General features: G+C 69.2%; 44 protein-coding genes and 1 pseudogene. 25 read left to right on the top strand and 20 right to left on the bottom strand.

The annotated features are described in order from the left end of the window. The first annotated feature begins 198 nt into the window (after positions 1-198). Genes Ate02nite_RS27990 through Ate02nite_RS27960 form a run of 7 tightly spaced genes read left to right on the top strand, consistent with a single transcriptional unit; the run spans position 199 to position 10,051 of the window. A complete protein-coding gene (locus Ate02nite_RS27990; protein WP_203810808.1) occupies positions 199-1,554 on the top strand; it encodes a glycoside hydrolase family 10 protein in 1,356 nt (451 codons plus the stop codon). Positions 1,555-1,559: 5 nt separating this feature from the next. Further along, complete coding sequence (locus Ate02nite_RS27985; RefSeq protein WP_203810807.1) at positions 1,560-3,518, top strand: family 43 glycosylhydrolase; 1,959 nt, start codon at positions 1,560-1,562, stop codon at positions 3,516-3,518. After that, positions 3,515-5,197, top strand: a complete 1,683-nt coding sequence (locus tag Ate02nite_RS27980) for a cellulose binding domain-containing protein (RefSeq protein ID WP_203810806.1) — start codon at positions 3,515-3,517, stop codon at positions 5,195-5,197. Before Ate02nite_RS27985 ends, Ate02nite_RS27980 begins: the two co-directional genes overlap by 4 nt. Positions 5,198-5,219: 22 nt before the next feature. After that, entirely contained in the window at positions 5,220-6,599 is a 1,380-nt protein-coding gene (locus tag Ate02nite_RS27975) for a non-reducing end alpha-L-arabinofuranosidase family hydrolase (RefSeq protein WP_203810804.1), read from the top strand. A 58-nt stretch (positions 6,600-6,657) separates the two neighbouring features. Continuing rightward, entirely contained in the window at positions 6,658-7,182 is a 525-nt protein-coding gene (locus Ate02nite_RS27970; RefSeq protein WP_203810802.1) for a PadR family transcriptional regulator, read from the top strand. Next, complete coding sequence (locus Ate02nite_RS27965) at positions 7,179-7,850, top strand: ABC transporter ATP-binding protein (protein WP_203810800.1); 672 nt, start codon at positions 7,179-7,181, stop codon at positions 7,848-7,850. Before Ate02nite_RS27970 ends, Ate02nite_RS27965 begins: the two co-directional genes overlap by 4 nt. Continuing rightward, the gene (locus tag Ate02nite_RS27960) at positions 7,847-10,051 is read left to right on the top strand and encodes an FtsX-like permease family protein (RefSeq protein WP_203810799.1); all 2,205 of its coding nucleotides are present in this window, start codon (positions 7,847-7,849) and stop codon (positions 10,049-10,051) included. Before Ate02nite_RS27965 ends, Ate02nite_RS27960 begins: the two co-directional genes overlap by 4 nt. On the opposite strand, the gene Ate02nite_RS27955 is transcribed toward Ate02nite_RS27960, so the two are convergent. Continuing rightward, positions 10,010-11,002: an acetylxylan esterase gene (locus Ate02nite_RS27955; protein ID WP_438871261.1), complete on the bottom strand. Its 993-nt coding sequence runs from the start codon at positions 11,000-11,002 to the stop codon at positions 10,010-10,012. The genes Ate02nite_RS27960 and Ate02nite_RS27955 overlap by 42 nt on opposite strands. A gap of 77 nt (positions 11,003-11,079) precedes the next feature. Between Ate02nite_RS27955 and Ate02nite_RS27950 the strand changes: the two genes are divergently transcribed. Then, entirely contained in the window at positions 11,080-12,756 is a 1,677-nt protein-coding gene (locus tag Ate02nite_RS27950) for an amylo-alpha-1,6-glucosidase (RefSeq protein WP_203810797.1), read from the top strand. Positions 12,757-12,990: 234 nt separating this feature from the next. On the opposite strand, the gene Ate02nite_RS27945 is transcribed toward Ate02nite_RS27950, so the two are convergent. Next, positions 12,991-13,212 carry a hypothetical protein gene (locus Ate02nite_RS27945; RefSeq protein ID WP_203810795.1) on the bottom strand — a complete coding sequence of 74 codons (222 nt, stop codon included), beginning with the start codon at positions 13,210-13,212 and terminating at the stop codon, positions 12,991-12,993. A gap of 37 nt (positions 13,213-13,249) precedes the next feature. On the opposite strand from Ate02nite_RS27945, the gene Ate02nite_RS27940 reads away from it, so the two are divergent. Continuing rightward, entirely contained in the window at positions 13,250-14,086 is an 837-nt protein-coding gene (locus tag Ate02nite_RS27940) for a TolB family protein (protein WP_203810793.1), read from the top strand. Positions 14,087-14,122: 36 nt separating this feature from the next. Here Ate02nite_RS27940 and Ate02nite_RS27935 read toward each other — a convergent pair whose 3' ends face one another. After that, complete coding sequence (locus tag Ate02nite_RS27935) at positions 14,123-15,610, bottom strand: alkaline phosphatase PhoX (RefSeq protein WP_203810791.1); 1,488 nt, start codon at positions 15,608-15,610, stop codon at positions 14,123-14,125. Between the two features lie 403 nt (positions 15,611-16,013). Between Ate02nite_RS27935 and Ate02nite_RS27930 the strand changes: the two genes are divergently transcribed. Genes Ate02nite_RS27930 through Ate02nite_RS27920 form a run of 3 tightly spaced genes read left to right on the top strand, consistent with a single transcriptional unit; the run spans position 16,014 to position 19,239 of the window. Continuing rightward, positions 16,014-16,838 (top strand): glycoside hydrolase family 16 protein, encoded by an 825-nt coding sequence (locus tag Ate02nite_RS27930; protein ID WP_239147750.1) that lies wholly within the window; start codon positions 16,014-16,016, stop codon positions 16,836-16,838. Further along, positions 16,835-18,511 carry a glycosyltransferase family 2 protein gene (locus Ate02nite_RS27925; RefSeq protein WP_203810787.1) on the top strand — a complete coding sequence of 559 codons (1,677 nt, stop codon included), beginning with the start codon at positions 16,835-16,837 and terminating at the stop codon, positions 18,509-18,511. Before Ate02nite_RS27930 ends, Ate02nite_RS27925 begins: the two co-directional genes overlap by 4 nt. Beyond that, on the top strand, positions 18,508-19,239 hold the full coding sequence (locus tag Ate02nite_RS27920; RefSeq protein WP_203810785.1) for a biotin/lipoyl attachment domain-containing protein: 732 nt from the start codon (positions 18,508-18,510) through the stop codon (positions 19,237-19,239). The genes Ate02nite_RS27925 and Ate02nite_RS27920 overlap by 4 nt, the downstream gene beginning before the upstream one ends. Before the next feature lie 49 nt (positions 19,240-19,288). Here the strand turns inward: Ate02nite_RS27920 and Ate02nite_RS27915 are convergent, their stop codons facing one another. Continuing rightward, positions 19,289-23,230 carry an Ig-like domain-containing protein gene (locus Ate02nite_RS27915; RefSeq protein ID WP_239147749.1) on the bottom strand — a complete coding sequence of 1,314 codons (3,942 nt, stop codon included), beginning with the start codon at positions 23,228-23,230 and terminating at the stop codon, positions 19,289-19,291. 248 nt (positions 23,231-23,478) lie between these two features. On the opposite strand from Ate02nite_RS27915, the gene Ate02nite_RS27910 reads away from it, so the two are divergent. After that, complete coding sequence (locus Ate02nite_RS27910; protein ID WP_239147748.1) at positions 23,479-24,630, top strand: oxygenase MpaB family protein; 1,152 nt, start codon at positions 23,479-23,481, stop codon at positions 24,628-24,630. Here the strand turns inward: Ate02nite_RS27910 and Ate02nite_RS27905 are convergent. Together Ate02nite_RS27905 and Ate02nite_RS27900 are read right to left on the bottom strand one after the other, a co-directional pair. Next, positions 24,627-25,799 (bottom strand): TetR/AcrR family transcriptional regulator, encoded by a 1,173-nt coding sequence (locus Ate02nite_RS27905; RefSeq protein ID WP_203810781.1) that lies wholly within the window; start codon positions 25,797-25,799, stop codon positions 24,627-24,629. The two genes, Ate02nite_RS27910 and Ate02nite_RS27905, sit on opposite strands and share 4 nt — an antisense overlap. 13 nt (positions 25,800-25,812) lie before the next feature. Then, on the bottom strand, positions 25,813-26,529 hold the full coding sequence (locus Ate02nite_RS27900) for a GntR family transcriptional regulator (protein ID WP_239147752.1): 717 nt from the start codon (positions 26,527-26,529) through the stop codon (positions 25,813-25,815). 193 nt (positions 26,530-26,722) lie between these two features. Between Ate02nite_RS27900 and Ate02nite_RS27895 the strand changes: the two genes are divergently transcribed. Genes Ate02nite_RS27895 through Ate02nite_RS27865 form a run of 7 tightly spaced genes read left to right on the top strand, consistent with a single transcriptional unit; the run spans position 26,723 to position 35,077 of the window. Then, a complete protein-coding gene (locus tag Ate02nite_RS27895; protein ID WP_203810777.1) occupies positions 26,723-28,018 on the top strand; it encodes an ABC transporter substrate-binding protein in 1,296 nt (431 codons plus the stop codon). 1 nt (position 28,019) lies between these two features. Then, the gene (locus Ate02nite_RS27890) at positions 28,020-28,925 is read left to right on the top strand and encodes a carbohydrate ABC transporter permease (RefSeq protein WP_203810775.1); all 906 of its coding nucleotides are present in this window, start codon (positions 28,020-28,022) and stop codon (positions 28,923-28,925) included. A gap of 2 nt (positions 28,926-28,927) precedes the next feature. Further along, positions 28,928-29,740: a carbohydrate ABC transporter permease gene (locus Ate02nite_RS27885; RefSeq protein ID WP_203810773.1), complete on the top strand. Its 813-nt coding sequence runs from the start codon at positions 28,928-28,930 to the stop codon at positions 29,738-29,740. A 4-nt stretch (positions 29,741-29,744) separates the two neighbouring features. Continuing rightward, the gene (locus Ate02nite_RS27880; RefSeq protein WP_203810771.1) at positions 29,745-30,494 is read left to right on the top strand and encodes a 6-phosphogluconolactonase; all 750 of its coding nucleotides are present in this window, start codon (positions 29,745-29,747) and stop codon (positions 30,492-30,494) included. Beyond that, complete coding sequence (locus Ate02nite_RS27875) at positions 30,491-31,798, top strand: family 4 glycosyl hydrolase (RefSeq protein WP_239147747.1); 1,308 nt, start codon at positions 30,491-30,493, stop codon at positions 31,796-31,798. Before Ate02nite_RS27880 ends, Ate02nite_RS27875 begins: the two co-directional genes overlap by 4 nt. Next, positions 31,795-32,793, top strand: a complete 999-nt coding sequence (locus tag Ate02nite_RS27870) for an N-acetylglucosamine kinase (RefSeq protein WP_203810769.1) — start codon at positions 31,795-31,797, stop codon at positions 32,791-32,793. The genes Ate02nite_RS27875 and Ate02nite_RS27870 overlap by 4 nt, the downstream gene beginning before the upstream one ends. A 10-nt stretch (positions 32,794-32,803) precedes the next feature. Continuing rightward, the gene (locus Ate02nite_RS27865) at positions 32,804-35,077 is read left to right on the top strand and encodes a beta-glucosidase family protein (protein ID WP_203810767.1); all 2,274 of its coding nucleotides are present in this window, start codon (positions 32,804-32,806) and stop codon (positions 35,075-35,077) included. On the opposite strand, the gene Ate02nite_RS27860 is transcribed toward Ate02nite_RS27865, so the two are convergent. The 4 genes from Ate02nite_RS27860 to Ate02nite_RS48990 form a co-directional block, all read right to left on the bottom strand. Then, a complete protein-coding gene (locus Ate02nite_RS27860; RefSeq protein ID WP_203810765.1) occupies positions 35,055-35,342 on the bottom strand; it encodes a hypothetical protein in 288 nt (95 codons plus the stop codon). The two genes, Ate02nite_RS27865 and Ate02nite_RS27860, sit on opposite strands and share 23 nt — an antisense overlap. A gap of 230 nt (positions 35,343-35,572) precedes the next feature. Next, on the bottom strand, positions 35,573-37,309 hold the full coding sequence (locus tag Ate02nite_RS27855; RefSeq protein ID WP_203810763.1) for a cellulose binding domain-containing protein: 1,737 nt from the start codon (positions 37,307-37,309) through the stop codon (positions 35,573-35,575). Between the two features lie 10 nt (positions 37,310-37,319). Beyond that, positions 37,320-38,702 (bottom strand): pectinesterase family protein, encoded by a 1,383-nt coding sequence (locus tag Ate02nite_RS27850; RefSeq protein WP_203810761.1) that lies wholly within the window; start codon positions 38,700-38,702, stop codon positions 37,320-37,322. Then, positions 38,702-40,483: a cellulose binding domain-containing protein gene (locus tag Ate02nite_RS48990; protein WP_239147746.1), complete on the bottom strand. Its 1,782-nt coding sequence runs from the start codon at positions 40,481-40,483 to the stop codon at positions 38,702-38,704. The genes Ate02nite_RS27850 and Ate02nite_RS48990 overlap by 1 nt, the downstream gene beginning before the upstream one ends. 183 nt (positions 40,484-40,666) lie before the next feature. On the opposite strand from Ate02nite_RS48990, the gene Ate02nite_RS27840 reads away from it, so the two are divergent. Further along, positions 40,667-41,116, top strand: coding sequence for a GvpU-like protein (locus Ate02nite_RS27840; protein WP_203810759.1), 450 nt, complete (start codon positions 40,667-40,669; stop codon positions 41,114-41,116). On the opposite strand, the gene Ate02nite_RS27835 is transcribed toward Ate02nite_RS27840, so the two are convergent. From Ate02nite_RS27835 to Ate02nite_RS27815, 5 genes are read right to left on the bottom strand one after another with little or no spacing between them, the layout of a single operon-like run. Continuing rightward, complete coding sequence (locus tag Ate02nite_RS27835; protein WP_203810757.1) at positions 41,113-41,931, bottom strand: carbohydrate ABC transporter permease; 819 nt, start codon at positions 41,929-41,931, stop codon at positions 41,113-41,115. The genes Ate02nite_RS27840 and Ate02nite_RS27835 overlap by 4 nt on opposite strands. Then, positions 41,921-42,805 carry a carbohydrate ABC transporter permease gene (locus Ate02nite_RS27830; RefSeq protein WP_203810755.1) on the bottom strand — a complete coding sequence of 295 codons (885 nt, stop codon included), beginning with the start codon at positions 42,803-42,805 and terminating at the stop codon, positions 41,921-41,923. Before Ate02nite_RS27830 ends, Ate02nite_RS27835 begins: the two co-directional genes overlap by 11 nt. Then, positions 42,802-44,040, bottom strand: coding sequence for an ABC transporter substrate-binding protein (locus Ate02nite_RS27825; protein WP_203810753.1), 1,239 nt, complete (start codon positions 44,038-44,040; stop codon positions 42,802-42,804). Before Ate02nite_RS27825 ends, Ate02nite_RS27830 begins: the two co-directional genes overlap by 4 nt. Before the next feature lie 13 nt (positions 44,041-44,053). Continuing rightward, entirely contained in the window at positions 44,054-45,652 is a 1,599-nt protein-coding gene (locus tag Ate02nite_RS27820) for an FAD-dependent oxidoreductase (protein WP_203810751.1), read from the bottom strand. Further along, positions 45,645-46,640: a LacI family DNA-binding transcriptional regulator gene (locus Ate02nite_RS27815; protein WP_239147745.1), complete on the bottom strand. Its 996-nt coding sequence runs from the start codon at positions 46,638-46,640 to the stop codon at positions 45,645-45,647. Before Ate02nite_RS27815 ends, Ate02nite_RS27820 begins: the two co-directional genes overlap by 8 nt. Positions 46,641-46,813: 173 nt before the next feature. Between Ate02nite_RS27815 and Ate02nite_RS27810 the strand changes: the two genes are divergently transcribed. Continuing rightward, positions 46,814-47,773 (top strand): L,D-transpeptidase, encoded by a 960-nt coding sequence (locus Ate02nite_RS27810; protein WP_203810749.1) that lies wholly within the window; start codon positions 46,814-46,816, stop codon positions 47,771-47,773. A 39-nt stretch (positions 47,774-47,812) separates the two neighbouring features. Here the strand turns inward: Ate02nite_RS27810 and Ate02nite_RS27805 are convergent, their stop codons facing one another. The 4 genes and pseudogenes from Ate02nite_RS27805 to Ate02nite_RS27795 form a co-directional block, all read right to left on the bottom strand. Further along, positions 47,813-50,947 (bottom strand): S8 family serine peptidase, encoded by a 3,135-nt coding sequence (locus Ate02nite_RS27805; protein ID WP_239147744.1) that lies wholly within the window; start codon positions 50,945-50,947, stop codon positions 47,813-47,815. Between the two features lie 170 nt (positions 50,948-51,117). Beyond that, positions 51,118-51,315, bottom strand: a complete 198-nt coding sequence (locus tag Ate02nite_RS48985) for a hypothetical protein (protein WP_239147743.1) — start codon at positions 51,313-51,315, stop codon at positions 51,118-51,120. A gap of 34 nt (positions 51,316-51,349) precedes the next feature. Beyond that, positions 51,350-51,496: pseudogene (locus tag Ate02nite_RS49850) on the bottom strand (nucleotidyl transferase AbiEii/AbiGii toxin family protein); the annotation flags it as partial. A gap of 3 nt (positions 51,497-51,499) precedes the next feature. Beyond that, positions 51,500-51,823, bottom strand: coding sequence for a hypothetical protein (locus tag Ate02nite_RS27795; RefSeq protein ID WP_203810743.1), 324 nt, complete (start codon positions 51,821-51,823; stop codon positions 51,500-51,502). Between the two features lie 130 nt (positions 51,824-51,953). On the opposite strand from Ate02nite_RS27795, the gene Ate02nite_RS27790 reads away from it, so the two are divergent. Further along, positions 51,954-52,493, top strand: coding sequence for an RNA polymerase sigma factor (locus Ate02nite_RS27790; protein WP_239147742.1), 540 nt, complete (start codon positions 51,954-51,956; stop codon positions 52,491-52,493). After that, positions 52,490-53,476, top strand: coding sequence for a CU044_5270 family protein (locus tag Ate02nite_RS27785; RefSeq protein ID WP_203810739.1), 987 nt, complete (start codon positions 52,490-52,492; stop codon positions 53,474-53,476). The genes Ate02nite_RS27790 and Ate02nite_RS27785 overlap by 4 nt, the downstream gene beginning before the upstream one ends. Position 53,477: 1 nt before the next feature. Here Ate02nite_RS27785 and Ate02nite_RS27780 read toward each other — a convergent pair whose 3' ends face one another. Continuing rightward, complete coding sequence (locus tag Ate02nite_RS27780) at positions 53,478-56,696, bottom strand: GH92 family glycosyl hydrolase (protein WP_203810736.1); 3,219 nt, start codon at positions 56,694-56,696, stop codon at positions 53,478-53,480. A gap of 128 nt (positions 56,697-56,824) precedes the next feature. On the opposite strand from Ate02nite_RS27780, the gene Ate02nite_RS27775 reads away from it, so the two are divergent. Beyond that, positions 56,825-57,559 (top strand): peptidylprolyl isomerase, encoded by a 735-nt coding sequence (locus Ate02nite_RS27775; protein ID WP_203810733.1) that lies wholly within the window; start codon positions 56,825-56,827, stop codon positions 57,557-57,559. Positions 57,560-57,671: the final 112 nt, after the last annotated feature.

Below are 57,671 nucleotides of genomic sequence, written 5' to 3'. Positions count from 1 at the left end.
CATAATTAGTTCAAAATGGCTTGCTGAAAATTGTTATGAATCGATCGAGTCACCTTTATCGATTGCTTCCTTGTATCCATGGGAGCGCTCCCGTAATATCTTCGACACCTCCCTGTTAACGTTCACTATCGCGGGTGGAGGGCCCATCCCCCTTTCTTGAGGCGCCTTCCCCGTACGTAAGAAGGGTCGTCACCCACCATGACCATCCGTCCCCGTTTCGTCGTGCTTTCCGCAGCCGTCGCCGCCTCCGTTCTGGCCGCCGGCATCGCGATGATCGGCACCGCCGACGCGGCCAGCACACTCGGCGCTTCGGCCGCTCAAAGCGGCCGTTACTTCGGCGCGGCAATCGCCGCGGGCAGGCTTTCCGACGGCACCTACACCGGCATTCTGAACCGCGAGTTCAACTCGGTCACACCCGAGAACGAAATGAAATGGGACGCGACCGAACCGTCCCGCGGATCGTTCAATTACACCAACGGCGACCGGATCCTCAACCAGGGCGTGTCCATGGGCGCCAAGGTCCGTGGTCATGCGCTGCTGTGGCACGCTCAGCAGCCGTCCTGGGCCCAGTCGCTGTCCGGCAGCACGCTGCGCAGCGCCGCGATCAACCATGTCACCCAGGTCGCCACCCACTACAAGGGCAAGATCTACGCCTGGGACGTGGTCAACGAGGCCTTCGCCGACGGCGGAGGCGGTGGCCGCCGCGACTCCAACCTGCAGCGCACCGGCAACGACTGGATCGAGGCCGCGTTCCGGGCCGCCCGGGCCGCCGACCCGAACGCGAAGCTCTGCTACAACGACTACAACACCGACGGCGTGAACGCGAAGTCGACCGGTGTGCTGAACATGGTCAAGGACTTCAAGGCCCGCGGGGTGCCGATCGACTGCGTCGGTTTCCAGTCCCACCTGGGCACCGGCATCCCCGGCGACTACCAGAGCAACCTGCAGCGCTTCGCCGACGCCGGCGTCGACGTGCAGATCACCGAGCTCGATGTGGCGCAGGGGGGCAACCAGGCCACCGTCTACGCCGGCGTCACCAGGGCCTGTCTCGCGGTGTCGCGCTGCACCGGCATCACCGTCTGGGGGATCCGGGACAGCGACTCCTGGCGTACCGGAGAGAACCCGCTGCTGTTCGACAACTCCGGCAACAAGAAGGCCGCGTACACCTCGGTCCTGAACGCCCTCAACGCCGCCGGGCCGACAAACCCGACGACCAGCCCGACGACCAGCCCCACCACCACCCCGACCACGCCGCCGGTCGGTGGCGGGTGCAGCGCGAGCACGTCGCTGAACCAGTGGAACGGCGGATACGTCGCCACGGTGCGGGTGGCGGCCGGTTCCAGTGCGGTCAACGGCTGGACGGTAAGCCTGACACTGCCGTCCGGAAGCGCGTTGACCAGTGTGTGGAGCGCGACAAACACCGGGAGCTCCGGTGCGGTCAGCTTCCGCAACGTCTCCTACAACGGGCAGATCGCGGCGGGCGGCTACACCGAGTTCGGCTTCCAGGGCACCGGTACCGGCCCGGCCGGCACGCCGGCCTGCCAGGCGGGGTGACGGCGATGCGACGTACGGTCCTCGCCGCGATGTTGACCGTCGCCGTGGGCGCGGGTCTGACCGCCGTGGCCGGCACCGCCTCGGCCGCCGCCGGGTGCCGGGTCACCTACACCGTGAGCAGCCAGTGGCAGGGCGGGTTCGGCGCCGACGTGCAGATCGACAACCTCGGCGATCCGCTCACCGGATGGACCCTGACCTGGTCGTTCGCGGCCGGTCAGACGGTCACGCAACTGTGGAACGGCTCGGTTACCCAGTCCGGCACCCAGGTCTCGGTGACCAACGCGGCCTACAACGGCAGCCTGGCCACCGGCGCAAGCGCGAGCTTCGGCTTCAACGGCACCTGGACCTCGGCCAACCCGGTGCCGGCGAGCTTCGTACTCAACGGGGTCACCTGCACCGGATCGACGGCCCCGACCACGAGCCCGACGACAGCCCCGACCACGGCTCCGACTACCGCCCCGCCGACCAGCGGGCCGGCCACGTTCACCAACCCGGTCGTCTGGCAGGACTTCGCGGACGGGGACATCATCCGGGTCGGCGACGTCTACTACTACTCCGCCTCGACCATGCATTACTCGCCCGGTGCGCCGATTCTGCGGTCGTACGACCTCGTCAACTGGGAGTACGCGGGGCACTCGGTGCCGAGGCTGGACTTCGACTCGGCCGCCTATGACTTGAGCGGCTCCCGGGCGTACGTCAAAGGAATTTGGGCTTCGGCCTTTAATTTCCGGCCGAGCGACTCAACCTATTACTGGCTGGGGTGCACCGAATTCAACCGGACCTATGTGTACAGCGCGAAGGCCGTCGACGGCACCTGGTCGAAGAAGGCGAAGATCAGCAAGTGCTATTACGACGCGGGGCTGCTGTTCGACGGCGCTACCCCGTATGTCGCCTATGGCAACGGCACGATCAGCGTCGCCCAGCTCTCCGCGGATCTGAGCTCGGAGGTGCGCTCGCAGGCGGTCTACACGACGCCGTCGTCGATCGGCACGCTCGAAGGCTCGCGGATGTACAAGCGCGGGAACTACTACTACATCTGGCTGACCCGGCCCGCCAACGGTCAGTACGTGCTGCGCTCGACCAGCCCGTGGGGGCCGTACGAGCAGCGGCAGGTGCTGCTGGACCTGCCCGGCCCGATCTCCGGTGGTGGTGTGCCGCACCAGGGCGGGCTGGTGCAGACCCAGAACGGCGACTGGTATTACATGGCGTTCACCGACGCCTACCCGGGTGGCCGGATGCCGACGATGGCCCCGATCAGCTGGAGCAGTGACGGCTGGCCGGTGCTGCAGACCGTCAACGGGCGGTGGGGGAGCAGCTATCCCCGGCCCAACCTGCCGTGGCACCCGGTGGCGTCGATGGTCGGCACCGACACGTTCACCGGGGCTCTCGGCCCGCAGTGGGAGTGGAACCACAATCCGGACACGTCGAAGTTCAGCGTCGGCAACGGGTTGAAGCTGTCCACCGCGACGGTCACGAACGACCTGTACAACGCCCGCAACACGCTGACCCGCCGGATCCAGGGGCCGTCGTCGACCGCGACGATCCAGCTGGACTACTCGGCGATGGCCAACGGGGACCGGGCCGGCCTGGCCATGCTGCGCGACCAGTCGGCGTGGATCGGCATCCGTAAGGACAACGGTGCCACCCGGGTGTCGATGACCAACGGGCTGACCATGTCGACCAGCGGGTGGACCACCACCGGTACCGGGACCGAAGCCGCCGGGGCGACGGTCTCCGGCGGAAAGATCTGGCTGCGGGTCACTGCCAACATCCAACCCGGTTCCGGCCGTACGGCCACCTTCTCCTACAGCACCAACGGCAGCACGTTCAGCACGCTCGGGCCGGCGTTCACCTTGAACAGCGACTGGCAGTTCTTCATGGGCTATCGCTTCGGCGTCTTCAACTACGCCACCAGCGCCCTCGGCGGCGCGGTAACCGTCAACCAGTTCGGAGTGACCTCATGAGAAGGCTTGGAGCAACTGTGGCCGCGAGCGCCGTGCTGGCCGCGGTCGGGGTCGCCGCGCTGCCGGCCGGCGCCGCAGCCGCCGGCTGCGCGGTGGCCTACACCGTGTCGTCTCAGTGGCAGGGTGGCTTCGGCGCCGATGTGGCCATCACCAATCTCGGTGATCCGCTGACGAGTTGGACGCTGACCTGGTCCTACGGCGCCGGTCAGACGGTCACCCAGGCGTGGAACGCGACGCTGACCCAGAGCGGTGCCGCGGTGACCGCCAAGAACGTCAGCTACAACGGGTCGGTCGCCACGAACGGCACCGTCTCGTTCGGCTTCAACGGCTCCTGGACCGGCAGCAACCCGGTCCCGGCGAGCTTCGCCGTGAACGGCGTGACCTGTACCGGAAGCACGACGCCGACCACGGCACCGACCACGACGCCGACTACCGCACCGACCACCGCGCCGAGCGGCACGCCCGATATCACCGTGAACACCGCGACCAAGTACCAGACGATCGACGGGTTCGGCTCGGCGGTCTCCATCTGGGGCAGCGCCTGGTCGACCGCGGAGACCCAGACACTGGTCGGGCCGGGCACCAGCCAGCTCGGCCTGTCGATCGTGCGGACCGGCATCTCCCCGGTCTCCAGCGAATGGGCGACCCAGGTCAGCGCCCTGAAGACGGCGGAGGCGTCGGGTTCGGACGTGAAGATCCTGGCGTCGCCGTGGACCGCGCCGGCGGCGTGGAAGACCAACAACAGCCGGATCAACGGCGGCAAACTCAAGACCGATTACTACGACGAGTACGCCAACCACCTCAACAGCTACGTCCAGTACATGCGTGGGCAGGGCGTGACGATCGACGTGGTCTCGATCCAGAACGAGCCGGACTGGCACCCCGCCTATGACTCGATGGACTGGAGCGGCGACGAACTGCGCAACTTCGTCCGGGACCAGGGCTCGAAGATCCAGAACACCAGGCTGATGGTGGCCGAGGCGGTCAACCTGAACTACGGCTACACCGACCCGACCCTCAACGACGCGACCGCTCGCAACAACATCGGTTACATCGGCGGGCACCTCTACGGCACCGAGGACTCCGGGCGACTCAAGCCGTACGCGCTGGCCGCGCAGTACAACAAGCCGGTGTGGATGACCGAGTGGAACTTCCACGAGGCCGCAAGTGACACCTCGACCGCGTGGGCCGACGGCGGTAACCAGGCAGTGTGGGACGAGACCCTCGACGACGTCGTGCGCACCGTGCACAAGTCGATGGAGTCGAACTGGAGCGCCTACATCTGGTGGTACGGCAAGCGCTTCTACTCGTTCATCGGCGACGGCACCGCCGGCACCACCACCGGAGCCCCACTCAAGCGGGGTTACGCCTTCGCGCAGTACGCCAAGTACGTCCGCCCCGGCGACCAGCGGGTCGCGGTGACCAAGAGTTCCGCCGCGTCGCCCCTGGAGGTGACCGCCTACCAGGGTGCCGGCAAGATCAAGTTGGTCATCCTGAACCGGTCGGGCAGTGCGGTCAACAACGCCGTGATCCAGGCGCCGCAGACCGTCACCCGGGCCGAGGACTACCTCACCTCCCGGACCGTCAACGCGGCCGTCCAGCCGACCAGCGTGAACGGTGGTCAGGTCACCGTCAGCATCCCCGCCCGCAGCATCTCCACGCTCGTGTTCACCCTCTGACATCCCCTCGGGAGGAAGCATCATGTCCAGATCCACAATCGGCCTGGCGGCGGTCGGCGCCGTGCTGCTGGCGTCAGCAGCGGTGGCCGTAGCCTTGCCGGCCGGTGCCGCGGCCGCGGGCTGCTCGGTGAACTACGCCGTCTCGTCGCAGTGGCAGGGCGGGTTCGGTGCCAACGTGTCCATCACCAACCTCGGCGATCCGCTGACCAGTTGGACGCTGACGTGGTCGTTCGGTGCCGGGCAGACGGTGACCCAGGCGTGGAACACGACGCTGACCCAGAGCGGTTCGGCGGTGACCGCGAAGAACGTGAGCTACAACGGCGCGGTCGCCACCGGCGGTTCGGTGGCGTTCGGCTTCAACGGGTCGTGGACCGGCAGCAACCCGGTCCCGGCAAGCTTCGCCGTGAACGGCGTGACGTGTACGGGTGGCACCGTGCCGACGACGACGCCCACGACGACGCCGACCACCGCGCCCACCACGCCGCCGCCCAGCACGTGCACTCTGCCGTCGACCTATCGCTGGTCGTCGACCGGTGTGCTGGCCACCCCGAAGTCGGGCTGGGTGTCACTCAAGGACTTCACCACCGTCCCGTACAACGGCAAGCAACTCGTCTACGCGACCACCCACGACACCGGATCGACCTGGGGCTCGATGAACTTCGGCCTGTTCACCAACTGGTCGGAGATGGCCTCGGCCAGCCAGAACGGCATGTCCTCGGGCACCGTCGCACCCACCCTGTTCTACTTCGCACCCAAGAACATCTGGGTCCTGGCCTACCAGTGGGGCGCCACCGCGTTCTCCTACCGCACCTCCAGCGACCCCACCAACGCCAACGGCTGGTCGACGGCCCAACCACTGTTCTCCGGCAGCATCACCGGCTCCGGCACCGGCCCGATCGACCAAACCCTGATCGGTGACGGCACGAACATGTACCTGTTCTTCGCCGGCGACAACGGCAAGATCTACCGGGCCAGCATGCCCATCGGCAACTTCCCCGGCACCTTCGGCTCCTCCTACACGACGATCATGAGCGACTCCACGAACAACCTGTTCGAAGCCCCGCAGGTCTACAAGATCGCGGGCCAGAACCAGTACCTGATGATCGTCGAGGCGATCGGTTCGAACGGCCGCTACTTCCGCTCGTTCACCGCGACCAGCCTGGGCGGATCGTGGACGGCGCAGGCCGCGACCGAGAGCAACCCGTTCGCCGGCAAAGCCAACAGCGGTGCCACCTGGACCAACGACATCAGTCACGGCGAACTGGTCCGCACCAGCGCCGACCAAACCTTCACCGTCGACCCCTGCAACCTGAAGCTGCTCTACCAGGGACGCTCCCCCAGCTCCGGCGGCGACTACGGCCTCCTGCCGTACCGCCCCGGCCTGCTGACCCGGCAACCCTGAGGGCGGCCCTAACCCGGGGGTATATACGCGAGGTATACCCCCGGTGTAGGGTTCCCTCATGAGCGTTCCGCTGACACTGCTGGGGCTGCTTGAGCGCGAGCCGAGCCATGGCTACGACCTCAAGCGCGACTACGACACCTTCTTCGGCCGCGGCAAGCCGCTGCCGTTCGGGCAGGTGTATTCGACCCTCGGCCGCCTCGCCCGGGACGGCAAGATCGTGATGAACGAGGCCGAGCCGGGCGACGGCCCCGACCGCAAGCGCTACGTGATCACCGAGCAGGGCGCCACCGAGGTGAGTGCCTGGCTGGCCGAGCCGGTCGCCCCCGAGCCCCATCTGCAGAGCGTCCTGTTCTCCAAGGTCGTCCTGGCCCTGATGCTCCAGCGCCCGGCCGAGGAATACCTGGACGCCCAGCGGGCCGCCCACCTGCAGCGGATGCGGGAGCTGACCGAGATCAAGCGGGCCGGTGGCCTGGTCGACGGGCTGCTCGCCGACCACGGCCTGTTCCACCTGGAGGCCGACCTGCGGTGGATCGACACCACCGCCGCCCGGCTCGACGCGCTGCGGGCCGAGGTCCGGCGGTGATCATCATCGAGGCCCGCGGGGTCGAGCTCTCGTTCGGCCACACGCCCGCGCTGCGCGGCGCCGACCTGGCGGTGGGGGCCGGCGAGATCCTCGCGGTGATGGGGCCGAGCGGCTCCGGCAAGTCGACGCTGCTGCACTGCCTGGCCGGCATCCTGGTGCCGACGGCAGGGGAGATCCACTTCGACGGCCGGCGGGTCGACACCCTGGGGGAGAACGAGCGCAGCGCCCTGCGCCGCGACCGGTTCGGGTTCGTCTTCCAGTTCGGCCAGCTGGTTCCCGAGCTCACCGCCGAGGAAAACGTGGCGCTGCCGCTGCTGCTGGCCGGCACCCGCCGCGAGCCGGCGCTGCGCGCGGCCCGCGCCTGGTTCGAGCGACTCGGCCTGGACGGTCTGGAACGCCGCCGGTCCGGCGAGCTGTCCGGCGGCCAGGCCCAGCGCGTCGCGCTGGCCCGGGGCCTGGTCTCCCGTCCCCGGGTGCTGTTCGCCGACGAGCCCACCGGCTCGCTCGACTCGCTGACCGGCGAGCAGGTGATGGACCAGCTTGTCGCCTCGGCCCGGGCCGAGGGCACCACCGTCGTCGTGGTCACCCACGAGGCCCGGGTGGCGGCGTACGCGGACCGCGAAGTGATCGTGCGGGACGGCAAGGTCACCACGCTGGTGCACCCGTGATCCGGCTCGGGATCCGCCTCGCCCTGGCCGGCGGGCGCGAGGCCGTCGTCCGGCTCGCCATCATCATGGTCGCGGTCGCCATCGGGACCGGTCTGCTGCTGTGCACGGTGGCCGGGGTCAACGCCGCGCAGACCCAGAACGAGCGGTACGCGTGGCTCAACACCGGTGTGGTCCGGACCGACGTGGTGGGCTCCGCCGATCCGACCTGGTGGCTGCTGCGCGGCGACTACTTCCACGGTGACCGGATCGCCCGGGTCGACGTCGCCGCCACCGGCCCGCACGAGCCGGTGCCACCGGGCCTTCCGCGGTTGCCCGGCCCGGGGGAGTACTTCGCGTCCCCCGCCCTCGCCCGTGAGCTGCGGTCCACCCCGCTCGGCGAGCTCGCCGACCGGTTCCCCGGGCGCCTGATCGGCACCGTCGGCGCGGCCGGCCTGCCCGGCCCGGAGGCCCTGGTCGTGGTGGCCGGCGACACCCCCGACCACCTGTCCCGGATGCCCGACGTCCACCAGGTGACCCGGATCGAGACGCTCGACCCGAGCGGTTGCTCGGGCTGCCGGGTCGGCACCGACAACGACGGCATGGTGCTGCTGCTGTCGGTGGTGGCGGTCGCGCTGATCTTCCCGCTGCTGATGTTCATCGGTACGGCGACCCGGCTGTCCGCCGCCCGCCGCGAGCAGCGGTTCGCGGCGATGCGGCTGATCGGTGCCACCCCGCCGCAGATCTCGCTGATCGCCACGGTGGAGGCGACCCTGGCCACGGCGGCCGGCCTGATCGCCGGTTTCGGGGTGTTCTTCGCGCTGCGGCCCGGGATGGCCACCATCACGTTCACCGAGACGGCGTTCTTCACCGGTGACCTGTCGCTCGGCCTGCGGGACGTCCTGGCGGTGGCGATCGGGGTTCCGGTCGCCGCGGCGGTGGCCGCCCGGGTCGCGCTGCGCCGGGTGCAGATCTCACCGCTCGGCGTCACCCGCCGGGTCACCCCGAAACCGCCGCGGGTCTGGCGGCTGACCCTGGCGGTGCTGGGCGTGGCCGAGCTGGCCTACTTCGTCGGCCGGCGACCGGCGACCACGAACGGGCAGACCATCGCGTACCTCTCCGGGATCTTCGCCGTGATGATCGGGATGGTCGTGGCCGGGCCGTGGCTGACCATGGTCGGCGCCCGGCTGCTGGCGGGCCGGGCCCGCCGGCCGGCCGCGTTGATCGCCGGCCGCCGCCTGGCCGACAATCCGCAGGCCGGGTTCCGGGCGGTGAGCGGGCTGATGCTGGCGCTGTTCGTGACCGCGGCGGCCAGCGGCATCATCACCACCCTGGTCGACAACCGGGGCACGCCGGTCGAGCGCGGCTCGGCCGCAAACGTGGCCCTGGTCCAGAACTTCTGGCCGGGCACGGACGAGACGGTCGCCCCACCGCCGGTGCTGTCCGGGGTCGACGGCACGCTTGTCGTCCGGCGCAATCCGCTGTTCCCGGTGGACACCAACAGCGATATCGGGCCCGGTCTGATCGCGTGCTCGGAACTGGCGTCCCGGCCGTTGTTCGGGCGGTGCCCGGCGGGCGCCCAGGTCGTCGAGGTGAGCCAGGATCTCCAGGGGCAGCACGACGGCGGGTCCATCGCGCCGGTGACGGTGTGGCAGGCCAGCGCGCTGACCCTGGCCGAGGTGGCCGAGCAGCCGATCCTGTCGGTCGTGGTGCAGACCGACGGCAGTGCCGCGGCCGTCGAACGCTCCCGGACCACCCTCGAGAACGCGTATCCCGGCCGCCAGCTGCCCGCCACCAACGGCGAGTTCCAGGGCGACTTCGGCAAGCAGCTGGTGCAGTGGCAGCAGCTCGCCAACGTGGTCATCCTGGCCAGCCTGCCGATCGCCGGTTGCAGCCTCGCGGTCGCGGTGGCCGGCGGCCTCACCGAACGGAAACGGCCGTTCAGCATGCTGCGGCTGACCGGCGCCCGGCTGGCCACCCTGCGGCAGGTGGTCGCGCTGGAGAGCGTGGTGCCGCTGCTGCTGGTCGCGGCCCTGGCCACCGGGATGGGCTTCCTCACCGCCCACCTGTTCCTGCGAGCGCAGCTGGACTACTCGCTGCACTCGCCCGGCCCCACCTACTACCTGCTGGTGATCGGTGGCCTGGCCGCGTCCCTCGGCATCATCGCGTCGACGCTGCCCCTGCTACGCCGGATCACCGGTCCCGAGACCGCCCGCAACGAGTAGCCCGCGCAGGAAGTGCAGCGCGGCCTCCTCGTCGAGGATCCCGCCGCCCTCGTGCCCGTTGAACTCCCAGACCCGGATCTCCTTGCGGCCGCCGTACCGGTGGTAGGCGCCGTAGACGGTGGACGGTGGGCAGACGGCGTCGCGCAGGGCGGCGGAGAACAGGGCCGGGGCGCTCGCGCGCGGCGCGAAGTTGACCCCGTCGAAGTAGGCGAGGGTGCGGTGCACCTGCTCACCCTCGCCCCGGTGCACCTTGAGGAAGTCGATGATCTCCCGGTACGGGTACGCGTCGGTGGCCCGCACGGCCCGCGGGAAATCGCACAGGAACGGTACGAACGACGCGAGCCCGGCCAGGTCGGAGCGCAGTCCGGCGACGGCGAGCGCGGTCCCGCCGCCCTGGCTGCCGCCGGCCACGGCCACCCGGTCGGCGTCGACCACGTCCAGGCTGCGGGCGGCGTCGACGGCCCGGACCGCGTCGGTGAACATCCGCCGGTAGTAGTAGGTCGCCGGGTCGAGGATGCCCCGGGTGAGCACGCCCGGCACCTGCGGCGGCGACGGCGCGTCGTCCGGGGTGACGCCGAGACTCCAGCCGGAGCCCTGGCCGCGGGTGTCCATCTGCAGGTGGGCGAAGCCGGCCGAGGCCCAGAACAGGTTCTCCAGGTAGTGCCCGCGCCCACCGCCGTACCCCACGTACTGCACGACGGCCGGCAGCGGCCCGGTGGCCCCGGCCGGCAGGCGCAGCCAGGCCCGGACGTCCTGCCCGGCAAACCCGCGGAAGGTGACGTCGTAGGTGGTGATGGTGGCCAGCCCGGTCGCCACCTCGGTCAGCCGCACGTCGATGTCGTGCGCCGCCGCCTCGGCCAGCGTGCCACCCCAGAAGTCGTCGAAGTCAGCCGGTTCCACCTGCGAGCTGCGATAGGTAGCGAGCTGCTCGGGCGCGAGATCGGTCAGCAAGTCAGTTCCCTTCTCGGTGATCCTTTGATCTTCCTACTCTGGGTGGCAAAGACCGACCGCAGCAGAAAGCGAGTTCGATGTTCTCCCTCCGCGACATCCCGTTCAGCTACCGGGGTTCCTGGTTCGGGCTCTCCCCGGTGGTGGCGGAGCAGACGTACGCCGAGGACGTGCACCTGGTCTCCCATCAGACCCGGATGCACCCGGTCCTGTGCCTCACCCCGCTGACCGGCGGGGTGCGGGCGGAGACCGAGCTGGTGGCGACCCCGGCCCGGCTGTCCTGGACGGCCGGGCCGCGGCGGATCGACGCCTCCTACCAGAGCCCCGACACCGTCCGGGTGCGCGGCGCCGGCCTCGGGCTGCGGATCGCCACCGCCGCCCCGGCGCTGACCCCGTTCGCGGGCAGTTACCTCTACCGCGACCCGATCGACGGCGCGTACGTCTTCACCTCCTACGAGACCGGCCGCCGCTACCGGATCACGGTGCTGTCCGGAACCTTGGCCGGCCAGGCCGGGAACCAGCTGCTCGGCGCGGGGGAGCGGGCCCTCACGCTGCCGGACGGCGAATGGGAGCTCGCGATCGAGGAGTACCGGACCGCTCGTACCCCGTACGCGTCGGGGGTCTCTTTTGACGAGATCACCAAGGCCGCGGCAGAGACCTTTGCGGCGTACGCCGATGCCGTTGCGCCTTGGCGCAGCGACCGCACGCCGGCCGCGGAGCTGGCCGCCTACGTCCTCTGGTCGGCCACCGTCGATCCCGCCGGCTTCCTCGGCCGGCCCGCCGTGCTGATGTCGAAGCACTGGATGGACAAGGTCTGGAGCTGGGACCACTGCTTCAACGCCATCGCCCTCGCGGCCGGCGCCCCGGAGCTGGCCCTCGACCAGTTCCTGCTGCCCTTCGACCACCAGGACGAGAGCGGCGCGCTGCCCGACTCGATCGCGCATTCCGAGGTGCTGCACAACTTCGTCAAGCCGCCCATCCACGGATGGGCCCTGCGACACCTGCGCGAACGACTGCCCCGCCGGCTCGACCAGCGGGAACTGACCGAGGTGTACGACCGGCTGGCCCGCTGGACCCGATTCTGGCTGGACCACCGCCGGGTGCCCGGCCACCCGCTGCCGCATTACCAGCACGGCAACGACAGCGGCTGGGACAACGCCACCACCTTCGACCCGGCCCGGCTGGTGGAGACCGCCGACCTGGCCGGTTTCCTGGCCCTGCAACTCGACTGCCTGGCCGGCCTCGCGACCGAACTGGACCGCCCGGCGGACGCCGAGGAGTGGGCGTCGACCGCCGCCCAGATCCGCACCGCGATGCTGGAGCTGTGGGACGGCACCCGGTTCCGAGCCCGGAACGCCGAGACCGGCGAGACCACCACCAGCGCGAGCCTGCTCGACCTGATGCCGATCGCGGCCGGCGCCGAGCTGCCCCCGCCGGTCAGCGCCGCGCTGGCCGACCTGATCGCGACCCACCTGACCGCGCACGGCCCGGCAACCGAGACCACCGATTCGCCGAACTACCGGGCCGACGGCTACTGGCGCGGCCCGATCTGGGCGCCGTCGACCGTGCTGATCGAGGACGGCCTGCGCCGGTCCGGCCACGCCGCTCTGGCCGACGAGATCAGCCGGCGGTTCCGCGCGCTGTGCGAGAAGTCCGGCTTCGCCGAGAACTTCGACGCCGAAACCGGCACCGGCCTCCGAGACCGCGCCTACACCTGGACCGCCGCCGCCTACCTGATCCTGGCGGCCCGCGCCTAGAAACCTTCAAACCCTTTGCCGGTACGGGCGACACCGCAGACAACCGCAACTACCCCCGACCGCCGCCACCACGCGACCACCGCACAACACCGGCACGTGCCGCGCCTCTCGCGCAACCGAAGGGGTTGAGGTCCTGGGCCGGGCCCGCCCGTGGCGGGCGCGCGGAGGGCGAGCTGCACCTACCGGGACCGAGTGCCACGGGACTGGACCAGGGCGTACGGAAAAGGGATCTGCTCAGTGGGTGTAGGGCTCGAGGCAGCCGAATTCGGCGGCGGCGCCGGTTACCTGCGGTGCTCCGTCACCCGCGTTCCCGGCCGGCGTGGGCGGGGCGATGGAGGGGGACGGGCCGGCCGACCGAAGCGGCGACGCGTCCCCGTCACCGGTGCCCGGCTGGGCGCAGCCGAGCGCGAGCGCCCCGAGCACCGCCGCCGTCACCCACCGCCCGGCCTGTCGCATGCGCCGGATCGTAGGACCCACCCGCTAGGTTCTGAGGATGAAGACCTGCCGGATTCAGGTGTACGACGTGACCACCGCCAGCACGACCCTGGTGCACACCAGCTCGACCGTGCATTTCGAGGCGCCGAACTGGACCGCGGACGGTCACCTGATTCTCAACGGTGACGGACTGCTCTGGAGTCTCCCGGCCGACGGCTCGGGCGAGCCGCGGCAGATCTCGCTGGACGGGGTGCCCGAGCTGAACAACGACCACGTGCTTGCCCCCGACGGCGAGACCGTCTACGTCTCGGCCAACGACTGGCACATCTACCAGGCCTCGCTGCGCGGCGGCCCGGTGCGCCGGGTGACGTCCGGCGCGGGTATGCACTTCCTGCACGGGGTGAGCCCGGACGGCGAGACCCTGGCCTACGTCGGCATCGAGCAGCAGGACTGGACCACCGCCAGCCTCTGGACGGTGGGCGTCGACGGCACCCGCACCACCCGGCTGACCGAGTCGGGCGGCACCGACGACGGCCCGGAGTACACCCCGGACGGCGAGTGGATCTACTTCAACACCGAGCGGTTCACCGGCAGCGCCCAGATCGCCCGGATCCGCCCGGACGGCACCGGCGCCGAGCAGCTCACCTTCGACGAACGGGTCAACTGGTTCCCGCACTTCGCCCCGGACGGCAGCCGAGCGGTCTATCTGAGCTATCCGCCGGGAACGACCGGCCACCCGGCCGACCGGAACGTCGAGCTGTGCCTGGTGGAGGCGGACGACTGGCGATCGGCACAAACGGTCGTCCGGTTGCCCGGCGGCCAGGGCACGATCAACGTGAACAGCTGGTCTCCCGAGGGGAGTCGGTTCGCCTACGTCGATTACCCCGAGGGCTGACCCGTCAGGCTCGGCCGAGCCTGACGGGCCGGCGGCTCAGCCGAGGTATTTCTCCCACGGGCCGGTGATCGCGAGCGTGATGCCCGGAACCTGGATGTTGACGAAGAGGACCTTGCCGTCCGGCGAGAAGGTCGGGCCGGTGAACTCGGAGTACGTCGGTGCACCGTTGGAGGTGCCGTTGCTGATCATGTTGCGGGCGATCGCGTAGGTCGGTCCGCCCGGCACCGTGCTCAGCACGTGCGAGGCCTTGACGCCGTCCTCGGCCAGCACGAGCGTGCCCCACGGGGTCACCGTGACGTTGTCCGGACCGTCGAAGGTCAGGTCGGCGTACTTCGGGAAGGCGCCCTCGCCCTCGGCGGCCGGGTTGTGCGGGAAGTACGTGGTCAGCGTGATCGTCTGGTCGGCGTAGTTGTAGAACCAGACCATGCCGTCGTGCCGGGTGGCGTCGGCGGGCAGGTCGGCGTCGGCGAACGCGAAGCTGTTGACGATGTAACAGCCCTTGCCCGTGCTCCAGACACCCTCGAACTTCTTGCCGCGGGTGACCGTGCCGTCGGCGAACTGCTTGCGGATCGGCGTGGTCCTGGCGTCCCGCTCCGGCACCTCGATCCAGGTGACCTTGAACGGCCGCCCGATCTGCGCCGAGGTCAGGTAGGCGACGTCGGGCAGGATGCTGCCGTCGTCCAGGCGGATCTGCATCGCCTCCAGCTTGCCGGCGGTGTCGCCGAGCCAGTTGGCGGCACCCTCGCGCAGCCGGACGCCGTGCGGCGCGGTCCACCGGTAGAACAGGCCGGTCGGGCCGCTCGCGTCCTCGGAGAGGTAGACGCGCTGCAGGCTCGGTTCGACGGCGAGCGCCTCGTGGTCGTACCGCCCGAATGCCTTGATCGGCTTGGGCAGTTGGTGTTTCGAGTCGCCCGGAAGCACCTCGAACACGTACCCGTGGTCCTTGGCGTAGGTGCCGGTGTTGGTGCCGGCCGTCCAGGCGGTGCCCGCGTTGATGAAGGTCTCCTCGCAGGTGTACCAGGTGCCCCACGGGGTGACGCCGCCGGCGCAGTTGCGCACCGTGCCGGAGATGCCGACCCACTCGGAGACCAGCGTCCCGTGGCCGTCGGTGTGGATCACCGTGCAGCCGCCGGCGTTGGGCGCGCCCGGGTCGTAGACGGTTCCGGCGATGTGCGGAACGCCGTGGGCGGACATGTGCGGCGTCAGCTCGTGGTTCTGGATGATCGTCAGGCGGTTACGCCCGGCCGCGACCACGCCGGTTCCGTCGTGATAGGCGGGCGTCTTTCCCTGACCCGACGAAAGATCACTTACGCCCTCTCGGGTCACGATCTTGTAGGAGAAGCCGGCGGGCAGGGCCAGAATGCCGTTCGGGTCGTCCTGTAACGGCGGGAACGGCCGGCCGCCGTGTCCGTGCGAGCTGTGCGCGGCCGCGGGCTCCGCGAGCGTGGGCAGTGCTCCGGCGACGGTCAGGCCGACTCCGGCCGCAGCTCCTCCACTGAGGATCTGACGACGAGAAATGGTCATGATTGGACACTCTCCTGGGTGCGCCGACAACAGAAATCGGGTACTCAGGAAGCCTTCGATTCGGGGGTAAAGCATCGGTGAATGGGAGGGAAACTTGGGGTGGTTAGATCGATACTTTCATGCCTTGACCAGCGTCAATGTAAGGCGACCCTGCTGGCCCGGCTCTGCCCGGTTCGCCGAGTGCGACGACGAGGTTGTGCGCGCGAGGTGCTCCGCGCTGCGAGCTCATGGGGATCGTTGTAGCGTGGGTTAAGCCCTAGACCTCGGTGACTCCTGTTCCCGATCACCGAGGTTGGCTTTTGTGATCCAGATTCGACGTACCCTCCTGGGCCTGTTTTTGCTGCTGGGGACCGCTTCGTGCACGACGCCTGAGGCGCCGGCCGGGGCTCCCGGGTGGACGCCTGTGTGGAGTGACGATTTCGCCGGTCCGGCCGGCAGCGCGCCGTCCGCCGCGAACTGGCTGCATGCCACCGGCACCGGCTACCCCGGCGGCGCGGCCGGGTGGGGGACCGGCGAGATCGAGGTCATGACCGACCGGACCGAGAACGTCCGGCTCGACGGCGACGGCCATCTCGCGATCGTGCCGCTGCGCACCGGTGCGGGTGTGGGTAGCTGGACTTCCGGCCGGGTGGAGACCCGGCGTACCGATTTCGCCGCGCCGCCGGGCGGGAAGCTTCGCATCGAGGCCGTCCTGCGCCAGCCCGACGTCACCGGTGCGGAGGCGGCCGGGTACTGGGCGGCGTTCTGGGCTCTCGGCGCGCCCGCCCGGCCGGTGGGCTCGGCGAACTGGCCGCACGTCGGCGAGTGGGACGTGATGGAGGCGGCCAACGGCCACGACTCGGTGTGGCAGACGTTGCACTGCGGCGAGCCGGTCGGCGGTCCCTGCGGGGAGCCGACCGGCATCGGCAGTGGTGAGCAGGCATGTGCGGGCTGCCGCAGCGAATTCCACACCTACGCCCTGGAGTTCGACCGTGGCGTCACCCCGGAAGAGCTGCGCTGGTACGTCGACGACAAGAACACCTTCACCGTCAAGGCCGACCGGGTCGACGCCGCGACCTGGGAGCAGGCCAACCAGCACGGCTTCTTCGTGATCCTCAACGTCGCCATCGGAGGCGCCTTCCCGAACGCGTTCGGCGGCGGCGCCACCGCCGCGACGAAGCCCGGGGTGCCTCTTCTGGTGGACCGGGTCGCCGTTTACACGAGCTCGGTGAGGAGCAGCAGCCGATGAGTCTCATTCCGGCCCGGATCGGGCCCGTCAAGGAGCTGTCCTGGCAGCCCATCCAGCGATCGACCCGGTTCGTGGTGTTCGTCGCCCTGTGCGTGACGGTGTTCTACATGATCTTCCTGTTGAACCCGGCGTACCGGGGGAACACCTGGATCTGGGGGCTGGTCCTGTTCGCCGAGGGCATCACGATCCTCAACGCGCTGGCGATGTGGTGGACCGTGCTGGCGCACACCCAGCATCCGGACCCACCGGAGGTCTACGCGTGGCGGCGCCGGCTGACCACCGGAGCCCTGGCGCCCTCGATCGACGTGTTCATCACCGTCTACGGCGAGCCGCTCGAGATCGTTCTGGTCACCGTGCGGGCGGCCCGGGACATGCGGGCGGCGCACAAGACCTGGGTCCTGGACGACGGCAACAGCGACGCGCTGCGGGACGCCTGCTTCGCCGAGAAGGTCGGCTATCTGCGCCGCACCGAGCACGTGTACGCCAAGGCCGGCAACATCAACGCGGCGTTACGCCGTACCGATGGCGAGTTCGTGGTCATCCTGGACGCCGACCACGTGCCCAGCCCGGATTTCCTGTTGCGCGCGCTGCCGCACATGCAGGACGAGAAGGTGGCGTTCGTGCAGACGCCGCAGGCCTTCCCGAGCGCGAAGGGCCTGGTGGCCCAGGGGTCGGCCGAGTCCCAGCGGATCTTCTACGAGCTCGTCCTGCCCGGCCGCAATCACTTCAACGCGGTCTTCTGCGTGGGCACCAACGTCATCTTCCGGCGGACGGCACTGCGCGAGATCGTCGGCATGCACACGGCCAGCAACTCGGAGGACATCTGGACCTCGATCGAGCTGCACCGCCGCGGCTGGCGCTCGTTCTTCGTGCCGGAGGTGCTGGCCCGTGGTCTCGCGCCGGACAGCCTCCTGCCCTATTTCAAACAGCAGTTCCGATGGGCGTACGGGGCATTCGAGGTGATGTTGCGCGGTGGTCTGCTGCGGCGCAGCGTGCTGACCATCGACCAGCGCTTCCAGTACCTGCTGGCCGGCATCAACTACCTGCTGTCGCTGGCGGCCCTGATCCTGATGTGTCTCCCGGCGGTGTACCTGCTTTTCGGGTTGAGCCCGATCCGGGCGGACATGAGCACCTGGCTCGTGCACTACGCGCCGTTCTACGTCCTCATCATGATCGTGACAATTGTCCAGCTGGGCGGCTTCAAGCTCTCGGCGATCGTCACCAGCATCGGCGCGGCGCCGATCCACGTGCGGGCCCTGGTCATGGCGATCTTCAAGCGGCACGTCAAGTGGACGGTCACCAACTCCGGCGCGACCGGGCTGCCCGGGGTTCAGCTCGTCCTGCCGCACGTCGCCCTGTTCCTGCTGAACGCGCTGGCCATCGCGGTCGGGATCAGCACGCTGCCACTTCTCGGCACCGACGTGGCGGCGGTCGGGCTGTCCATCGCCTGGGCCTCCATCTACGTCCTCGTCCTGGGCCGGATCATCGCCGAAGCGGTGATCGCGCCCCGGGTCATCAAGGAGCGGCTGGAACGGCGCAAGGCCGGTGCCCTGCTGGCCCGGGCGCTGCCCTGGCCGGCCCGCTGGGAGGAGTCCGATGAGTTGATCGGCTCCGCCATGGCCGACGCCGCCGGCGAGCCCATCGTCCACACCCGCAGAGGGGAGTCGTCATGACCCAATCGGCCGTCACCGAGGCGCCCGTCACGCCGCAAAAACCCCGGAAGCCGCCGGGCCGATGGCGGGCCCGGCTGATCGTGCTGTTCATGGTGGCCGCCGCCGTGGTGGTCTTCGTCCGGCTGACCGCCATCCGGAAGACCGACGCGGCCCTCGTCGACCTCGGGACGGTCACCTTGACCGCACAGCCGATCCCGGTCGAGACGCCCCGGCCGGGCCAGGTCACCGAGGTCTCGGTGCGGGCCGAGCAGGTGGTCAAGGCGGGTGCCAAGCTCGGCGTGGTCGAGGTGACCACGACCGATTCCGACGGTGAGCCGGTTCTGAAGAAGCTGACCCTGGTCGCCCCGCGGGACGGCATCGTCGTCGACCAGCCGGTCACCATGGGCAGCACCCTGCAACCGGGACAGCCGTTCGTGGAGCTGTACGACCCGGCCGAACTGACCTTCATCACCGATGTGCCGGTGGCGGATCTGCCCGAGTTGAGTGCGGGAATGGTCGCCAAGCTCGAGGCCAAGGGGCTCGACCGCACGGTCAAGGCGACCGTCCAGCGGATCGTGCCCCGGGTCACCGGCGCCGACGAGGCCGGTGCGGCTCCCGGATTCCTACGGATGGTGCTGCTGCCGGCCAGCGCCACCGAGGTGCGTGACCTGGTGCCGGGGATGCGCTTCACCGGCGCGGTCGACACCCGTACCGGCCCCGCGGGCCCGAAACTGGTTGCCCTGCGGTGACGGCCCCGCGCCGGGCGGACAGTGTTGTCCGCCCGGCGCTGGGGTTTGCTTACTTCTTGACGAGGGTCACCTTCAGGGACTGGGTCGCACCCTCGAACGCGACCGTCAGGTCCACGTCCAGCTTCCCGGTCTTCTTCAGGATCTCCTGGTAGGCCGGGGCGACCGTGACGGTCAGCGTGGACGAGCACGCCCCGCCCACCTTCTTGGTCACCGTGAGCACCTTGTCGCCGGACAGGGTGATCGTGCCGGGCATGTTCACCGCGATGGTCACGGCGGCCGTGCCGGACTTGGCGTCCGTGCTGACCTTCGTGACGGTCACCGTGGGCACCGGGGCCACCGTGGCGGTCACCGTCTTCGACCAGGTCTTGTTCCCGGACGAGTCGACGACGAGCGCCTGGAAGGTGACCTTCTTGCCGGCCTCCTTCAACGAAGGGGTCCAGCTGAAGCCGTACGGCGTGGTCGTCGACGTGCCGACCTTGCTGCCGTTGACCAGCAACGTCGCCGAGGCGATGCCGAAGTCGTCGGTGCCGCGGATCAGCGGGGTGACGGCGGTGCCGACGGTCAGTTTCGCCCCGGAGGCCGGGTCGGCCACCTCGGCGGTCGGGTCCTTGTCGACCACCCGGCCGACCGACGCGGGCACCGACTTCGGCGCCGAGGACAGCGGCTTGGACACGATGACCGTGGCCGACACCGGCGGCTTGCCGGTACCGAAGTAACTGCGCGAGATGGTGAACGGCGCCCCGTCCCGCTCGGTCGTGCCGTCGGCCCCGGCGTTGTACGCCGCGTACCCGTTGCCGGTGATGATGTCGCCGGACGCGGTCACCGTGCCGGAATCGGCCAGCAGGATGCCGGTCGCGTTCCCGGTGATCCGGCTGTCGTCCACGAACCCGTCGAAACCGCTCGTGTACTTCACACCGACGGCCGTCGAGACACCCTTGACCACGGTGTCCGTCACGTAACCGTGCTGGATGATGCCGGTCCGCACCGTGTTGTCGGCGGCGCCGTCCTTGCCGCGGGCACCGTCGAACAGGATGCCGCCGGACTGGTACCCGGTGACGACGCTGTCGGCGACGGTGAGCTCGGTCTGCACGGTCGAGGCGCTGGCGCCCTGGATCAGCCCGGTCTTGACGATGCCCCAGCCGTGCGGGTGTGCGGCCTTCTCCTCGTCGGTAGCCGCGACCTTCAGCGGCCCGACGACCGACTCGGAAACCCGGCCGGCCGCCCCGAAGTACGCGATGCCGGCCTCGGCCCAGACGTTGCCCGAGGTCACCGTGACGCCGGAGATGTCGACGAACATCTCGTTGGTGTCGGTGGAACCGAGCGACTGCCGGGACACCGTGATCACGTTGCCGCCGCCGTCCCGCAGGTACGGGGTGTCTCCGGCCAGGGTGGCCAGCGACTGGTCGGGCTCGATGGTCACCTTGTCGGCACCGGCGCCCTTGATCTTCAGGGGCTTGTTGATGGTCAGGCCGTTCTTCGCACCTGTTTGAACCGGGTTGGCGGCTGCGTTGACCGGCGTCGACGACTCCTGGTAGGTGCCGGCGCAGACCACGATGGTGTCCCACGGTGACGCGTAGTCGACCGCCTGCTGGATCTTGCTGAACTGCGCGTTCGGACACTGTTGCTTGTCGTCGTCGACGGTCCAGACGTTGCCGGTGTCGGCGAGCTGCACGGTGTTCGTCGTCGGCAGGAGTGCGGCCGGCGTCGGCCCGCCCGAGGCGTAGCGGCCGTAACCGGCACCGTTCGCCTTGGTGACCCCGTCCGACATGATCTGCTTGCCGGACTTGGCCTCCTGGAAGCGCACGTCCGCCACCTGGATCGAGCCGGACTTCGGCATGGCACCTTCGCCGAAGCGGAACTCGATCTTCGAAACGGCAGAGGTGTTCAAGCCCTGCTTGGTGAACTCGCTCAGCGGCACCCGGATCTGGTCCAGGACGATGTGCGTGTTCGGCGTGTTGGTGCCGGTCGACATGTGCAGGGCGTTGCCCCAGCGCGGGTCGCCGGCGTCCACCGTGGCCTCGTGCCCCGACGCGTCGGTCAATGCGATCACGAAGTTCTGCGTCGTCGACGTCGGGTCGTACGACGTGGGCTTCTCGTTCGCCCAGATCGGAGCCTCGGTGGTCCCGGTCTTGGTGTTGTCACCGCGGTTGTCGGCGCCCGGGTTGCGGGTGTCGAAGAAGTTGACCGCGGCGCTCAGCGACAGCGCGTCGAGCCCACTGACGTCCGAGGACGCCGCCGGGATCTGGGCGGTGAGCTTCGCGGTCGAGGTCGCGTCCCAGGCCAGCGCGAGCTGCCGGCCGTAGGACTGGTTGATCGGGCTGTTCTCCCGGACCGCGTTCTGGCCGCCGAGCGCGGTAGCCGCCGGCAGCGGGCACTGCTTGGCCGCGGTCGGCAGCCCGGTCTTTCCGAGCTGGGCCGGCGCGAATTCCCCGGGCTCCGGGTTGCACCAGTCAAAACCCTGCGCGGTCGCCGCCGGCTTCGGCGTCACACCGGCCGCTTGGGCGTACGGGTCGGCAAAACCGCTCCCGCTCAGCGAGCCACCGAGCGCGTTCGTGGTCAGCGGGTTCTGCACCTCGGGGCGGATCACGTCGACCCGCTCCTCGGCTCCGGCGAAGTACGTGGTGTTGACCCGCTCGTTGCACGGGATCCGGGTGCCGGACTCGCTGGTCGGGCAGGCCGATGCGGGCACCTGCAGGCCGCTCGCGGTGTTCGACAGCTCACCGGTCAGGTACGCCTCGAACGCACCCTCACCACCGATGTACCGGCGGAAGAAGGCGGCCATCGTGGCCAGGCCGAGCTTCTCCTGGTCGCCCATCCGCGCCGCGTCCCCGGAGATCTTGGTGTTGACCGCCGGGTTCAGCGGGTCGGAGTTGTCGATCGCGTAGTTCTGGGCCGGGTCGGTGTAGCTGGCCGCCCCGCTGAGCCGCAGGTTGTTCGGGTGCACGTTGGTGTTCGCGAACGGGGCCGAGTTACCGCAGGCCGCGTCGTTGTTGGCCTGCCCGTCCGCACCGCCGTCGGCGTACCACACGGTGTTGTACCAGTTGTGGATCGCGCCGAGGTGTTCCACCTGGATGCTGGGGAACGGGTTGTCCGGGTCGGTGTACTGGCTGCGCTCGAAGAACCGCGCGCCCTGCAGGTTGGAGACGTCACCGTCACACATCGGCAGGATCGTCATGTACGGCAGGTCGGACGGCGCCTTGCGCTCGTAGTCGACCGGTGCGAGCGAGATGACGCCGCTGATCGGGTAGCGCGGGCCGTCGGTCCGGATCTTGTTGTAGGCCAGGAAGCTGGTGACCGCGTCACCGCCGCGCGAGTGTCCCATCAGGCCGATCCGGGTCAGGTCGAGGTGACCGGAGAGCGTGGTGCCGATGGTGGTGTGCGCGTCGACCGGCAGACCCTTGGCCTTGCTGGCCGCGGTGATGGCGTCCAGGGTGGCGGCGATGAGCGTACGGCGGCTGTGCATGCCTTTGCCCTTGTTGCCGTCCTGCCGCATCATCAGCTGGTCCTGGGAGATGGAGAAGGTGGTGTATCCCCAGGTCGCCAGGTTCTCGGCGAGGTAGGCGTAGCCGTCCTCGTTGTGCTTGAACTGAGCGCAGGACGCGGTCGTGGAGTCCTGACCGGAGTCGCACGAGCCGTGGTTGCCGTGCACCAGGACGATCACCGGCGACGGGGTCTTCCGCTTGCTGAAGTCGGGCATGTAGAGCTGACCGCGAATTTCGACAGTCTCGGCGGCCGCGGCCGTGCCGGCCGTCGGGGCGGTGCCGTCGGAGTTGGGTTCCTGGATGGTGGCCAGGCCGAACTTGGCTTCTTCGATGACCTTGTACCCGTAGGTTCCGCGGGCGGTGGGGTCAGGCAGAGCCGACGACGTTGTCGACGTTGTTGCGGTGGTGACAACGGTGGCGGCCGCTGCCGCGGGCGTGGCCAGCGCGACCGGAACCGCCACGGCGGCGATCACGGAGAGAGCTGTAGCCCGTACGGAAAGGTTGAACACGCCGGGGACGCTAAAGATCAGTCGTTTCCCAGGTGTTTCATATGGACTGCACAGCTGTTGCAGATGATCATGCAAGGGACTCTTGCTCGTCGATATCTGTACGACTATGTTAATGAGAAATCACATAGCTGTTTCCGCATCGACACCTGCTCAACAGGCTTCCGGCCCACCAGGAAGTAGGTAAGCGAATGCAAAATCTCAACCGACGGCGTGTCCTCACACTCGGTGCCGCACTGGGTCTGGCGACCGTGGCGGACCCCACCAAGGCCTGGGCCTGGTCCTCCGCCAACTCGATCGCCGCCACCGACACCATCACCGACCCCTGGTCCGTCTGGGACGACGCCACCGACCCGCTGGTCGCCTCGCTGCTCGAAAACGGCCAGATCCCGGCCGTCAACACCGCGTTCGCCGCGTGGGTCAACAACGGCGATCCGCTGCCGGCCGGACTGCCCGCCAACCTCGCCGCCTACCTCCAGCAGGTCAACACCCTGCCGTCCTGGGCCGATCCGGCCAAACTGGCCCGCGCCGCCCAGTTCAACAAGCGGATGAGCATGTACCTTTTCCTGCTCTACGGTCTGGGCAGCGGCATCATGAGCACGGTCATCCCGCGCGAGGCCCGCAACGTCTACTGGTCGGCCGGCGGCGCCGAAATGCAATCAAGAGCCGCCAAAACCTTTACGTACGGGTACGACCTGGCCGCCCTCGACGCGTTCCTGCCGACCGGGCATTTCGTGGTCACCTCGAACAAGACCCGGCTGACCCACGCCGCCGTGCGTCACCTGCTGCCGCAGTCCCCGCAGTGGCGAGCGGTCACCAACGATCAGGACTTCATCCCGATCAGCAACGGCGACATCCTGGTCACCTTCCACAGCCTCGGCACCTTCGTGTTCGGCAAGCTGAAGGCCTGGGGCATCAAGATCTCGGCCGCCGAGGAGGACGCGTTCCTGCACCAGTGGCAGGTCGCGCTGCACCTGCTGGGTGTGCGCGACGACTTCATCCCAGCCAGCTGGGCCGCCGCGAAACAGCAGTCGGCCTACGTGCTGACCCCGATCATGGCGCCCACCCCGGAGGGCATCAACCTGGCCGACGTCCTGCTCGGACTGGTGGCGCAGGTCGATCTGGGCGTCACCAAGGGTTTCCAGCGCGAGTTCGCCCGGTACCTGCTCAGCGACAAGGTCGGCGACTGGCTGAAGCTGCCCCGCGACCTGATCTCGCGCAGCGTGATCGAGCTCGGCTGGCCGACCTACGTCGCGTTCCGCGAGGGCTTGTCGCCGATCATGCCGACCACGTTCTCGATGTTCGACCAGTTCGTCCGCGGCCTGGCGATGCTGTTCCTGAACAACGGCACCTCGCCCAGCTACACCCCGATCACCATTCCGACCGGGAACCGGGCCGCCTAGACAGTCAGGGCGCTGGTGACCAGGGCGGTGACGGTGTCCCGGTGGCCGGGGGTGTTCTGCCAGCGCAGAGCGCGCCCGGCCTCGACCACCACACCAAAGCCGGCGTGCACCAGCAGCCGGGCGCCGCGCGGGTCGAGGTCGGGCCGGGCCAGCCGCAACTGCTGTTCCCAGACCGCGATGTGCTCCCGCTGGGCGAGCATCAGCGGCCGCTGCCGGTCGGCCGGCAAACCCCGGATCTCGGCCTCGGCCACGCTGTTGAGCGCGTTGTGCTCGAAGCTGTAGGCCACGTACGCGGCGGTCAGCGCGACCACCGCCTGGCGCGGGTCGGCGGCCTGATCGAGGCTGCGGTCCACCGCCTGGGCCAGCAGCCCGGCGGCTTGCAGACAGGCGGCCACCAGGATGTCGACCTTGCCGGGGTAGTGCCGGTAGATCGCCGACGGGGCGAGCCCGACCGCCTGCGCGATCTGCCCGTTGGTGACGTTGGCGAACCCGTCCCGGGCGAACAGCGGGATGGCCGCGGCCAGGATCTCGGCCCGCCGGGTGCGCGGCACCGGCAGGGCCGGCAGCTCGACCAGGCGCGCGCTGCCGGCCGCCGCGCCCGGATCGGTGGCGACCATCCGCAGGGCCGAGGACAGCAGTAGGTCCTCGATGCGGCGCTGGGCGATCGAGGTGTGGTGCATGGTGATCGAGCCGATCGCACCGAGCGCGGCCACCGCCCGCAGATGCTCGCCGCCCAGCGGGTATTCCTGCCGCACCTTCTCGGCCACCCGGTCCACCACCTGCGCGAATTTCGTCCGCAGTTGCCGGCGGTCGGCGCGCTCGAGGTAGCGGGCCTCCCACCGGTACAGCCCACCGGACGCGCGGTGCGCGACGGTGACCCGGACCAGCGCGGCCAGCATGTCGGGCAGGGCGGCGTCGGGCGGTGCCTCGTCGAGCGCCCCGACCAGCCGGTCCACCATCAGGTCGGCGCACGCGGCGAACAGCGCGTACTTGTTCGGGAAGTGCCGGTAGAGCGCGGCCGCGCTGATCCCCACCCCGGCCGCGATCTCCTCCATCGACGCCGCGTGATAGCCCCGCTCGCTGAACACCTGGCCGGCCGCCTCGATGATCAGCTGCTTGCGGTTGGGCGGTCGGGTCGCGGCCGCGGAGGTGGGCGAGCGCAGGACCATGGGCGCTAGTCAATCACGCGCGCCGGAACAGGTCCGCCTCGAACCGGTACGCGTCGCCGCGGTACTTGTTGTGGCCGATCAGCACCGGGGTGCCGTCGGAGGTGTAGGCGACCTCGTCGCCGACCAGCACAGGCGCACCGGCGGCGATGCCGAGCAGCCGGGCCAGCTCGGCGTCGGCGCTCTCCGCCATCAGCGTGTAGGCGCTGCGATGCACCTCGATGCCGCAGCGCTCGCGCAGCACGTCGTAGAGCGAGACGTCGGTGAGGTCGGCGGTGGCCAGCGCCGCGGCCCGGTTTTCCGGGACGACGACCACGTCGAAGCAGACCGGGGTGCCGTCCATGCCGCGCAGCCGGTCGACCTCGACCACCGGGGAGGCCGGCGCGATGCGCAGCTTGGCCGCCTCGTCCATGCCGGCCGGGCGAACCTCCTGGCGGATCACCCGGGCGGTCGGGCGCAGGCCGCGGGCCCGGGCCATCTCGGTGAAGGACTGCAGCGTGCTGGGCGGCTCGCCGATGACCTGGGTCGGCACGAACCAGCCGCGCTGGGCCGAACGCTGCAGGATGCCCTCGGACTCCAGCCGGCTGAGCGCGAGCCGCAGGGTGGCCCGGCTGACGCCGAGTTGGGTGGCCAGCTCTCGCTCGCCGGGCAGCCGGGAACCGGGCGCATAGCGGCCCACGGTGAGGTCGCGCGCCAGCTGTTCATAGGCCTGCGTCGAAGCGGTACCGGTCATCACGCCAGCAGAGTACCAGTTAGCTCGATGGTTGGACCAGTTGCGATTTGTGGTTCAGCACTGGACTAACTGGTATAGGAACGCTTAGTGTCCTGAGTCACGGGCCTCCGGACGCGGCCCAAGCGACCCAACGGAGTGTGAAATGCGCGTTCATAAAGCAATCGGGGCAGTCGCAGCGAGTTTGATCTTCAGCATGCTGGCGGCCTGCTCGCCGGGCAGCGGCTCGACCGACAAGGCCGAAACCCCCTCGACCGTCTCGACCGATGTCGCCGCGGCCGGCACCGTCACCCTCAAGTTCACCGACTTCTGGGGCGGCGCCGAAGGCGAGTGGATCAAGCAGGTCATCGCCGACTTCCAGAAGAAGTACCCGAACGTCACGATCGACCGCACGACCGAGGACTGGGGGCAGCTCAACTCGACCCTCAACCTCCAGCTGCAGGACGACGGCGGGCCGGACATCGCGACCGCCAACAACGGCTGGCAGTCGCTCGGCACGCTGGCCAAGGGCGGCCTGGTGGTCAACCTCGACGCGTACGCCAAGGCCTACGGCTGGGACAAGAAGGTCCCGACCACGATCGCCCGGCAGAACCAGTTCAGCACCGACTTCAAGACGATGGGCTCGGGTTCCTGGTTCTCCACCCCGATGGCGCGTACGTCGCTGATCGGTCTGTACTACAACGCCGACAAGCTCAAGAGCCTCGGGATCAACCCGCCCGCCTCGCTCGCCGACCTCGAGGCGGCCGCGGCCAAGGCCAAGGCGGCCGGCGAGGTGCCCTTCGAGTACGGCAGCCTGGACAGCTCGACCACGGTGCTGCTCGGCGTGCAGGCGCTGCTGGCCGACAAGAAGAAGCTCAACGACTACATCTACGACACCCCGTCGGTGAAGGCCGCCGACGTCGGGATGACCGAGGCGATCACGCTGGTCAAGAAGTGGGCCGACGCGGGCTACTACCCGAAGAACTACCAGGGCATCGACTACCAGACCGCGGTCGCCAACTACGTCGGCGGCAAGGGTGTCTTCCGCTGGGAGTACACCGGCTCGCTCGGCCTGAACGCCGCCCAGCAGGGCCACTACGGGTACGTGCAGCTGCCGCAGGCCAGTGGTAGCGGAACGGTCGGCGTGGGTGCCGCGCCCGGTGCCATGGTGGTCTCGGCCAAGAGCAAGCACCCGGACGTCGCGGCCGCTTTCCTCGACTACATGATGTCGGCCGAGACCGGTCAGGCCGCGGTGGACCGTGGTCTGGTGCCGGCGCTGTCGCCGGACGCCAAGGCCCCGGCCTCGTCGCTCAGCCTCACCGGGGAGTCGGCGGCCGCCGCCAAGCTCGACTCCGACGACGGCTACGTCCCCTACTTCGACTGGTCCAGCCCGACCATGCTGGACACCATCGGCGCGAACCTCCAGCTCGTGCTGGCCGGCAAGATGACCCCGGACAAATTCACCGAAGCCGTCGACAAGGACCGCGACGCCTTCCTCGCCCAGCAGAGCTGACGTGTCCACCTCCGCGACCAAAACCGTCGTCCGGCGCCGCTCGTTGCGCCGCCGGACGCGGTGGGTCGGCCTCGGTTGCGCGGCCCTGCCGCTCGGCATGTACGCGCTGGTCGTGCTCGTCCCGCTGGCGCAGTCGTTCCAGTACTCCTTCTTCAAATGGGACGGCGTCACCGCGTCGACCTGGGTGGGGTTCGACAACTACGTCTCGTTCGTGACCGACCCGGTGCTGCGGTCGACCTTCGGCCACGTACTCGTATTGATCGGCTTCTTTGCTCTTCTGCCCATCGCCCTCGGCCTGTTGTCGGCGGCGTTGCTCACCCGGGCGAAGCAGCCCGGCATGGCGGTCTTCCGCTGGATCTTCTTCCTGCCGCAGGTGATGACGACAGTGGTCATCGCCCTGGTCTTCAAGCGGATCTACGCCCCGGACGGTCCGCTCAACCAGGCCCTGCGAGCGGTCGGCCTCGACTCGTTCGCCAAGACCTGGCTCGGCGACTTCACCTGGGCGCTGCCGGCCCTCGGGCTGATCGGCACCTGGGTGACCTTCGGGTTCTGCATGGTGCTGTTCATCTCCGGCACCTCGGCCATCGCGCCCGAGCTGTACGAGGCGGCCCGGATGGACGGCGCCGGCCCGGTCCGCGAGTTCTTCGCGGTCACCCTGCCCGGGCTTCGTGGGCAGATGGCGGTCGCGCTGACGCTGACCATCACCGCCGCGTTGCGCACGTTCGACCTGGTCTGGATCACCACCCACGGCGGTCCGGGGACGTCGACCCTCACCCCGGCGGTCGCGCTCTACAAGGCCGCCTTCCAGAACCCGCAGGTCGGGCTGGCGGCCGCGATCGGCGTCGTGATGGCGGCCATGTGCCTGGTCATCGCGGTGGTCATCACCCGGATCTCGGAGAGGGACTGACGATGATCTCCAAGACGGAACGTGTCGTGAACTACGTCGTCCTGACGTTTCTGGCGCTGCTCGTGCTCTTCCCGATCGGGTCGTTCCTGCTGTCCGCGCTCAGCCCGGACCGCTCCGGCAAGCCGGTCGGGGTCGGCGACTTCGCGTGGGGGAACTTCGCCACCGCGTGGCGCGACGCCGACTTCTCCCGGGCGATGGCGGTCTCCATGATCATTGCGGTGGTCGTGGTGGCCGGGCAGGTGCTGCTCGGACTGCTCGGCGGGTACGCCTTCGGCGTCCTGGGCGTGGTGGGCGACAAGGTGCTGTTCCCGATCGTGCTGCTCGGCATGATGATCTCGCTCGAGGCGATCATCGTCCCGCTGTACTACCAGTTCCGATCGTTCGGACTGACCAACACCATTCCCGGCATCATCCTGATTCACCTCGGCATGGGCGTACCCTTCGGGGTTTTCTGGATGCGCGCGGCCTTCCGCGCCCTTCCGCGCTCGGCCTTCGAATCGGCCGAGATGGACGGCGCCGGACCGCTGCGGATGCTGCGGTCGATGGCCGCACCGATGGCCAAGCCGGCCATCTACACGCTGATCCTGCTCAGCTTCATGTGGACCTGGAACGACTACTTCCTGTCCCTGGTGTTCCTGCACGGGGACAACCAGACGGCGACCGTCGCGCTCGGCGTCTTCCAGGGCAAGTACGTCACCCAAATCAACCTGATGGCCGCCGGCGGCCTGATCGTCGCCGCGCCCGTCCTCGCCCTCTACGTCGTGTTCCAGCGCAAATTCATCTCCGGAATGCTGGCCGGCGCGATCAAGGAGTGAAGTCGTGTCCCTTCAACCCATCGTCCTGCCGGACGCCGACGCGGTCGGCGAAACGGTCGCCGCGACGATCCTCGATCGCCTGGCCGCTATCGACAGCCGGCCGTTCCTGCTCGGTTGTCCCAGCGGCCGTACGCCGACACCGGTCTACCGGGCCCTGGCCCGGCACGCCGCCCGTGGCGTGGACCTGTCCCGGCTGGTCGTCGTCATGATGGACGACTACGTCGAGCCCGACGGGCTGCGCCGGGTGGACCCCTCGCTGCCGTACTCGTGCCTGGGTTTCGCGCAGCGCGAGATCGTCGCCCCGCTCGGGCAGGAGATCGAGATCTGGGCGCCCGACCCGGCCGAGCCGGAACGCTACGACGAGGCCATCGAGGCGGCCGGCGGGATCGACCTGTTCCTGCTGGCGACCGGGGCGGGGGACGGGCACATCGCGTTCAACCAGCCCGGTACGCCGCGCGACGCCCGCACCCACGTCACTTTGCTGGGTGAGGCGACCCGGCGCGACAACATGGGCACGTTCCCGTCGTTCACCAGCCTCGACATGGTCCCCACCCATGGGGTGACCGTCGGCATCGACACCATCGCGGCGCTGTCCCGCGAGGTGATCATGATGGTCAGCGGCTCGCACAAAAACTCGGCTTTTCAGCGTATTAAAGCTGCTAAAGCCTACGAATCGGACTGGCCGGCCACGATCGTCGTCGAATGCAAGAACCCCACGCTCATCGCCGACCGCGCAGCATCTGAAGGGAAATGACAGTGGCATCCATCAAGCTCGTCTACATCGGCGGCGGGTCGTCTCGTGGCGCCGGCACCATGGCGTCGATCCTGGCGCACGGCAAGGAATTCGACGGCTCCGAGATCGTCATCCAGGACGTCAACCCGGACCGCCTGCACGCGGTGGAGACGATCGCCCGGAAGATCGCGGCGGCCGACGGCCTGGACATCAAGATCTCGTCGACCACCGACCGGCGGGCCGCACTGACCGACGCCGACGCCGTCCTCGCCAGCTTCCGCCCGGGTGACTTCGCCGCCCGCGCCCTCGACGAGCGGATCCCCCTGAAGCACGGCGTGATCGGCCAGGAGACCCAGGGACCGGGCGGGTTCTTCATGGCCCTGCGCTCGATCCACATCTACGAGGACATCATCCGCGACCTGGACGCGGTCGCACCGAACGCGGTCATCTTCAACTACACCAACCCGGTCAACATCGTGTCCCAGGCGGTCACCCGATTCACCGACCGCACGATCTGGTCGATGTGCGAGGGACCCATCGTCTTCCCGAAGACCGTGCTGCGGGCGGCCGGCCTCGACCCGGCGCGCGCCAACATCGTGATGGCCGGGGTCAACCACAACTGCTGGTCCTACGAGCACACCTACGACGGCCAGGACCTGATGCCGCTGCTCGACGCGGCCTGGGAAGCCCGGAAGGACGACCCGACACTCTCCGTGCACGCCAAGCGGATGCTGCGGCTCGCGGTCACCATGCGTTCGGTGCCGGCCGACTACTTCCAGTACTACTACTTCCGCGAGGAGGTGCTGCGCGAGCTGCAGGGCGCCCGCACCACCCGGGCCGAGGACCTGCTGGCCGCGCTGCCCGGGTACTGGCAGCACTACGAGGAGCAGACCCAGGTCGAGGTCCCGACCCTGGACCCGACCCGCTCGCGGGGTGGCATTCACGAGCTCGAACTCGCGATCGACGTGATGAGCGCGTACTACAACGACCGCAGCGCCAAGCTGCCGGTCAACCTGCCGAACGTCGGGGGAGCGCTGCCCGGCTTCGACGACGACGTCGTGGTCGAGATGTGGTGCACGGTCGACGGGCAGGGCGTTCGCCCGCTGCCGCAGAAACCGCTGCCGCATGCGGTTCGCGGGCTGGTCCAGCAGCTGGCCGAGTTCCAGTACCTGGCGGCCGACGCCGCCTGGCAGGGCAACCGGGCCGACGGGATCCGGGCGCTGGCCGCCAACCCGATGGTGCCCACCCTGGCGGTGGCCGAGGAGCTCTACGACGAGATGGCCTACGCGCACCGCGCGTACCTCCCGGAGCGCCTGCTCAAGTGACCGCCTATCTGGCGGTCGACGCCGGAAATTCCAAGACGGTCGCCCTCGTGACCGACGGTGAGGGCGCCGTCCTTGGTCGCGGCCGAGGCGGAAACGGCGACATGTACGGGGCGGTTAGCGTGCCTTCCGCTCTGGAAGCCGTTTCCGGTGCCGTGTCGTCTGCGTTGGCCGGCGCCGGAATCACAGCGGGAGACGTCGCCTCGGCAGCTTTCCGGATCGCCGGCGTCGACTATCCGGAGGACGCGGTGTTCTGGGACGACCAGCTGCGTTCATCTTTTCCCGGCTTGACCTGTTTGAGCGTCAAGAACGACGCGTACGCCTCGCTGCGGCTGCTCGACGGCTCGGGCGTGGCCGTGTCGATCACCGTCGGCACCGGCCCCGCCGTCGCCGCCCGGGCCCGGGACGGGCGCGAGGAGCACTCCGGCTTCTTCGTCTTCGACCACCTCGGCGGCGGCGGGCTCGGCAACGCCGCCGTGCGCGCGGTCTGCCAGGCCTGGATGGGCATCGGTCCACCCACGTCCCTGACTGCCGCCATGTGCTCGTTCTACGAGGTCGCCGACGGCTGGGAGCTGCGCCACGAGTTCACCCGCCGCTTCGGGGCGCGACCCGCGACCGACCTCTGGAAGGCCGCCCGGCTCGTGCTGGCCGAGGCGGAGGCGGGTGACCCGGTCGCCCGCGACATCGTCCAGACGCAGGCCTCGGCATTCGTGCGCTATGCCGATTGGTGTGCCCGGCGGGTCGGCGTCGAGCTGGCCAGCGGTGAATTGCCGGTGCTGCTCAACGGGTCGGTCGCCACCTCCGAGCACCCCGCGATGCGGGTCGCACTGTTTTTTGAGTTGGGCCGGGTCGCGCCGGCGGCGCGCGTCTTCGTCGCCGACGCGTCCCCGCTGAGCGGGGTCGTTCTCGACGCCTTGGCCGAGGGTGGCCTCGACATCGGACCCGACCTGCTCACCCGGGTGCGCGACGAGCACCCGCACGACTTCCTCACCACCTGAAGGACTCCCGATGAACTTCGACATCTCGGCGCTGACCCTGGCGGAGAAGGCGTCCCTGCTCTCCGGCCACGACGACTGGTACACCGAGACCATCGACCGGCTCGGCATTCCCGCCATCGAGGTCGGCGACGGCCCGCACGGGCTGCGCAAGGAGACCGGCGTCGACATGGTGTGGGTGCCCGCCACCGGGTTCCCGACCGCGTCCGCGATGGGCGCCTCCTGGGACCGTGACCTGGTTCGCCGGGTCGCCGGGGCGATCGGCGAGGAGGCCCGCGCCGAGGGCGTCCAGGTCGTGTTGGGGCCGGGCGTCAACATGAAGCGGTCGCCGCTGTGCGGGCGGAACTTCGAGTACTTCGGCGAGGACCCGATGCACTCCGGTGAGCTGGGTGCCGCGTACGTGCGCGGGCTGCAGGAAACCGGCGTGGGTGCCTCGCTCAAGCATTTCGCCGCCAACAACCAGGAGATCGAACGCACCCGGATCTCGGTCGAGGCCGACGAACGTACGCTCCGCGAGATCTACCTGGCCGCGTTCGAGCGGGTCGTCACCACCGCCGACCCGTGGACCGTGATGTGCTCCTACAACCGCCTGCACGGCGTGCACGCCTCGGAGAACCGCTGGCTGCTGACCGACGTGCTGCGCGACGAGTGGGGCTACCAGGGATTGGTCGTCTCCGACTGGAACGCCGTCCACCACCGGGTCCGCGCCCTGGTCGCCGGCCTCGACCTGGAGATGCCCGGCACCGGCGGGGTGACCGACGCGGAGATCGTGGCCGCCGTGCAGTCCGGCGAACTGGCCGAGAGTGTCGTGGACGCGGCCGCCCGGCGGGTGCTGACCCTGGTCGCCCGCACCTACCCCGGCCCCGACCTGGTCAACGGCCCGGTCATCGACCTCGGAGTGCCGCCCGGCCGCCGGCTGACCGCCGAGCAGCTGGCCCTCCTGCGCGCCGACGAGCACCACTCCTTGGCTCGGGAAGCCGCCGCCGGGTGCGTGACCCTGCTGCGCAACGAAAACGCGGTGCTGCCGCTGGCAGACGACGGCCGGGTAGCGGTCATCGGCGCGTTCGCCGCCCATCCCCGGATCCAGGGCGGCGGCTCGTCCGGGGTGGACCCCACCCGCGTCGACAACGCGCTCAACCTGCTCGGCGACGTCGCTTACGCCCCCGGCTACGTCCACACGCCGAAGGACGCCTACCAGGACGACCTGGATGCCTACCTCGCCGCCCACGACGCCGAGTTCGTCGACGACGGCACCGGCCCGGCCCGCCGCTCGGCCACCCTGGCCCGCGCCCTGCGCCTGGCCGCGGCAGCCGAACGAGTAGCCGCCGGCCCGCTCTCGGCCCGAGCCACCCAGCTGATCGACGACGCCGTCACCGTGGCCGCGGACGCCTCGACGATCGTCGTCTTCGCGGGCCTGCCGCTGGCCTTCGAGCAGGAGGCCGACGACCGGACCACATTGGCGCTGCCCACCGACCAGGTCGCGCTCATCGAGCGGCTGGCCGACCTGCGCGACCGCACCGGCGCCGCGCTGGTCGTGGTGCTGTCCAACGGCGCCGCGGTAACCATGGACCCGTGGCACGACCGGGTCGACGCCATCGTCGAGGCGTGGCTGCCCGGCCAGGCCGGCGCCGGCGCCGTGGTGGACGTGCTGCTGGGCCGGGTGAACCCGTCCGGCAAGGTCAGCGAGACGTTCCCGCTGGCGGCCGAGGACACCCCCGGTTACGTGACCTGGACGGGGGAGCGCGGCACGGTCCTCTACGGCGAGGGAGTCTTCATCGGCTACCGGTGGTACGACGCGCTGCGCCGCACCGTGCGCTACCCCTTCGGCCACGGCCTGTCCTACACCACGTTCGAATACTCGGACCTGGAGGTTTCCGGCGACACCCGGGTCTCTTGCACGGTCACGAACACCGGCGCGGTCGCCGGCCGCGAGGTAGTCCAGCTCTACGTAGGCGACCCCGACGCCGCGGTCCGCCGCCCGGTGCGCGAGCTGCGCGGTTTCGAGAAGGTCGCCCTGCAGCCCGGCGAGAGCACCCGAGTCACTTTCGACCTGGTAAGCCGCGACTTCTCCTACTGGGACGTAGCCACCGACCGCGGCGACGGCCGATTCGGCGCCTGGCGCCTGGAAGGCGGCGAGTTCGTGCTCGAGGTAGGCGCCTCGTCCCGAGACATCCGCCTGCGCACCACCATCAACCTCCCCGACGACCCCGACGTCGCGCCCCTGGTGCCGGACGAGGACCTGCTGGGCCTGGCCGGCTCCCGCTTCACACAGGGCTATCGCTCTTAGGAACGGTCCGTTCAACGGTCTTCTCGATGAGCCCCCAGGCAAAGAGGCTGGCCACGGTCAGGGGCACCATCACATACCACTTCCCAAGCACCCCGAAGTCCTCCGACCGCCCCATCGTGTGCAACACGCTGAGCATCGCAAGCGGCACACAGGACGCCCCGATCAGCACCCGCCGCAGCCAGACCGGCGTCTGCCGGGCGGGGGTGTCGAGGCCGCCGGCGGTCGCTGTGCTTTCCATGCTCTCCGTGCTCTCCAAGCTCTCCATGCTGGAAAGTCTGGCAGTCGGCGGCCCGCCGGCGGATCTGCCCGCAGTCGGAAAACGATCTATAACCTCGGGTATAGGCGGCCCAGCACTTGACCTTCCCCCTCCGGGAAGGCCCAACCTTGGCGCATGGACAACTTGACCGCCCTCGCCGGCGCCCTCACGGACCTCCGCGTCGCATGAGGTGGGGTGGTGCGGCCCCTGGACCAGGGCCGGGTCCAGGGGCCTGGGTCCTACTGGTACTGGTTGTCGAGCAGGCCGTTCACGTACTTCTCGATGTTGGTGTAGCCCGTCTTGTCGAAGTCGCCGGCGGCGTCGTTCGTCGACGGGTTCAGGCCGTACTTCGTTTCCCATGCGTCCGGCATGCCGTCCCTGTCGGTGTCGGTCTTTGCCGTGCCGCCGGCCAGCGTGCCGTAACCGTTGTTGGCCAGGCCGGTCGCGGTCTGGCTGGCCCACAGGTCGCCCTTGGTGCCCAGCGACGTCACGTCGGCCACGACCAGCTTGTCGACGTCGTCGCGCGGGACGGCGCCGGCCTTGGCGATCACGTCGGCGTAACCGGCCGCCGCGCCCAGCGTCGGGATCGCGGCGGTGTCGGCCGAGAACGGCGCGGTCAGCTCGGTGGCACCGCCCCGCACCGCGGCGGTGGCGCCGTTCAATTGACCGTCCTTGTTGCTGTCCAGCCAGTTGTCCTTGTTGTAGATCTGCTGGTTGCCGGTTTGGTAGTAGTAGTTCGAGGCGCTCGTGGTGCGCGGGCCGGTGATGAAGTAATTGCCGACCACGTCGTGCAGGAAGTGCCCGCTGGAGTTACCGGCGGTGTAACCGGCCTGGTAGTTGTAGACCACGTTGTTCACGAACTGGGTGTTGGCCTTGGCCAGCGGGTTGCGGTTGTGCGAGTTGGCCCAGAGGTTGCGCCACCAGGTGTACGGCCCGGTCTCGGTGTGCGCGCCGAATTGCTGGCCGATCGGGTTGGCGTCGATCGAGTACTGCACGGTGATGTTCGAGGCGCGCACGGCGTCGATGTTGTTCCACGCGCCGAACTCGATGGAGACGTGGTCGAAGATCAGGTTGCTGGCGTCCAGCCAGTTGAGGCCGCTGTTCTTCTGGTCCGCGTCCTCGGTGCCCATCCGGAACCGGAAGTTCCGGACGATCACGTTGGTACCGCTGTTGAACGACACCTCCCCGCCGCGCACGCCGATGCCGGCACCCGGCGCGGTCTGCCCGGCGATGGTGATGTTGCTCTTCACCAGCACCGTCGAGTTCAGGTCGATGTAACCGCCGACGTCGAAGACGACGATCCGGTTGTTGGCGCTGACCGCGTCCCGGAACGACCCGGAGCCGGTGTCGTTCAGGTTGGTGACGTGGTAGACCGTGCCGCCTCGGCCGCCGGTGGCTGCCGCCCCGACCCCGACCGCGGTCGGGAACGCCTTGACCGGTCCGGAGGGCGGCGGAACGGTGGTGGGCGCGGTCGTCGGCGGGGTGGTGGTCGGCGGAGCGGTGGTGGGGGTGGTGGTTGGCGGAACGGTGGTTGGTGTGGTGGTAGGCGCGTTGGTCGGGGTGGTCGGCGTCGTGGTTCCGGTGCAGGCCGTGCCGTTGAGGGTGAAGGCGGTCGGGACCGGGTTGGTGCTGGTCCAGGTGCCGTTGAAGCCGACGTCGACCGCCGCGTTGGTGGCGATGGCGGCGGTGTAATCGGCGTTGGTGGCGACGACCGTTCCCGAGGCCGGGCTGGCGGTGAAGCCCCACGACTGCGTGATGGTCTGCCCGGCCGGGAACGTCCAGCCGAGCTGCCAGCCGTTGATCGGGTCGCCCAGGTTCTTGATGGTGATGGCGGCGGTGAAGCCGCCGGTCCACTGCGAGCTGACCTGGTAGGTCACCTGGCAACCGGCGGCCGCCTGGGCGGTGGTGGCCACCGCGATCGACGCGACGACGGCGACCGAGGCGACGGCGCCGACGACCCATTTCTTTCGCTGCATCGTCGTCTCCCTAGACAATCGGGTTCCAGCCGTCGGTGCCGGCCAGGTACTTCTGCGGGGTGTAGGTCGCCGCCGCCGAGTCGCTCAGCTGCGGGCGGTTGCCGTTGGAGCCGGCGCCGGAACCGGTGTTCCTGTATTCGAAGAACCGGGCGTTCTGCCAGGTGTTCTCCGACATGTCGGTCCACGGCTGTGAGGTTTTGATGGTGGCGCTGAGGCTGCACTCGCGGAACACGACCTGGGCGGCCGGTCCCCACGGGCGGCCCAGCCCGGTCACGTTGTTCGCCGCGCCGGTGATCGTGGATTTGTAGAACAGAATTCCGTAGGTCAGGGAGGGGTCGGTGTTGGCCGCGGTGATCGGGCCGCCGGTGGAGCGCTTCTCGTAGATGTTCGAGTTGTGGAACACCGCCGAGGCGCCGCCGAAGATGAAGTCGACAGTGCCCTCGACGTACGAGTTCACGAAGTAGTGGCGGTAGTTGTTGACCAGAAGGGTGTCCTGGTTGCCGAGGAAGCGGACGTTGTTGAAGACCGCCCGGTCGCCGTTGACATTGACCGCGACCGCCTGGCTGCCCTCGCCGTAGTCGTTCGACATGGTCAGGTTGGTCGCGGCGAAGTCCTTGGCCTTGACGAACACGGTGGCGCTGTTCGAGGTGCCGTAGCCGCCGGCGTTGCTGTGGTTGTTCACGATCACTGTCTGGGCGGCGGCCGAGCCGAGGCCCTGCAGCGTGACGTACGGCTTGTTGACCGTCACGATCTCCCGGTAGGTGCCGGCCTTGATCGTGATGACCTGGCGGGCGGTGTTGGTGGCCGGCACCGCGTCGACCGCGGCCTGCACGGTCGTGTAGGTCCCGGTCCCGTCCTTGGCCACCGTGGGCCGAGCGGCCGGCGGGCTGGTGGTCGGCGGAACGGTGGTCGGTGCGGTGGTCGGCGGCGAGGTGGCGGGGGTGGTCGGCGGAGAGGTCCCGGGGGTGGTCGGTGCGGTGGTCGGCGTGGTGGTTCCGGTGCAGGCGGTTCCGTTGAGGGTGAAGGCGGTCGGGACCGGGTTGGTGCTGGTCCAGGTGCCGTTGAAGCCGACGTCCACCGATGACCCGGTGCCGATGGCGGCGGTGTAGTCGGCGTTGGTGGCTACGACCGCGCCCGAGGCCGGGCTGGCGGTGAAGCCCCAGGACTGGGTGATGGTTTGGCCGGCGGCGAAGGTCCAGCCCAGCTTCCAGCCGTTGATCGGGTCGCCCAGATTGCGGATGGCGATGGCGGCGGTGAAGCCACCGGTCCACTGCGAGCTGACCTGATAAGTCACCTGGCAGCCGGCGGCGGCCTGGGCGTTGGTGGCCACGGCGACGGACGCGACGACGGCCACGGACGCGGCGGCGGCCGCGCTGGCGGCGATCTTCCGCATCACGCGCTCGCGCAGGTCAGGGCCGGCGTCGAAGCCGTGCCGGTGGCGAGGAAACCGAACGTGGTCGAGGCCCCCGCGGCCAGCGCGCCGTTGTACGACTCGTTGGCCACCGTCACGGCCGTACCGCTGGTGGTGAGTTTGCCGTTCCAGACCTGGCTGATCGCCTGGCCGGAGGCCAGTGTCCACCGTGCCGCCCAGCCGCTGAGGGCCGCGCTGCCGGCTGTCACCGTCACCTCACCCTGGAAACCCCCGGCCCACGTATTGGTGGTCCGGTAGGTGGCGGTGCACACCCCGGAGGCCGGCGGCGTGGTGGTCGGCGACGGAGAAGGCGAGGTGGTGGGCGACGGAGAAGGCGAGCTGGTGGTGGGCGAAGGGGACGGGGAGGTCGTGGTGGGCGAGGGCGACATCGAAGAGAGCGGCGGGCTGCCCAGGGAGGCGTAGTCCAGGTACTCCTCGATGTTGCGGTAACCGTCGCCGTCCGCGTCGCCGTTGTGGTCGTCGACGCTCGGGTTCAGGCCGCTGGCTGTCTCCCACGCGTCCGGCATGCCGTCGCGGTCGGTGTCCCAGCCGCTCGGGGCGTTCACCTGGGCCGCGTTCCAGAGTGCGTTCCACTCGGTGGTGTTGGCGTTGTTGACCACCCCGCCGCTGGTCGAGCGGGTCTCGCTGACCACCCGGGTGTCGACCGCGTCGCGCGCCCACCAGAACGCGCCGGCCTGGTTCAGCACCCTGGGCAGCGAGGCGGACGCGGCCTCGGTGGTCATGTTGGGTACGTCGAAGCGGGTCGACCGATGGGTCGGGATGTCGGTGAACCGGTCCCAGGCGATGTCCACCCCGTTGGTCAGCGTGGAGTCACCGTCGTAGTCGGCCCGGTTCCCGGAGATGTAGGCGCTGGTGCCGGTCGCCCCGGTGTAGACCTCGGGGCTGCTCGCGTTCTGCCGCAGATAGGTGTTGCCGACGAAGTTGGCGTTGGCGAGCTGATTGTCGCCGCTGTAACCCTTGCCTTCGAAGACGACGTTGTTGCTCCACTCCACGTAGTTGACCGCGCCGGTCTCGTTGCCGAGCCGGGGCAGCCGGCTGAGGTGGTGGGCGAACAGGTTGTGGTGGTAGGCGATGTTGGAGCCGGTCACGTCGCTGCCGACCAGCGCGCCGTAACTGTGCCCCTTGTAGTTCAGCCCGTCCGACACGATCGCGTACTGCACCGACACCTGCCCGGCCGCGTCGCTGCTGCTGATCCCCTCGTCGTCGTGCCAGCTGACCGAGACGTGGTCGACGATCACGTTGTCACCGGTGATCCAGATGCCGTCGTTGGTCGCGGTCTCCGGGTTGGCCTGGTCCTTGCCGGGCCGGAACTTCACGTGCCGGATGATGACGTTCTTGCCGGTCACCTTGGTGGCCTGGCCCATGATCGTGATGCCCGGGCGGGGTGCGGTCTGGCCGGCGATGGTCAGGTTGCCGGCGTTGATGGTCAGCCAGCCCTGCCGGCCGGCGGGGGCGAGCTTGATGGTCCCGGCGACGTCGAAGACGATGGTCCGCCCGGTGCTGGGCGTGTTGTTGATCCCGTACCGCAGTGACCCGGCGGCCGGGCTGGTGGCGTTGTCGGTCAGGTTGGTGACGTGGTAGACGTCGCCGCCCCGGCCGCCGGTGGCATACATGGCCGGGCCGGCCGCGCCCGGGAAGGCCGCGACGGCGGCCGCGCTGGCCGGGTGGCTGGTGGCAACCAGCCCGGCGAGGACGAGGAGGCCGGCCGTCGCGGCGGCGGCCAATGATCGTGGTGAGGACATGTGGACCTTCCTTTGGGAGCGCTCCCACATCAGGGGGGACGAAGCCCTTCCTGCTAGTAGATGCCGGGAGCGCCCCCGGATAACACAGATTAAATTCACAAATTTCGATGAAGCGAATCCGACATATCTGGCCTTACGGGAGCCTAGGGTGGTCGGAGAGGGATTCATCGGAACGGGGGCGACGTGGCCGAGGCAGTCAAGGAAATCCGGGAATCAGCACCGGACCGGGTTCTCGGGTTGATGGTCGACGCACTGAACTCCCGCAAGGAGTCGGTCGACGGCGGCATCTGGGTGTCGCTGAGCGTGCGCGGCACGATGGTCTCCGGCGAGATCATCCCGCACTGGCAGTGGTTCGACGAGCAGACCACGCTGTTCGGCGAGGAGTCGCACGTGGCCTACTTCGCCTCGCTCATGAAGGAATCCCGCGACGAGCACGTCGCCCTGATGGACAAGGACGACTCGGAGCTCACCCCCGAGCAGCGCTGGGAACTGAACCAGCCGCCGGCCTTCATCCACCTGCGGCACGCCCGCACGTTCCTCCCGGAGCCCGTCCCGACCCGCGGCCACTACTGGCGCGGCCGCCTCGAGGACGTCTCCGGCTGGTCCTTCGGGGAGTTGCGCGGAGACGCCTAGCCTTTGAGGCCGGTGTGGGCCAGGCCCTCGATGAACTGGCGCTGGGCGATCACGAAGACGATCAGCACCGGGATCGCGGTCATCGACGCCGCCGACAGCTGGACGTTCCAGAGCTGGCCCTGATAGGGGTCGGTGAACTGGGTCAGCGCCTGCGGCAGCGTGAACATCGACTTGCTGGACAGGTAGACGATCGGTTCCAGGTAGAGGTTCCAGCTGGTCAGGAACGTGAAGATGGCGACCGCGCCGAGCGCCGGGCGAGCCAGCGGCAGGGCGATCCGGCGGAAGATGGCGGCCCGGCTCAGCCCGTCCATCCGGGCCGCCTCCTCCAACTCGACCGGCAGCGTGATGAAGAACTGCCGCATGATGAAGGTGGCCAGCACGCTTGGCGCACCGAAGATCGGCACCAGGATCAGCGGCCAGTGGGTGTCGATCAGCCCGAGCGAGTTGAAGATCCGGAACAGCGGGACGATCGTCACCTCGCTCGGAATCAGCAGGCCGGTCAGCACGACCAGGAACAGCGCGTTCTGCCCGCGGAACCGGATCCGGGCGAACGCGTACCCGGCCATCGACGCCACCACCAGCGTGCCCAGGGTGACCACCACGGCGATGTAGGCGCTGTTGAAATACTGCCGCGCGAACGGCTGCATGGTGAAGACGTCGTGCCAGGCCGCGAATGACGCGTGGTGCGCCCACAAATCACGGCCGAAGATGTCGGCGTTCGGCTTCAGCGAACTGGTCACCATCCACCAGGTCGGGAAGACGAAAGGAACGCAGAGGACGAGCAGGATCCCGTACCCGAAGGTCTTAGCTCTCATGGAAGACCCACCTCTTGCGAAGCTGCCACTGGACGGCGGTGAGCGCGAGCACGATCAGGAACAGCAGCACCGACAGGGTGGCGCCGTAACCGAACGCGTGGAACTGGAACGCCTGCTGGTACAGGTAGTAGACGAGCACCGTGGTGGACGTGCCCGGCCCGCCCTCGGTGAGCACCGCGATCTGCGCGAAGACCTGCAGTGACCCGACCACCGTGATGATCGAGGTGAGCAGGATCGTCGTGCTGATCAGCGGCAGCGTGATCCGGCGGAACACGGTCCACGGGCTGGCGCCGTCGGTGCGGGCCGCCTCGTACAGCTCCTGCGGCACCCCCTGCAGGGCGGCCAGGAACAGCACCATGTTCAGCCCGACGTTCTTCAGCACCTGCACCACGATCACCGCGGCCATCGCGGTGCCACCGGACCGCAGCCAGTTCGGCCCGTCGATGCCGGCGGCGTCCAGGAACGAGTTGATGCCGCCGTTGTCCTGCAGCATGAACCGCCACACGATGGTCCAGGCGACAAGCGACACCACCACCGGGGAGAAGAACAGCACCCGGAAGACGGTGGTGCCGCGCAATTTCTGGTTGAGCAGCACGGCCAGCAGCAGCGCCAGGCTGAGGTTGACCACGACCAGGCCGGCCGAGAAGAACAGCGTCGCCAGCAGCACCTTGGGCACGTTCGGGTCGTCGGCGAGCTGCCGGTAATTGTCGGCGCCGGTGAAGGTGAACGTGTTCGCCAGCACGTTCCACTCGTGCAGGCTGTACCAGAACACCAGCACGAGGGGGACGAGGACGAAGGCGACCGTCCCGGCCAACTGCGGCGCGATGAACGCGTACGCGGTCAGCCGGTCTTGTCGCCTTATCGCCTTTGTCATTTAGCCAGCACCGGCTGGATTGCCGTGCACACGCTCTTCAGGACCGCGGGCACGTCCGCGTCGGCCTTCCACATCGGGTCCAGCGCCGACCGCACCGCCTGGTTGATCTGGGCGTTGTCGGCGTGACTGGGCTTGACCACGCCGTTGGAGATGCCGTCGATCACCACGCTCTGCAGCTGTTCTTTGCTGAGCAGCGGGTTGGACTTGGCCAGGGTGTCGGCGGTGAGCTGCGGGGTGCGCGGCGGCGGGAAGAACTGGGCGAGCTTGGCCGAGTTGGCGTCGCTGGTGAAGAACTTCAGGAAATCCTTGGCCGCGTCGACATGCTTACCCTGCTTGAGTACGCCGACCCCGCCCTGCCCGATCACCGAGTACTTTCCCGTCGGGCCGGTCGGCAGCGGCACCAGGTCCCATGTGAACTTGCCGTCCTTGAGCAGCGAGGCCCGGGAGATCTGGGTGATGGTCATCGCCGATTCGCCGGCGAAGAAGTCGGCCGCGACACCCGGGCCGGGGATCGCCTTCTTGGTGAAGATCGCCTGGTGGATGAAGGTCATCGCGTCGACCATCGGCTGCTGGTCGAAGCCGCAGGTCTTACCGTCGTCCGACCAGGCCTGGGCGCCCCAGCCGTCGAAGATCGGCGCGAGGTTGGTCCAGTCCTTGTACTCGAAGTCGCGGGGGACCAGCCCCTGCTTGCCGGTCTTGGCGGCGGTCGCGGCGGCCACCGCGATCGCGTTGTCCCAGGTCCAGTCGGCCCCGCTGGGCAGCTTCTGCCCAGCGGAAGCGAGCAGGTCGGTGTTGACGAAAACCCCGAAAGGCGAGGTCGAGAACGGGTACGCGATCAGCTTGCCGTCCTGCTTCCACAGTGCGGTGGCGCTCGGCGCGAGCTCGGCCGGGTTCTCGATCGCGTCGTCGAGCGGGACGAGCGCCCCGGAGGAGACGAAGTCGGGCGCCGAACCCTCCAGGATCCAGGCCAGGTCGGGCGGGTTGCCGCCGGCGAGCTGGGTGGTCAGCGTGGTGGTGTACGTGTCGACCGGCAACGCGTCGAACTTGACCGTCACGTCCGGGTGGGCCGCGGTGTAGTCGGCCGCGATCTGGGTGAACAGCTTGACGTGCGCCTCGTTCGCCGACCAGGTGGTCATCCGCAGGGTGACCGGACCGTCGGACGAGGAATCGCCGCCGCCACAGGCCGCGACCGAACCGAGCAGGACTATCGAGGCGAAGGCCGCCCTCAGCTTCATGGGGGATGTCCTTTCAGTAACCGCTGATGTCGGGCCAGCGCAGCTCGACGCCGTCGGTGCTCAGGCGTTGCTGAAAATCGGCCAGCAGGGCCGGGTTGTCGCGGACCGCGCGCGGGGAGCAACCGCGGTCCAGGCAGAAGGCGGCGAGCGCGCCCGCCACCTCGCCGACGTTCCACTCGACCGGGTGCAGCCGGTGGGATCCGTTGGTGATGTGCGTGGTGCCGATGTTCTTGCCGGCCGGGAGCAGGTTTTCCACCCGCTGCGGCAGAAGCGCGCCGAGCGGGATCTCGAACGGGCAGGAGCCCACGTCGATGTAGTTGTCGCCGCCGGTCGACGGGTGCAGGTCGATGCGGTACATGCCGACCCCGATCGAGTCGGGATGCGACACCGCGCCCTTGTCCCCGCGGACGGCGAGCGAGAGGTCCTGCTCGACGATCGTGTACTCGGCCCGGATCCGGCGTCCTTCCCGGATGTACGGGGCCATCGCCAGCCCGTCGTCGCCGCCGGTCACGTCGCCGCGCAGCCGCAGCCCGGGGAAGCCGGTGCCGCCGTCGGCCCGGGGTGCCTCGGTCTGCAGCCAGTACAGGACGCTTCGGGACAGGCCGCGCGCTCGTTCGATGTGCGTGGTGGCGTCCGGCACGTCCACGATCGGCGCCTCGAAGTAGTCGATCATCGGCCAGTTGACCAGGCAGATGTCGCTCTCGTAGGCGCCTTCGGTGAAGTTGTCCCGGGCCGCGATGCGCCGGAACGTCCACAGGTTGCCGTCGCCCGGGTTGCGCCGCTGGTCGGCCTGCACCAGCCCCGGGTCGTCGCCCGGATTGGGGGTGAAGCCGCGGGTGGAGAGTTCCAGCGTGCGTGGGTTGGGGGTCTGCCAGGAGAGCATCTTGGCGCCCCAGAACGGCGGTTGATAGTCGCGCCAGAAGGCGTAATCCCGCGGGCGGTCGATGGTGTGGTCGCCGTCGACGTGATCGACCGCGAAGCAGACCGAGAACGCCTGCATGTTCGTGGGGTCGGCGCGGTCCGGGGCACTCGGTTCGCCGGTCTCGTCGGCGGACTCGAAGCCGGTCACGTACTCGGTCCCGGTCAGCGGCAACAGCTCGCCGGTCTCGGTCGCGTCCAGGATGTACGGCCCGGTGAGGGCGATTTGTCCGGACTCAGTGGAAACCGTCACCGAGGTGACCCTGTCCCCGTCCACCGTGGCGGCCACCGGGGTGGCCGGTTGGAGCACGGTGAGCCGACCGGACGCACGGTAGGGCGCCAGCATGGATTCCAGAACCGCCACGGCGACCCGCGGCTCATGGCAGAGCCGACTCACGTGACCAGCGCCCGGATTGAGGGTTCTATCCAAAAGGGCCCGGGACGTGAGCGGATAGTGCTGCCGGTAATAGGAGCGAATCCCGTCGCGCAGCGAGCGGTAACTGGCCGTGACCCCGAACTGCTCGACCCAGCTGTGCTCGTCCGGCGGCACCGCCTGACTGGTCAGCTGCCCGCCGAGCCAGGCGAACTCCTCGGTCAGCAGCACCGACCGCCCGGCCCGCAGCGCGGCCAGCGCCGCCGCCACCCCGCCCAGCCCGCCGCCGATGACCACCACGTCGGCCCGAAGCTCACGCACGGGCCACCGCCAGCGTCGACCCGGCCACCGGTTCGCACGGCAGAATGCGCTGCTCACCGGGCTGGCCCTCGAGAATCGCGGCCAGCACCTCGACCGCCTGCCAGCCCATCTCCCGGCGCGGAATCCGAAAACCGGTGAGATCCAGGTCGGTCGGCGCGCTGCGGGTCGGATCACCCAGGGCCACGAACGACAGATCCTCCGGTACGCGCAGACCGCGCTCGGCCGCCTGCGCCGCCAGTGCCACCCCGTCGGCGTACTCCTCGACGAACACGCAGGTCGAGTCGGTGACGAGGATGGCGTCGAGGTCGGGCGCGGCCAGGCGGCTGCCGTGGGGGCCGGCCGCCGCGCTGAAGCCGCGCCAGCGATCGGCGTGCGACTCCGGCCCGTCGGGGCCTTCGCCCACGTAGACCAGCCGCTGGTGTCCGAGCTCGATCGCCGCCCGGACCTGGGCCGCGGTCGCGCCCGGGTAGTCGGCGCCCACATAGGGGACCGGCCCGCCGGCGTCGTCGCGGCGGCCGACGCTCACGAACGGCTGCCCCTCGGCCAGCAGCCGGGTCAGCTCGGCCGGGTCGAGCCACTGACCGAGCAGGACGCACCCGTCGGCCAACCGCAGCCGGTTGTCCTGGTGGAAGATGCGGCGCCGGCCGTCGATGACCGGCGCGCTGGTGAACAGCAGCAGGTCGCAGCCGATCCGCTCGGCGCACTCCTCGATGCCGACCAGGAACGGGTGGTAGAAGTCGCCCATCCCGGCCGGGAAGACCGACTCGTAGGTGAAGACGCCGAGGATCTGGTTGTGCCGGGCGGCGAGGCGGCGGCCGATCGGGTCGGCCACATAGCCGGTGCTGCGGATCGCCTCCAGCACCCGCTCGCGGGTCTCCGGGGCGATCCGCACGTCGCCCTCGGCCCGCCCGTTGAGCACCAGCGACACCGTGGCCTGGCTGACGCCGGTCATCCGGGCGATGTCCTGCTGGGTCACGCGTCTCGACACCGTTCGGCCCCCTTTTTGCAGTGGTGATACGCATTAGTTACGTGCGGATCACATCGTGCGGTGGCAGATCGGCGAGAGTCAAGGACTAATAGGTATTAGCAGGCAAGTAATTCGTATTAGCAGGTCGAACCCCCGGGTGGCGGTCGCGCCCGGATCGGGGCATGGTCACAGGCATGAGATTTTCTCGTGCGTGGCGGTCCGGTTCCGGGGCGGTGGTGCTCGGGGTGACCCTCGCCCTGCTCGCGGCCTGTGATGGATCGTCATCGTCGTCATCCGAGGGCGCGTGGCAGGGCGGGCCGTCGTCCTCGGCCGGCCCGTCGGCCGCGGGATCCGCATCGCCGGCGGTGACCGGGAAGCCGGTGCACGTCCGGCTGCTGGAGGGCGACGGATCCACCTGGGGCGTGGGCATGCCGATCATCGCCTACCTGTCCACCAAGATCACCGACGCGCACGCCTTCGCCGCGGCGACCACGGTCACCGTCAACGGCGAACCGGCGCAGGGTGCCTGGTTCTTCCAGAACTCCGCGATCTACCGCGGTTATCCCCTCGAAGCCCACTACCGCACCGAGAAGTACTGGCCGGCCCACGCCAAGATCCATATGGACCTGGCCGCCAAGGGACAGTCGGCCGGGGAGGGGCTGGTCTACGACAACAGCCTGACCCTGGACATGTCGACCGGCGCCGCCAACATCAGCAAGATCGACGGCAAGACCAAGCGGATGATCGTCACGTCGGACGACAAGCAGGTGTTCGACTTCCCGGTCTCGCTCGGCAAGGCGAGCACCCCCACCTTCGGCGGGGTCAAGGTCGTGATGGAGAAGGACCGGGTCCAGCGGATGACCGGGGCCGGGTACGACCTGAAGGTGCCCTGGTCGGTGCGGATCACCAACTCCGGCGAGTTCGTGCACGCGGCCAGCTGGAACGGCGGCAACATCGGGCAGCGCAGCACCTCGCACGGCTGCACCAACCTCACCGTGGCCGACGCCCAGAAGTTCTTCAACTTCGCCCAGGTCGGCGACGTGACCGTCTTCACCGGCACCGGCGGGCCGACCATGCCCAGCTGGGACGGTTACGGCGACTGGAACCTGCCGTGGAGCACCTGGCAGGCCGGCGGTCTGTTCAAGACGAGCTGACGTCCCGGGCGGGTGGCGAGCCACCCGCCCGGTTTTACCTCAGTAGGCGTTGATGATCGTCTGCGAGATCCCACTGCCGGTGGCGCCGGTTGCGGTCACCCGCAGCGAGACGGTGCCGTCCTTGGGCACGTCGGCCCGGAACGTGTCGGCACCGGCTCGGGACACCGCGGCGGGCTGCCAGGTCGCGCCGCCGTCGAGCGACGTGTCCACCGTGAACGCGGTGACCGCTTGTGGGCGTACCCCCTGGGCCTGCCGGACCACGAACGTCGCCGCACCGGAGGGCAGGGGTTGATTTGCCGCGTCCAGCGGCAATTGGTAGTCGACCGCGAGCAGCGGCAGGGGAGCGTGGCCGGTGCCGGACGGGCCGGTGGACCGGAACGTCCAAGAGGTGGAGATGCGGGTCGACAGCGGGATGGCCCGGCTGGCGTCGACGTCGTAGGTAAGCCGGTAGTTCCCGGTGTCCTTCGGAACCGCGAAGTCGGCGATCGAATCGGTCGCCGTGCCCAGGACGCGGCCGTCCCGGGTGAGCGTGAGCGTGCGGTCGAGGTCGAGGCCCCAACCGCCGGACAGGCAGTCGAAGCGCTGGTGCTGGTCGGTCAGGGTGACCAGTTCGACGTGGATGTTTCCGCTGGTCCGGCCGGGGGCGGCGGGCTCGCAGCCACTCTTGGAGCCGTTCGGATCGTCGTACCAGTCGGAGCGCAGCGGCTGCCGCACCCAGGTCTTGCTCTGCCGGCTGCCCGGCGCGTAGTGGGCGATGCCCTCCTGGGTCACCGTTTCGTTCCAGAACGCCTCGTCGACCCAGCCGTACCCGGGCGTCACGTAGTCGGTGCGGTCCCCGCTGACCTCGTAGGTGGTGTTCTCGGCGAGGAACTCGCCGTCCGGGCTCAGGCCGTAGCGCTTGTGGCCGGTCACCGGGTCGGGCATGTCCAGGCGGTAGAAATGCTGGTCGATCCGGGCCAGGCGGGCCTGCTCGGCCGGGGTCACCCGGTAGACCGGGTCGGCGGGCAGGGCGTTGCCGGCGCGGATCAGGTCGTAGTGGCGGCCGGGCGCGTCCAGGCCGAACGCCGAGTAGACCCGGAAGTCACCCACCCCGGCACCGTCGCTGGGCAGCACATAGACGTTGCCCGTCTTGGCCGGCTCGCCCCACAGGAAGGCGAAGTCCGACCAGGTCGGGCCGCGCCGCCCGGTCTGCAGGTAGGTCAGGCCGAGCGAGCTCGTCCCGGTCGCCACCCCGTCGACGCTCGCGCCGAGCCGGTTGGCCTTGGACAGGTCGAACTTCACCGTCGTGTCGGCGCCGATCACCACGTCCGGGTCACCGGCCATCGCGGCCCGCTCGTCGGAGAAGTCGTCGGTGAACGCGTCGAAGGCGGCCATCACGCTGTACCGGCCGGCCGGAACCCGCACGGTCAGGGTGTCGCCCGGGTCGCCGTAGACGCCGGTGGCGAAGACGGCCGGGTCGTCGATGTTGACCACCTGCACCGACACCCAGCCGAGCGCGCCCTCGGGGGTGCCGGGGATCGGGCTGGTCGCGATCGTCAGGTCGTAGCTGGGCGGCTCGACGTAGAAGGTCACCGGGGTGCGCGTGGTCTCGGTGCTGACCAGGGCCGTCCACAGGCCGGGGGCGAGCCGCGCCTTGTCGATGTTCAGGGTCAGGCTGCCGGTGGCGCCCGGGGCCAGCCGCAGCGTGCCGGCCGACAGGGTGACCGCACCGGCCGGGGCCGCGCCGCCGTTGTGGTCGGTCGTCGTCACGCCGACCTTTGTTTCTTTGACAGAAGAGCCGGTGTTGGTCCAGCTCAGATCGGGGGCGGCGACCACGCCGGAGAGGGGACGGGCCACGTCGAGGCGGCCGGCTCCCACGGCGTACGCGTCAAATGCCGGAACCGGATCGGCGGCCCCGACCAACGCGGCTTTGATCTTTGCGCCGGTCCAGTCGGGGTGGCGCTGCGCGAGAACCGCGGCGGCCCCGGCCACGTGCGGGGTGGCCATCGACGTGCCGGAGGAGGCCACGTAGTTCGCGTCGATCGGCGTGCCCATCATGGTGCCGGCGGCGCGGGCCGCGACGATGTCCACGCCCGGCGCGGCGATCTCCGGCTTGCCGGCGTGGGTGTTGATCAGCGGACCGCGGCTGGAGAACTCGGCCACCGCGTCGTGGCTGTCGACCGCGCCGACAGTCAGCGCGTCAGCCGCCGCACCCGGCGCGGAGACCGTGCCGTCGGCCGGGCCGTCGTTGCCGGCCGCGACCACGAACAGCGCGCCGGTCTGCTCGCTCAGCGCGTCGACCGCCAGCGACAGGGGATCGGTGCCGTCGCTGGGCTCGAACCCGCCGAGGCTCATGTTGACCACGTCGGCGCGGCTCGCGGCCCACTCCATACCCGCGATGACCTGCGCGTCCGTCCCGTACCCGTAGTCGTCGAGCACCTTGCCGATGGCCAGCCGCGCCCCCGGGGCCACCCCGCGCCGGGCACCGTGCGAGGCCGCACCGGTGCCGGCGATCGTCGCGGCGACGTGTGTGCCGTGCCCGAAGTGGTCGACCGCGTCACCGCCGTCGACGGTGAAGTCCATCGTCTCGGCGATCTGCCCGGCGAGGTCCGGGTGGGTGGCGTCGACGCCGGTGTCCAGCACGGCGACGGTGGTGCCCCGGCCGGTGTAGCCGGCCGACCAGGCCTGCGGGGCGGCGATCTGCCGCAGATTGGGGTCGATCGGCGTCGCGGTCGCGCGGACCCGGCGATCGAGCCAGATCTTCGGCGTCTGGTTATTCGAGCGGGCGATCTCCGCGCGACCGGCCAGCGACGCTAGCAGCGCCGGCCCGGCCGACTTCGCCCGCCGCCCGGCCACCGCCGCGATGCTCGGCAGCGTGCGGGCCCCGCTCAGCCCCGCGGTGAGCGGGTCACCCGCGAGCCGGGCCACCGACCCACCCGGCCGCACGATCAGCGGCAGGTCCCGGGTGCGCGCGTCGTCGTAGCCGTCCGCGATCAGCGCGGTCACGTCGAACAGCGCCGGGTCGAGCTGCTTGCCGACCAGCGGCGCGACCCGCCCCGGCACGACGTGCACATGCCCGTCCGGCGTACAGGACCGGTGCATGATCCCGCTCTTGGCAACGGGCCGCACGGTAACGGCCGCACAGCCACTGCCGGTAGTGCGCACGGTAACGACGTCCCCGGTCAGCAGAGTCACGGTATAGCCCCGGCCGGCGGGTCTTTCCTCAGCTCTTTCCGCAGCCGCCGAGCTGACGCCCGGCACCCCCAGCGAAGCGATCAAAATCCCAACAGCAGGCAGCATCCGAATCATCGACACATTCACACGTCTTAGTCGTGTTCGGGCGTCCGTCCGGTTGCCTCCCGCGCCTATTCCGCGAGGTATCTGTCCCAGTCGGGTCCGTCCCCCGAAGCGCCGGGGGTGATGTCTTCACCGACTGACCTCTGCCGGATACCGTCGGCCCAGGCGGCTGCCCAGATCTGCGGATCCTGCACGTCGGCCTCGGACAGGCCGTAGTCGAAGAAATGACGATCGTCGCGCAATTCGATCGCGCCGAGGCGGTCCATCAGGTCCGCCAGGGAGAACCCGCGCCGATGACAGCTTGGACGCGGTGGCGAGGTCCAAGTCGCGGGACGGGCGTTGGGTGAGTTGGTGGGCGCTGATCGCGTATCCACCGGCTAGGACCAGGCCAAGGTCGTCTCCCGCGTCGAACGCGATCCGGGCCAGCCGCTGGTGCAGCGGGTCCATCGGTCAGGCCGCGGCCAGCTGCGGAAGGCGGGATTCCCAGACGCTGATCAGATTTCGTGCGGTCAGCCGCCGGACGCTCGGCCAGTCCGCGACCAGGTGCTGCGGATTCACCCATCGGGCGATGTCCGCACGCCGACCTTCGCCGAGCAGCGTGGTGTAAAGAGTGAGCCGCTCACGGTCGTCACCAACGTCGAACCGAGGGTCACCGGACCAGTACAGCCGGTTCGGTAGCTCGACCACACCGCTCGCCGGGCCGATCAGTTCGTCCCACTCCGGGATCCGATCTGAGACCTGCCCGGCCATGGCCAGCGCCTGGTTGATGCTCATGCGGACCAGTATCCCACCAAGCGGGCGTGAACACTTTCCCGTCAACGGTGAAGTACGGGTGTGATGCACCTGGAGAGACGACGAAGACGGGTCTGGTGGTGAGATGGTGGCGCAGCCGGGCACTACGGGCTTGGACACGGATGCCTTCCTCATCGAGCGGGAATTCACCGCCATCTTTGACCGGCACTATCGGAACATCTACGCGTACGTGGCTCGGCGGCTCGGGCCGGATCTGGCCGAGGACGTGGCGTCCGAGACCTTTCTGATCGCCTTCGACCGGCGGCACAGTTACGACCCGGCGCGCGGGGACGCGCGGCCCTGGTTGTACGGGATCGCCTCCAACCTGGTCGCCCGGCACGTCCGGGCCGAGTCGCGGCGGTATAGGGCGATGGCCCGGGCCGGCGCCCACGAGCTCGGCGGCCTCGAACATGACGACGCGGTGGCCGGGCGACTGGACGCGGCGGCCGTCCGCGGGAAGCTCGCCAAGGCCCTGGCCCGGCTGCCCGAGCCGGTGCGCGCGGTGCTGCTCCTGGTCGCCTGGGCCGGGCTCAATCAGCAGGAGGCCGCGGTGGCCCTGGGCATTCCGGCCGGCACCGCCAGATCCCGGTTGCACCGGGCCCGACAAGAGATGCGGCAGGCGCTCGGCGCCGATATCGAGGTGGACGAATGATGGACGAGATCAGCATCCTGCGGGAGACCTTCGAGCCCGACCCGGTGCCGTCGGCCGAGGCGGAACAGCGGGCCCGCGCGGCCCTGCTCGGGCGGATGGCCGCGCCGAGCCCGGTGCGGCGGCACTTCTCCTGGCGGCTGAGCATCCCGATCACCGCCGCCGTCGCGACCGCGGTCGTCGTGGCCTTCGCGGTCAGCATCGGCGGGCAGGCGGCGCCGACCGGCCCGTCAGTGTTGCCGCAGCCGTCCACTTCCTTGGACAAATCGGAAAAGTCGTTGCCCTATCTCCAACCGGCCAGCGCCGCCCAGGTCCTGGAGAACGCGGCTTGGACGGCCGAGCAGGAGCCCTGGGTGGAACCACGCCCGGACCAGTTCATGTACGTCGAGACGCTGGAGATGCGCAACAAGGCGGCGTACGAGAACAAGTACCCGAACGGCGCGCTGGTGCCCGGCAAAGCCGCGTACCGCAAGATCCAGAGCTGGCAGCGCATCGACGGCCAGATCATCGCGCGGACCCGGAACACCGGCAAGATCGAGGTGTTCAAGCAGACCAAGACCCAGATGTTCGCCTTCATCCCGTGGTCGCAGATCCTCAAGCTGACCACGCCGGAAGCGATCGTCGCCTTCCTCGACCACCCCGAGGGCGGGGTCGCTCAGGAGCCCGGCGCGCTCGCCGGAACGTACGTTCTGCCGCCCAACGTCAAGGCCGCCATCTACCGCTACCTGGCCCAGCAGCCGGGCATGAAGGTCAACCCGGACGCGGTCAACCTGGACGGCCGGCCGGCGATCGGGCTGGGCCGGGTCGAGGAGGGCTACCTGTCCCGGCAGCTCCTCTTCGACCCGAAGACGTACACGCTGATCGGTGACCGGATGGTCGCGGTCAACGACGAGAAGGGCAGCGGCGACGGCCGGAAGGGCGACCTGTACCGCCAGGTGATCTACACGAAGATGGTCATCGTCGACAAGATGGGCGACACGGCCTGAGTCAGGCCAGCAGCTCCCACTCGGCCAGCTGGGTCTCGGCGGCGCCGTGGTTCGCGGTGATCTGCAGGCGGTACCGGGAGTAGGCGGTGGTGTTCGCGATGACGAACGCCCGGGTCTGCCGGCGGTCGCTGAAGTCGAGGCCGCTACGAGTGTCCAGAGTGGTCCAGGTGGTGCCGTCGGTCGAACCCTGCAGCGTCCAGCTGCGCGGGTCTCGGCCGGCGGCGTCGTTGGCCGAGGTCAGCGTGTACTGCTTGACGGCCGCGGCGGTCGGCAGGGCGTACTCCAGGGTGGCGGTGTTCTGGAAGGTCAGCCACTTGGTCAGGGACGTGTCGTCGACCAGGGCGGTGCGGGCCTCGTTGGGGGCGTTCTCGCCGCTCGCGGTGAGCGTGCCACCGGTAGCGCGGTCGGTAAGCGGACGGGGGACCGCGCTGCCGGTGGTGATCGACGACGGCACGTCGTTCGTGCCGGTGCCCCAGGTGGACGGGTTGGGGCCCATCACGAAGCTGAGGGTGCCGCCGGCCAGCAGATCGGCGTGGGTCAGGTAGTTCTTGGTGTACGCGACGCCGTTCAGGGTGGCGCTCTGGATGTAGCGGTTGGTGTCGCTGACCGCGGGTGCCTCGACCGTGAAGGTGCGGCCGTTCTCCAGGGTGACCGTGGCCTTCGGGTTCAGCGGTGCGCCGATCGTGTAGTCGGTGCTGCCCATCCGGGCCGGGTAGAAGCCGAGCGCGCTGAACACGTACCACGCCGACATCTGGCCGTTGTCCTCGTCGCCGAGGTAGCCGCCGCCGTTGCCGGCCCCCGAGCCGTACAGCTTGGTCAGCACGTCCCGGACGTGGGTCTGGGTCTTGGCCGGGGTGCCGGCGTAGTTGTACATGTAGAGCATGTGGTGGATCGGCTCGTTCGGGTGCGCGTACTGACCCATGTTGGTGTCGTAGGCCTCGCGCATCTCGTGGATGACCCCGCCGTACCCGCCGACGTTGTAGTCCCGGGACGCCGCGAACACCGAGTCGATCTTCGCGGCCAGTTGGGCTCGGCCGCCGTACAGATTGGCCATTCCCTGCGGGTCCTGCGGCGCCGGGGTGGCGTAGTGCCAGGGCGCGCCCTCGGTGAATTCGTAACCCCAGGCGTTGGGCTGGAATGCCGAGTCGACGGTGCGCCAGGAGCCGTTGCTCTGCTTGCCACGGAAGAAACCGACCGACGACGAGTAGAGATTGGCGTAATCCAGCGCCCGGTTCTGGAAGTAATCGGCGTCCTCGGCATAGCCGAGAGCCCGGCCGAGCTGCGCGATCCCGAAGTTGTTGTTGGCGTCCTCGAGCGTCCAGGACGCCGATTCGCCGAGCACATCACTCGGCACATAATGCTTGAAGGTCGACACCTCGACCGCCTTGCGGCCCTTCGACCCCGATCCGGAGTAGACGGTCGCGTTCTTCACCATCGACGCGTACGCCGCCTGGTAATCGAAATTCCGGACCCCCTTGACGTACGCGTCGGCGAACGCCAGGTCCTGATTCGTGCCGACCATGATGTCGATGTAACCGGGGCCGGACCAGCGCGCGGTCCAGCCACCGTTCTTGAAGCCATTGACAAAACCATCAAGCATTTCGCCCGTACGGGTGGGGGAGAGCAACGTGTAGAGCGGCCACACCGCCCGTGCCGTGTCCCAGAAACCGTTGTTCACGTACATCTGGCCGTCGTGCACCGCGTTGTCGTACGGGCTGAAGTACTTGCGCACCCCGCCGACCATCTCCGACATGTTGTTCGGGTACATGAACGCGCGGTACATGTTCGAGTAGAACGTGGTCAGCCGGTCAGCCGACGCGCCCTCGATCCGCACCTTCCCGAGCGCGGCATCCCAGACGGCGGCGGCCTCTTCCCGTACGGCATCGAAGGTCTTTGTTCCGACCTCCTGGCCGAGGTTCGCGGTGGCCTGCGCGACGCTGATGTACGAGGTGGCCATCTTGAGGGTTACCTGCTCGTTCGCCGCGGTGGCGAACCGGATCCAGTTGGTCACGCCCTGCCCGCTGACGCTGCCGGTCGCCGCGATCGCCTTGTCCACGGTCGCCGAGAAATAGAGCCGCGGCCCCTTGTGGTCGACATATCCGGTGATCGTGCGCCCGGCCGCGTCGACGCTCATCGAGCCGCCGACCTTGTCGATCGTGTCGAAGACGATGACCGCCTCCGAGGTGGCCGGATATTTGAAGCGCAGCACGCCGGCGTGATCGGTGGGCGTCATCTCGGCGGTGATCCCGTAGGTGTCGAGCTGGGTCTTGTAGTAATGCGCGTTGGCCACTTCGTTGGCGTGGCTGAACGTCGACTTGCGGGCGTCCGGCGTCGTCTTCACCGCACCGGTCATCGGCATCACCTGCAGTGCGCCGTAGTCACCGATCCACGGGCTCGGCTCGTGGCTGATCCCGAAGCCCTGCACGGTGGTCGCGCTGTATTGGTATAGCCAGCCGTCATTGTTCCCGTTGGTGATCGGCGTCCAGAAGTTGAACCCGTTCGGCACGGTCGTGCCCGGGAACGTGTTGCCCCGCGAGTAACTCGAATCGGAGTTCGACCCGCGCCGGGTGTCGACCAGATCGGACAGTCGGGTGGCCGGCGCGGCCGCGGTGATCGCGAGATCGTCGAGATATCCGCGGAACGTCCCGGTGCTGGCCGGCTGGTCATAGCCGATCAGAATCCGGTCGATGGTCCGCCCGGCGACGTAGTCACCGATCGCCGAGGAGACGTAATTCCACCTGTCAAAGCCAAGAACCGACCCGCTGCCCTGAAACGTCGGATGCAGCCGAACCCCGTTCTGATCGACCGCCCCCGAATCCTTCAGCCGGCTCCCATCGGTGAAAACGAGGTCAACGGCAACGTCCAGATGCCCACCGGATTGCGGATAGATCCAGTAGGAAAGCGTGCTGGAGGCGGAAACCGGAAGATCAACATCAAAGATCCGGTTGTACGCGTACGACGTGACAGCACTCTGATCGTTGCCGGAGTACATGAGCGCGGCGGTCCCGGTGTGCGCGGTTTCGTTGCGAGTCCCGCTCTCCATCGTGGTCAGTCCGCAGCAGTAGCCACCGACCCCGGCGCTGGATTCCGCGAGGTTGGCGCTCGGCTGCGGATCGCCGGACTCGAAGCCGGTGCTGAAGTCGCCGGCCGCGGCGTTCGCCGGGGCGGCGACGGCAACGCCCAGGCCGATGGTCAACAGGAGAGTGGCGAGTATGCGCATCGGTGGACCTGCCGTTCCCGAGTCCGTGACAACGATGTCAAGCGTTTCGGAATCGTAAACAAACCTATGGAAGACCGTCAATGGTCCGGGTGCTTGACGTATCCATCTGTGTCGATTAGACCGGTCAGGTGCCCAAATATCGTCTGCCTGCCCTGCTGGTGATCGCCCTCGTCGCCGGGCTCGGCCTCGGCCTCTCCGATCCCGCGGCGGCGTCCGCGAGCGCGCCGTCGCCGACCGACCCGACCGCCGGCCCGTGCGCCTACACGCCGACGCCCGACGAGCCGGCCGCCCGCCCGGTCCGCCTCCCACCCGACCCGCGGCACACGCCCGAGCACGGCAAGGTCCGGGTAGTGCTGCGCACGAATCTGGGCGCGATCCCGCTGGAGCTGGACCGCTCCGAGGCGCCGTGCACGGTGCAGAGCTTCCTGCACCTGACCCGAAGCCGGTTCTACGACCGCACGATCTGCCACCGCCTGACCGCGTATCCCACGCTCTCAGTCCTGCAGTGCGGCGACCCCTCGGGCACCGGCGAGGGCGGCCCGGGTTACCGCTACCGAGACGAACTCCCGACCAACCTGCCACCCGCGCCGACGGACCCGACCGGCGCCCGCAAGGTCTACGCCCGGGGAGTCCTGGCCATGGCGAATGCCGGCCCCGACACCAACGGCAGCCAGTTCTTCCTGGTCTACGCGAATTCAGCGCTACGCCCGAACTACACCATCTTCGGCGAGATAGCCCCCACCGGCCTACGCACCCTGGACCGAATCGCCGCCGGCGGCGTGACTCCCACCCCCGAGGACCCGGCCCCGCTGGACGGCCCCCCGGCCCTGACCACCAAAATCCTCACCGCCCGCCGCCACTGACCCCCTCGCCGCGATCATGTGGACCTCCCGCACGGACCGACCAGCAATCCCACAAGATCGCGGCGCAGTGGCCGCCCCCGGGCCGTGGGCGCGGCCGGGCCGGTGGTTGGTT

This window comes from Paractinoplanes tereljensis (genome assembly GCF_016862435.1).
Taxonomy (GTDB): Bacteria; Actinomycetota; Actinomycetes; order Mycobacteriales; family Micromonosporaceae; genus Actinoplanes; species Actinoplanes tereljensis.
Note: the sequence above shows the minus strand (reverse complement) of the source record. Positions and strands in the feature narration are given on the sequence as shown.

Excerpts from the sequence above, each read along its gene's own strand:
- Ate02nite_RS27825 (WP_203810753.1), bottom strand. The coding sequence starts at position 44,040 with ATGAAGCTGAGGGCGGCCTTCGCCTCGATAGTCCTGCTCGGTTCGGTC.
- Ate02nite_RS48985 (WP_239147743.1), bottom strand. The coding sequence starts at position 51,315 with ATGGACCGCCTCGGCGCGATCGAATTGCGCGACGATCGTCATTTCTTC.
- Ate02nite_RS27850 (WP_203810761.1), bottom strand. The coding sequence starts at position 38,702 with ATGCGGAAGATCGCCGCCAGCGCGGCCGCCGCCGCGTCCGTGGCCGTC.
- Ate02nite_RS27970 (WP_203810802.1), top strand. The coding sequence starts at position 6,658 with ATGAGCGTTCCGCTGACACTGCTGGGGCTGCTTGAGCGCGAGCCGAGC.
- Ate02nite_RS27975 (WP_203810804.1), top strand. The coding sequence starts at position 5,220 with ATGTCCAGATCCACAATCGGCCTGGCGGCGGTCGGCGCCGTGCTGCTG.
- Ate02nite_RS27780 (WP_203810736.1), bottom strand. The coding sequence starts at position 56,696 with ATGCGCATACTCGCCACTCTCCTGTTGACCATCGGCCTGGGCGTTGCC.
- Ate02nite_RS27935 (WP_203810791.1), bottom strand. The coding sequence starts at position 15,610 with ATGACCATTTCTCGTCGTCAGATCCTCAGTGGAGGAGCTGCGGCCGGA.
- Ate02nite_RS27895 (WP_203810777.1), top strand. The coding sequence starts at position 26,723 with ATGCTGGCGGCCTGCTCGCCGGGCAGCGGCTCGACCGACAAGGCCGAA.
- Ate02nite_RS27945 (WP_203810795.1), bottom strand. The coding sequence starts at position 13,212 with ATGCGACAGGCCGGGCGGTGGGTGACGGCGGCGGTGCTCGGGGCGCTC.
- Ate02nite_RS27865 (WP_203810767.1), top strand. The coding sequence starts at position 32,804 with ATGAACTTCGACATCTCGGCGCTGACCCTGGCGGAGAAGGCGTCCCTG.
- Ate02nite_RS27925 (WP_203810787.1), top strand. The coding sequence starts at position 16,835 with ATGAGTCTCATTCCGGCCCGGATCGGGCCCGTCAAGGAGCTGTCCTGG.
- Ate02nite_RS27900 (WP_239147752.1), bottom strand. The coding sequence starts at position 26,529 with ATGACCGGTACCGCTTCGACGCAGGCCTATGAACAGCTGGCGCGCGAC.
- Ate02nite_RS27810 (WP_203810749.1), top strand. The coding sequence starts at position 46,814 with ATGAGATTTTCTCGTGCGTGGCGGTCCGGTTCCGGGGCGGTGGTGCTC.
- Ate02nite_RS27875 (WP_239147747.1), top strand. The coding sequence starts at position 30,491 with ATGACAGTGGCATCCATCAAGCTCGTCTACATCGGCGGCGGGTCGTCT.
- Ate02nite_RS27795 (WP_203810743.1), bottom strand. The coding sequence starts at position 51,823 with ATGAGCATCAACCAGGCGCTGGCCATGGCCGGGCAGGTCTCAGATCGG.
- Ate02nite_RS27920 (WP_203810785.1), top strand. The coding sequence starts at position 18,508 with ATGACCCAATCGGCCGTCACCGAGGCGCCCGTCACGCCGCAAAAACCC.
- Ate02nite_RS27940 (WP_203810793.1), top strand. The coding sequence starts at position 13,250 with ATGAAGACCTGCCGGATTCAGGTGTACGACGTGACCACCGCCAGCACG.
- Ate02nite_RS27980 (WP_203810806.1), top strand. The coding sequence starts at position 3,515 with ATGAGAAGGCTTGGAGCAACTGTGGCCGCGAGCGCCGTGCTGGCCGCG.
- Ate02nite_RS27950 (WP_203810797.1), top strand. The coding sequence starts at position 11,080 with ATGTTCTCCCTCCGCGACATCCCGTTCAGCTACCGGGGTTCCTGGTTC.
- Ate02nite_RS27860 (WP_203810765.1), bottom strand. The coding sequence starts at position 35,342 with ATGGAGAGCTTGGAGAGCACGGAGAGCATGGAAAGCACAGCGACCGCC.
- Ate02nite_RS27855 (WP_203810763.1), bottom strand. The coding sequence starts at position 37,309 with ATGCAGCGAAAGAAATGGGTCGTCGGCGCCGTCGCCTCGGTCGCCGTC.
- Ate02nite_RS27885 (WP_203810773.1), top strand. The coding sequence starts at position 28,928 with ATGATCTCCAAGACGGAACGTGTCGTGAACTACGTCGTCCTGACGTTT.
- Ate02nite_RS27905 (WP_203810781.1), bottom strand. The coding sequence starts at position 25,799 with ATGGTCCTGCGCTCGCCCACCTCCGCGGCCGCGACCCGACCGCCCAAC.
- Ate02nite_RS27835 (WP_203810757.1), bottom strand. The coding sequence starts at position 41,931 with ATGAGAGCTAAGACCTTCGGGTACGGGATCCTGCTCGTCCTCTGCGTT.
- Ate02nite_RS48990 (WP_239147746.1), bottom strand. The coding sequence starts at position 40,483 with ATGTCCTCACCACGATCATTGGCCGCCGCCGCGACGGCCGGCCTCCTC.
- Ate02nite_RS27785 (WP_203810739.1), top strand. The coding sequence starts at position 52,490 with ATGATGGACGAGATCAGCATCCTGCGGGAGACCTTCGAGCCCGACCCG.
- Ate02nite_RS27830 (WP_203810755.1), bottom strand. The coding sequence starts at position 42,805 with ATGACAAAGGCGATAAGGCGACAAGACCGGCTGACCGCGTACGCGTTC.
- Ate02nite_RS27985 (WP_203810807.1), top strand. The coding sequence starts at position 1,560 with ATGCGACGTACGGTCCTCGCCGCGATGTTGACCGTCGCCGTGGGCGCG.
- Ate02nite_RS27990 (WP_203810808.1), top strand. The coding sequence starts at position 199 with ATGACCATCCGTCCCCGTTTCGTCGTGCTTTCCGCAGCCGTCGCCGCC.